The organism is Vibrio diabolicus (genome assembly GCF_011801455.1).
Lineage (GTDB): Bacteria > Pseudomonadota > Gammaproteobacteria > Enterobacterales > Vibrionaceae > Vibrio > Vibrio diabolicus.
This window is the reverse complement of the sequence record NZ_CP042451.1, coordinates 2,191,508-2,249,178: the sequence shown is the minus strand read 5'-3', so window position 1 is coordinate 2,249,178 and position 57,671 is coordinate 2,191,508. Positions and strand designations below refer to the sequence as shown.

The 57,671-nt window shown below is 44.8% G+C and carries 47 protein-coding genes, 6 tRNA genes and 1 other RNA gene (2 of these 54 running past the window's edge); 34 read left to right on the top strand and 20 right to left on the bottom strand.

The genetic code is table 11. The features are described from left to right. The 6 genes from menD to FR741_RS10640 all read left to right on the top strand — a co-directional run. Positions 1-692: the 3' portion of a 2-succinyl-5-enolpyruvyl-6-hydroxy-3-cyclohexene-1-carboxylic-acid synthase gene (gene menD, locus FR741_RS10665; RefSeq protein WP_167426772.1), read on the top strand. It extends 1,027 nt beyond the left edge of the window; only the last 692 of its 1,719 coding nucleotides appear in the window; the start codon falls outside the window, past its left edge; it ends in the stop codon at positions 690-692. Beyond that, entirely contained in the window at positions 679-1,506 is an 828-nt protein-coding gene (gene menH, locus FR741_RS10660; protein ID WP_134648062.1) for a 2-succinyl-6-hydroxy-2,4-cyclohexadiene-1-carboxylate synthase, read from the top strand. Before menD ends, menH begins: the two co-directional genes overlap by 14 nt. Then, on the top strand, positions 1,499-2,365 hold the full coding sequence (gene menB, locus FR741_RS10655; protein WP_005390550.1) for a 1,4-dihydroxy-2-naphthoyl-CoA synthase: 867 nt from the start codon (positions 1,499-1,501) through the stop codon (positions 2,363-2,365). Before menH ends, menB begins: the two co-directional genes overlap by 8 nt. Before the next feature lie 126 nt (positions 2,366-2,491). Next, positions 2,492-3,481, top strand: coding sequence for an o-succinylbenzoate synthase (menC, locus tag FR741_RS10650; protein WP_046874206.1), 990 nt, complete (start codon positions 2,492-2,494; stop codon positions 3,479-3,481). Then, positions 3,466-4,893: an o-succinylbenzoate--CoA ligase gene (menE, locus tag FR741_RS10645; RefSeq protein ID WP_167426771.1), complete on the top strand. Its 1,428-nt coding sequence runs from the start codon at positions 3,466-3,468 to the stop codon at positions 4,891-4,893. The genes menC and menE overlap by 16 nt, the downstream gene beginning before the upstream one ends. A gap of 100 nt (positions 4,894-4,993) precedes the next feature. Then, a complete protein-coding gene (locus FR741_RS10640) occupies positions 4,994-5,182 on the top strand; it encodes a hypothetical protein (RefSeq protein ID WP_005390556.1) in 189 nt (62 codons plus the stop codon). Here the strand turns inward: FR741_RS10640 and FR741_RS10635 are convergent. From FR741_RS10635 to FR741_RS10625, 3 genes are all read right to left on the bottom strand, one after another. Then, entirely contained in the window at positions 5,172-6,107 is a 936-nt protein-coding gene (locus tag FR741_RS10635; protein ID WP_170903023.1) for a YeiH family protein, read from the bottom strand. The two genes, FR741_RS10640 and FR741_RS10635, sit on opposite strands and share 11 nt — an antisense overlap. A gap of 116 nt (positions 6,108-6,223) precedes the next feature. After that, positions 6,224-8,098 (bottom strand): MFS transporter, encoded by a 1,875-nt coding sequence (locus FR741_RS10630; protein WP_167426770.1) that lies wholly within the window; start codon positions 8,096-8,098, stop codon positions 6,224-6,226. A 13-nt stretch (positions 8,099-8,111) separates the two neighbouring features. Next, positions 8,112-8,702, bottom strand: coding sequence for a TetR/AcrR family transcriptional regulator (locus FR741_RS10625; protein WP_006743255.1), 591 nt, complete (start codon positions 8,700-8,702; stop codon positions 8,112-8,114). A 378-nt stretch (positions 8,703-9,080) separates the two neighbouring features. On the opposite strand from FR741_RS10625, the gene FR741_RS10620 reads away from it, so the two are divergent. Next, a complete protein-coding gene (locus FR741_RS10620; protein WP_046874203.1) occupies positions 9,081-9,953 on the top strand; it encodes a Tim44 domain-containing protein in 873 nt (290 codons plus the stop codon). A 431-nt stretch (positions 9,954-10,384) separates the two neighbouring features. On the opposite strand, the gene FR741_RS10615 is transcribed toward FR741_RS10620, so the two are convergent. From FR741_RS10615 to FR741_RS10590, 6 genes are all read right to left on the bottom strand, one after another. Further along, positions 10,385-10,469 (bottom strand) — tRNA-Tyr (locus tag FR741_RS10615). A gap of 84 nt (positions 10,470-10,553) precedes the next feature. Beyond that, positions 10,554-10,638, bottom strand: a tRNA-Tyr gene (locus FR741_RS10610). An 84-nt stretch (positions 10,639-10,722) separates the two neighbouring features. Further along, positions 10,723-10,807, bottom strand: a tRNA-Tyr gene (locus tag FR741_RS10605). Between the two features lie 84 nt (positions 10,808-10,891). Further along, positions 10,892-10,976: transfer RNA gene (locus FR741_RS10600), tRNA-Tyr, on the bottom strand. An 84-nt stretch (positions 10,977-11,060) separates the two neighbouring features. Next, positions 11,061-11,145 (bottom strand) — tRNA-Tyr (locus FR741_RS10595). 84 nt (positions 11,146-11,229) lie between these two features. Next, positions 11,230-11,314: transfer RNA gene (locus tag FR741_RS10590), tRNA-Tyr, on the bottom strand. 284 nt (positions 11,315-11,598) lie between these two features. Between FR741_RS10590 and FR741_RS10585 the strand changes: the two genes are divergently transcribed. The 3 genes from FR741_RS10585 to FR741_RS10575 all read left to right on the top strand — a co-directional run bounded on the left by FR741_RS10585 (position 11,599) and on the right by FR741_RS10575 (position 16,241). Then, positions 11,599-12,708 (top strand): efflux RND transporter periplasmic adaptor subunit, encoded by a 1,110-nt coding sequence (locus FR741_RS10585; protein ID WP_167426769.1) that lies wholly within the window; start codon positions 11,599-11,601, stop codon positions 12,706-12,708. Next, positions 12,708-15,821 (top strand): multidrug efflux RND transporter permease subunit VmeF, encoded by a 3,114-nt coding sequence (vmeF, locus tag FR741_RS10580; RefSeq protein ID WP_046874696.1) that lies wholly within the window; start codon positions 12,708-12,710, stop codon positions 15,819-15,821. The genes FR741_RS10585 and vmeF overlap by 1 nt, the downstream gene beginning before the upstream one ends. Before the next feature lie 222 nt (positions 15,822-16,043). Next, positions 16,044-16,241 carry a type II secretion system protein gene (locus FR741_RS10575; protein WP_005390570.1) on the top strand — a complete coding sequence of 66 codons (198 nt, stop codon included), beginning with the start codon at positions 16,044-16,046 and terminating at the stop codon, positions 16,239-16,241. Between the two features lie 90 nt (positions 16,242-16,331). Here FR741_RS10575 and FR741_RS10570 read toward each other — a convergent pair whose 3' ends face one another. Next, complete coding sequence (locus FR741_RS10570) at positions 16,332-16,907, bottom strand: porin family protein (RefSeq protein WP_167426768.1); 576 nt, start codon at positions 16,905-16,907, stop codon at positions 16,332-16,334. A 213-nt stretch (positions 16,908-17,120) separates the two neighbouring features. Between FR741_RS10570 and FR741_RS10565 the strand changes: the two genes are divergently transcribed. Beyond that, positions 17,121-17,438, top strand: coding sequence for a DUF1244 domain-containing protein (locus FR741_RS10565; protein ID WP_005390574.1), 318 nt, complete (start codon positions 17,121-17,123; stop codon positions 17,436-17,438). Positions 17,439-17,502: 64 nt separating this feature from the next. Here FR741_RS10565 and FR741_RS10560 read toward each other — a convergent pair whose 3' ends face one another. Then, positions 17,503-18,597 (bottom strand): PLP-dependent cysteine synthase family protein, encoded by a 1,095-nt coding sequence (locus FR741_RS10560; protein WP_167426767.1) that lies wholly within the window; start codon positions 18,595-18,597, stop codon positions 17,503-17,505. A gap of 138 nt (positions 18,598-18,735) precedes the next feature. Between FR741_RS10560 and FR741_RS10555 the strand changes: the two genes are divergently transcribed. Both FR741_RS10555 and FR741_RS10550 read left to right on the top strand, forming a co-directional pair. Beyond that, positions 18,736-19,200: an Lrp/AsnC family transcriptional regulator gene (locus FR741_RS10555; protein WP_005390577.1), complete on the top strand. Its 465-nt coding sequence runs from the start codon at positions 18,736-18,738 to the stop codon at positions 19,198-19,200. A 461-nt stretch (positions 19,201-19,661) separates the two neighbouring features. Next, a complete protein-coding gene (locus FR741_RS10550) occupies positions 19,662-22,703 on the top strand; it encodes a cadherin repeat domain-containing protein (protein WP_167426766.1) in 3,042 nt (1,013 codons plus the stop codon). A 64-nt stretch (positions 22,704-22,767) separates the two neighbouring features. Here FR741_RS10550 and tesB read toward each other — a convergent pair whose 3' ends face one another. Then, the gene (gene tesB, locus FR741_RS10545) at positions 22,768-23,628 is read right to left on the bottom strand and encodes an acyl-CoA thioesterase II (RefSeq protein ID WP_167426765.1); all 861 of its coding nucleotides are present in this window, start codon (positions 23,626-23,628) and stop codon (positions 22,768-22,770) included. Between the two features lie 240 nt (positions 23,629-23,868). Here tesB and FR741_RS10540 point away from each other — a divergent pair, with 240 nt between their 5' ends. Continuing rightward, positions 23,869-24,303, top strand: coding sequence for a YbaY family lipoprotein (locus tag FR741_RS10540; protein ID WP_167426764.1), 435 nt, complete (start codon positions 23,869-23,871; stop codon positions 24,301-24,303). Between the two features lie 30 nt (positions 24,304-24,333). On the opposite strand, the gene FR741_RS10535 is transcribed toward FR741_RS10540, so the two are convergent. Then, positions 24,334-24,636 (bottom strand): DNA base-flipping protein, encoded by a 303-nt coding sequence (locus FR741_RS10535; RefSeq protein ID WP_005390592.1) that lies wholly within the window; start codon positions 24,634-24,636, stop codon positions 24,334-24,336. Positions 24,637-24,893: 257 nt separating this feature from the next. Here FR741_RS10535 and FR741_RS10530 point away from each other — a divergent pair, with 257 nt between their 5' ends. The 7 genes from FR741_RS10530 to udp all read left to right on the top strand — a co-directional run bounded on the left by FR741_RS10530 (position 24,894) and on the right by udp (position 33,188). Beyond that, positions 24,894-25,637 carry a VP0952 family biofilm-associated protein gene (locus FR741_RS10530; RefSeq protein ID WP_046874702.1) on the top strand — a complete coding sequence of 248 codons (744 nt, stop codon included), beginning with the start codon at positions 24,894-24,896 and terminating at the stop codon, positions 25,635-25,637. Positions 25,638-25,789: 152 nt separating this feature from the next. After that, positions 25,790-27,793 carry a GGDEF domain-containing protein gene (locus FR741_RS10525; RefSeq protein ID WP_167426763.1) on the top strand — a complete coding sequence of 668 codons (2,004 nt, stop codon included), beginning with the start codon at positions 25,790-25,792 and terminating at the stop codon, positions 27,791-27,793. 137 nt (positions 27,794-27,930) lie between these two features. Beyond that, positions 27,931-28,027, top strand: an RNA gene (gene ffs / locus FR741_RS10520) — signal recognition particle sRNA small type. 208 nt (positions 28,028-28,235) lie between these two features. Beyond that, entirely contained in the window at positions 28,236-28,970 is a 735-nt protein-coding gene (locus FR741_RS10515) for an RNA methyltransferase (protein WP_167426762.1), read from the top strand. A gap of 248 nt (positions 28,971-29,218) precedes the next feature. After that, positions 29,219-29,638 (top strand): CBS domain-containing protein, encoded by a 420-nt coding sequence (locus FR741_RS10510; protein WP_005390603.1) that lies wholly within the window; start codon positions 29,219-29,221, stop codon positions 29,636-29,638. Between the two features lie 178 nt (positions 29,639-29,816). Beyond that, positions 29,817-32,123 carry a zinc/cadmium/mercury/lead-transporting ATPase gene (locus FR741_RS10505; RefSeq protein ID WP_085343467.1) on the top strand — a complete coding sequence of 769 codons (2,307 nt, stop codon included), beginning with the start codon at positions 29,817-29,819 and terminating at the stop codon, positions 32,121-32,123. A 306-nt stretch (positions 32,124-32,429) separates the two neighbouring features. Next, complete coding sequence (udp, locus tag FR741_RS10500; protein ID WP_012842006.1) at positions 32,430-33,188, top strand: uridine phosphorylase; 759 nt, start codon at positions 32,430-32,432, stop codon at positions 33,186-33,188. 156 nt (positions 33,189-33,344) lie between these two features. Here udp and FR741_RS10495 read toward each other — a convergent pair whose 3' ends face one another. Together FR741_RS10495 and FR741_RS10490 are read right to left on the bottom strand one after the other, a co-directional pair. Continuing rightward, on the bottom strand, positions 33,345-34,505 hold the full coding sequence (locus tag FR741_RS10495) for a DUF1887 family protein (RefSeq protein ID WP_005390608.1): 1,161 nt from the start codon (positions 34,503-34,505) through the stop codon (positions 33,345-33,347). Positions 34,506-34,668: 163 nt separating this feature from the next. After that, positions 34,669-36,660, bottom strand: coding sequence for a methyl-accepting chemotaxis protein (locus FR741_RS10490; RefSeq protein ID WP_167426761.1), 1,992 nt, complete (start codon positions 36,658-36,660; stop codon positions 34,669-34,671). A 268-nt stretch (positions 36,661-36,928) separates the two neighbouring features. Between FR741_RS10490 and hinT the strand changes: the two genes are divergently transcribed. The 7 genes from hinT (at position 36,929) to FR741_RS10455 (ending at position 43,146) form a co-directional block, all read left to right on the top strand. Further along, positions 36,929-37,279: a purine nucleoside phosphoramidase gene (hinT, locus tag FR741_RS10485; RefSeq protein WP_005390611.1), complete on the top strand. Its 351-nt coding sequence runs from the start codon at positions 36,929-36,931 to the stop codon at positions 37,277-37,279. Positions 37,280-37,350: 71 nt separating this feature from the next. Then, positions 37,351-38,748 (top strand): COG3014 family protein, encoded by a 1,398-nt coding sequence (locus FR741_RS10480; RefSeq protein WP_048626171.1) that lies wholly within the window; start codon positions 37,351-37,353, stop codon positions 38,746-38,748. Next, a complete protein-coding gene (locus FR741_RS10475; protein ID WP_005390620.1) occupies positions 38,748-39,140 on the top strand; it encodes a YcfL family protein in 393 nt (130 codons plus the stop codon). Before FR741_RS10480 ends, FR741_RS10475 begins: the two co-directional genes overlap by 1 nt. 66 nt (positions 39,141-39,206) lie before the next feature. After that, complete coding sequence (gene lpoB / locus FR741_RS10470) at positions 39,207-39,797, top strand: penicillin-binding protein activator LpoB (RefSeq protein WP_005378467.1); 591 nt, start codon at positions 39,207-39,209, stop codon at positions 39,795-39,797. Between the two features lie 24 nt (positions 39,798-39,821). Next, positions 39,822-40,703 carry a thiamine kinase gene (thiK, locus tag FR741_RS10465; protein ID WP_167426760.1) on the top strand — a complete coding sequence of 294 codons (882 nt, stop codon included), beginning with the start codon at positions 39,822-39,824 and terminating at the stop codon, positions 40,701-40,703. 75 nt (positions 40,704-40,778) lie between these two features. After that, positions 40,779-41,318, top strand: coding sequence for an alpha/beta hydrolase YcfP (ycfP, locus tag FR741_RS10460; protein WP_012842003.1), 540 nt, complete (start codon positions 40,779-40,781; stop codon positions 41,316-41,318). Between the two features lie 538 nt (positions 41,319-41,856). After that, positions 41,857-43,146, top strand: coding sequence for an NAD(P)/FAD-dependent oxidoreductase (locus FR741_RS10455; RefSeq protein ID WP_006742157.1), 1,290 nt, complete (start codon positions 41,857-41,859; stop codon positions 43,144-43,146). A gap of 84 nt (positions 43,147-43,230) precedes the next feature. Here FR741_RS10455 and FR741_RS10450 read toward each other — a convergent pair whose 3' ends face one another. The 4 genes from FR741_RS10450 to FR741_RS10435 all read right to left on the bottom strand — a co-directional run bounded on the left by FR741_RS10450 (position 43,231) and on the right by FR741_RS10435 (position 48,757). Continuing rightward, positions 43,231-43,779, bottom strand: a complete 549-nt coding sequence (locus tag FR741_RS10450; RefSeq protein ID WP_005390628.1) for a GNAT family N-acetyltransferase — start codon at positions 43,777-43,779, stop codon at positions 43,231-43,233. Positions 43,780-43,942: 163 nt separating this feature from the next. Next, complete coding sequence (locus tag FR741_RS10445) at positions 43,943-44,713, bottom strand: peptidoglycan binding protein CsiV (protein ID WP_074191059.1); 771 nt, start codon at positions 44,711-44,713, stop codon at positions 43,943-43,945. 7 nt (positions 44,714-44,720) lie between these two features. After that, complete coding sequence (gene mfd, locus FR741_RS10440) at positions 44,721-48,182, bottom strand: transcription-repair coupling factor (RefSeq protein ID WP_167426759.1); 3,462 nt, start codon at positions 48,180-48,182, stop codon at positions 44,721-44,723. A 5-nt stretch (positions 48,183-48,187) separates the two neighbouring features. Continuing rightward, positions 48,188-48,757, bottom strand: a complete 570-nt coding sequence (locus FR741_RS10435) for a hypothetical protein (protein ID WP_047008532.1) — start codon at positions 48,755-48,757, stop codon at positions 48,188-48,190. 249 nt (positions 48,758-49,006) lie between these two features. On the opposite strand from FR741_RS10435, the gene lolC reads away from it, so the two are divergent. Genes lolC through lolE form a run of 3 tightly spaced genes read left to right on the top strand, consistent with a single transcriptional unit; the run spans position 49,007 to position 52,162 of the window. Continuing rightward, complete coding sequence (gene lolC, locus FR741_RS10430) at positions 49,007-50,215, top strand: lipoprotein-releasing ABC transporter permease subunit LolC (RefSeq protein ID WP_167426758.1); 1,209 nt, start codon at positions 49,007-49,009, stop codon at positions 50,213-50,215. Next, complete coding sequence (lolD, locus tag FR741_RS10425; protein ID WP_005378457.1) at positions 50,208-50,915, top strand: lipoprotein-releasing ABC transporter ATP-binding protein LolD; 708 nt, start codon at positions 50,208-50,210, stop codon at positions 50,913-50,915. Before lolC ends, lolD begins: the two co-directional genes overlap by 8 nt. Before the next feature lie 2 nt (positions 50,916-50,917). Continuing rightward, entirely contained in the window at positions 50,918-52,162 is a 1,245-nt protein-coding gene (gene lolE / locus FR741_RS10420; RefSeq protein WP_048626175.1) for a lipoprotein-releasing ABC transporter permease subunit LolE, read from the top strand. Positions 52,163-52,310: 148 nt separating this feature from the next. Here lolE and FR741_RS10415 read toward each other — a convergent pair whose 3' ends face one another. After that, the gene (locus tag FR741_RS10415; protein WP_005390643.1) at positions 52,311-52,820 is read right to left on the bottom strand and encodes a DUF2062 domain-containing protein; all 510 of its coding nucleotides are present in this window, start codon (positions 52,818-52,820) and stop codon (positions 52,311-52,313) included. A gap of 8 nt (positions 52,821-52,828) precedes the next feature. Here FR741_RS10415 and FR741_RS10410 point away from each other — a divergent pair, with 8 nt between their 5' ends. The 3 genes in view from FR741_RS10410 to lpxK are tightly spaced (at most 31 nt apart) and all read left to right on the top strand, a layout consistent with a single transcriptional unit that may run on beyond the window. Beyond that, entirely contained in the window at positions 52,829-55,087 is a 2,259-nt protein-coding gene (locus tag FR741_RS10410; RefSeq protein ID WP_167426757.1) for a DNA internalization-related competence protein ComEC/Rec2, read from the top strand. A 31-nt stretch (positions 55,088-55,118) separates the two neighbouring features. Further along, the gene (msbA, locus tag FR741_RS10405) at positions 55,119-56,867 is read left to right on the top strand and encodes a lipid A ABC transporter ATP-binding protein/permease MsbA (RefSeq protein WP_167426756.1); all 1,749 of its coding nucleotides are present in this window, start codon (positions 55,119-55,121) and stop codon (positions 56,865-56,867) included. Between the two features lie 5 nt (positions 56,868-56,872). Beyond that, positions 56,873-57,671: the 5' portion of a tetraacyldisaccharide 4'-kinase gene (gene lpxK / locus FR741_RS10400; RefSeq protein WP_167426755.1), read on the top strand. It continues 209 nt past the right edge of the window; 799 of the gene's 1,008 nt are visible here — the first part of the coding sequence; its start codon is at positions 56,873-56,875; its stop codon lies off the right edge, out of view.

The following is a 57,671-nucleotide window of genomic DNA, read 5'->3' as shown; positions in this document are numbered from 1 at the left end:
TTTCTCGCATTAGCTTTGAGAAGCCAATATTTGCTGGGTGGGCTGATAGGTTAGCGAATGGAGTTAAGCGAGTTCATCAACGTATCGAAGAAGCTTTCCTATCTGGTTCAGCGTCTGCCATTGACGAAATTGCGTTGGCAGCAGACATCAACGAGCGCACTAAAAACGCTGATGTCTTTTTGGGTAACAGTTTGTTTGTTCGACTTGTCGATATGTACGGCAAACTTGATGATGTAGAAGTGTTCACTAACCGAGGCGCGTCAGGAATTGACGGTTTGTTTGCTACCGCATCAGGTGTGCAGCGAGCAAGAGGTAATCCGTTACTGATGTATATTGGTGACACATCAGCACTGTATGATCTCAATTCACTAGCGCTGTTTTCTCACAATAAATTGCCGACGGTACTTGTGGTCACAAACAATGATGGTGGCGCAATTTTCGATATGTTACCGGTGCCTCAGGAGCATCGCACTGCGTACTACCAAATGCCCCACGGTTATCAGTTTGAACATGCAGCCAAACAGTTTGGTTTAAAGTATGAGAAGCCAACTACGTTAGAAATGTATCAAGCAATGGTTGCCGAGCACCTGTCGAGTGGCCAAGGCACACTGCTGGTGGAAGTTCAAACCCCACCAAGCCAAGCCGCAGAGTTGATAAAGGCATTTAATAAGAGCCTGCATGCTTCACTCTGAGCGTCTCTCTTCAACTGAAAAACACCAAAGTGGTGATCTTCCCACTCTGGTGTTTTTGCATGGCTTTTTAGGAAGTGGTGCTGATTGGCAAGCTTGTTTGGATGAGCTGACTCAGTTTGAACGAATTGTTATAGACCTTCCTGGTCATGGTCGTAGCCAGTTTACAAAGTGCAACGATCTCGATGATTGCTGCAAACTGCTTAATTCCACACTATCTTTATTATTTCCTCCGCAACAACCACTTATTTTGATTGGTTACTCGATGGGCGGCCGTATTGCGATGCATGGTATTGCCAATCAATGCTTCTCAGATCTCAATATTGTGGGCGCAATTGTTGAAGGGGGAAACTTCGGGCTTCAAACTGAGTCAGAGAAACAGGTGAGATTGGAGAATGATGCTCGCTGGGCAAAGCGTTTCAAAACTGAACCACTTGAACGTGTTTTGAACGATTGGTATCAGCAAGCGGTGTTTTCTTCACTAAACCATGAGCAAAGACAAACATTAATTGCGAAGCGAAGTGATAATCTTGGCTCGGCGGTCGCGAGCATGCTGATGGCAACATCGTTAGCCAAGCAGGCGTATTTGTTGCCCACACTGAAAAAGCAGAATATACCGATGTATTACTTGTGTGGCGCGAAAGACCAAAAATTTAGCCAACTGGCACAACGTAGCGGGTTGGCGTATCGACAAGTTGAAGGCGCAGGACATAACGTTCATCAAGAGCAGCCCCAACAATTTGCGATGCATATTAAGCACATAATTCAATCTCACTTTGGTGAGAGTAACGAGAACAATGGGAATCACCATGGCTAAAACAGTAGGCATTTCTGAAGAAGAACTTTACGCTCCGGTTCAATGGAAAGATTGCAGCGAGAAATACGAGGATATTCACTACCATAAATCTGAAGATGGTATCGCGAAAATTACCATTGCACGCCCACAAGTGCGTAATGCATTCCGCCCTCAAACAGTAAAAGAGATGATTGATGCGTTAGCAGATGCGCGTTACGACTCTGGTGTTGGCGTGATCATTCTGACAGGTCTAGGTGAAGACGCATTCTGTTCTGGCGGCGACCAGAAGATCCGTGGCGACTACGGCGGCTATAAAGACGAGCAAGGTACACACCACCTAAACGTATTGGACTTCCAACGCGATATTCGAACTTGTCCAAAACCTGTGATCGCATCAGTTGCCGGCTGGGCTGTTGGCGGCGGTCATGTACTGCACATGATGTGTGACCTAACAATTGCAGCGGACAACGCGCAGTTTGGTCAAACGGGCCCTAAAGTGGGTTCATTTGATGGTGGTTGGGGCGCGTCTTACATGGCTCGTATCGTAGGCCAGAAGAAAGCACGCGAAATCTGGTTCCTATGTCGTTTCTATAACGCGCAAGAAGCGTTAGACATGGGCTTGGTCAACACGGTTGTGCCGCTAGAAGAGCTAGAGAAAGAAACCGTGCGTTGGTGTCGTGAAGTTCTTCAGCATAGTCCAATGGCGCTACGCTGCCTGAAAGCTGCCTTGAATGCGGACTGTGATGGTCAAGCAGGCCTTCAAGAGCTTGCGGGTAACGCAACGATGATGTTCTACATGACCGATGAAGGCCAAGAAGGTCGTAACGCATTCAACGAGAAACGTCGCCCAGACTTCGACAAATTCCCTCGTAACCCATAATCCGTATAAAAAGAGGAGTGTTTTAGCTCCTCTGTTCCATTTTTCCTGAGCGCCTCGCCCTCTGGGAGGCTGGTGAGATTGCTCGCCAGAACGCTCAAATATACGGCATTACATAGGACTCGAATTATGCGTGAAGCGAAAATTTATCGTTATATCTTGCCCATGGATAGTGGTGTCATCCTGCGAGACAATAAGCTAACTGAACGTGTTGGTTATGTTGTTGTGCTTTCTGAAGGTGACCAAATAGGGCTTGGAGAAGTCGCTCCTCTTCCTGGTTTTAGTTTAGAGAGCACCGAAGATGCTGGTATTCAGCTACAGGAACAAGCGGAGCGTTGGGTCGCAGGATTGGATGTGGATTACGCCAACATGTATCCATCGGTCGCGTTTGGTTTATCGATGGCACAGTTAGAGTTAGCTGGTGGCTTACCCCAACAAGGTAAGTATCAAACAGCGCCGCTGTGTACTGGTGACCCAGACGAGCTCATTCCAAAGCTGAACGAAATGGAAGGCGAGAAAGTCGCGAAAGTAAAAGTCGGGCTTTATGAGCCAATTCGCGATGGCATGCTTGTGAACCTTTTCCTTGAATCTATCCCTCAATTAACGCTTCGACTTGATGCAAACCGCGCTTGGACACCAGAAAAAGCGCAACAGTTTGCTAAATACATTACTCCGTCTCTGCGTCAGCGCATTACCTTTTTGGAAGAGCCGTGCCGCTCTCCTGGCGATAGTCTCTCTTTTGCTATCAATACTGGTATTGCGATTGCTTGGGATGAAACGTTGCAAGATGCGGTTCGTCGAGAGGATTTCCGTCTTGAAGATCTAACTGGTGTGAAAACGATCATCATCAAACCCACACTCATTGGTTCGGTGGATTTTTGTATTACACTGATAGAGAAGGCGAAGTCACTGGGAATGAAAGCGGTTATTAGCTCGAGTATTGAATCCAGTCTCGGTTTAACTCAATTAGCGCGTTTTGCCCAATGGCAGCTGCCTGATGAAGTTCCAGGTTTGGATACGATTGGCTTATTTAAAGCTCAGTTAGAGCAAGGCTGGCCTAAGTGTGAACTTCCCGTTCTTCCTCTGAAAGATCAGGAGATTGTGTGGCATTCTGCATAGACAATGTTGCGAAGGCACCGTGGAAATATTGGGCTCAAACGAGCCCTTTTTCTATTGCGCTCAAGACACCAACAGAAACATTAAACTGGCAACAACTCTCAGTACGTATTGACCAATATGCTTACTATTTGAATGACTTGGGCGTAACGCGGGGAGATGTGCTGACCTTGGTAGGTAAAAACCAAGTAGAAACACTGCTGTTTTATCTTGCTTCCAAGCAGTTAGGCGCACTTGCCGCGCTGACCATGGTACAACCACTCGATACGCTACAGAGTAAACTTGCGACCCTTTATAAACCTGAACAAACTCGGTTTATCTGGTTTGCTCAGGAGTGCGCTTCGACCTTTTCTGAACATGATATACAAAAACTCAAGGCAACATTGCTTTCACTGCCTGTAGTATCACAGCAAGAGAGTGACTCGTTGACTGAAGATAGCTATCATCATGACCGGCTCGCTTCAGTAGTATTTACTTCTGGCTCTACAGGGGAGCCTAAAGCTGTGGTTCATACACATCGACAACACCTTGCATCCGCAGAAGGCTTGTTGCAAGAGTTCATTTTCACTCAGCAAGATTCTTGGCTATTGTCGCTTCCGCTTTATCACGTCTCTGGATTGGCGATTGTATATCGTTGGCTATATGTCGGAGCGACATTGAAAATCGGTACAGGAAAACTTGTCGAAGATATTCAGGGCGTGTCACACGCATCTTTGGTTGCCACGCAGCTCAAACGGCTATTGGATGATGATGCTCACTTGTCATTGACGCATGTGCTATTGGGCGGCAGCCACGTTGCTCACGAGTTGGCGTTGCGAGCAACAGGACGAGGGATTGAGGCGTGGTTAGGTTATGGGATGACGGAAGCAGCCTCTACCGTTACCGCAAAGAGAATTGACAGTATCAGTAATGCTGGACACGTATTGAATCATCGTAAGATAAAGTTGGTTGACCAACGCATTTTTGTCGGTGGTAAAACATTAGCGGCAGGGTATTTTCATCAAGGTCATGTTACTCCGTTTCTGGATGAGAAAGGCTGGTTCGACAGCAAGGATCTCGGTGAGTGGCAAGGTGACGAGTTAAAGATCATCGGCCGTGCCGACAATCAATTTATCTCTGGTGGTGAGAACATTCATTGTGAAGAGATTGAGGCAGCATTGAACCAAATTGATGGCGTGTTGCAGAGCATAGTGGTTCCAGTCGAAGATGCGGAATTTGGTCATCGCCCTGTTGCTGTGATTCAGACCAATTATTTGCGCAGCAAAGCGGAATATGACCTGCATTTGCAACCCAGATTAGAGAAGTTTAAATGGCCAGTGGAATACCATTTAATGCCACAAGTGCTACTAGAAAGTGGGATCAAAGTTTCTCGGAAGGCAGTGAAGGAGTGGCTATTGCCATCAATTAATCATTAGTCAATTTTGCTATGTATTAGTCAGAAAGGGAATTTCGTATCCTTATAACTCTGAATCATAATTATGCTTCTTCGAGGAGAGAAAAGGCATAAGGTTCAGGATGGTAAAGCTAGTATTAATTGCGGCGGTAGCACTACAAATTGGTATTGCAATAAGCAGTGAAGGGCTCGCCCGCTCTCTTGCAGAGCTGACGGCTTTTTTGATCGCTATCGCATTGGTTGTTACATACAAAAACAGCAAACTTGAGCCGTCGTCATCTCAACACGATGAGAAGACCACTAATATCTAAACAATAACCAACTTAGAGAAGTGGTTGAAATTAACACCCACAGAGTTATACCAAATAACAGTGGCTTAGCTCCAGCAGACCTCAGCTTCGAAATTGAAATGCTGCAACCAATCAGGAACAGGCACACCACCAAAGCTTGTTTCGCTCCAACGAAAATACCGTGATAGACCATTTCAAATTGAGGGAAGAAGTCGCTAAACGCGATGGCTGCGCAGTACCAAAAAATGAAATAAGGAATAACTAACTTTTTCGTTCCATTCTCTTTCTGGTCTCTCGAAAAGATCACGGCACTGATCAGTGCGACAGGGATGATCCACAAAGCTCGTGCGAGTTTTAACGTTGTTGCTGTAGTTAGCGCTTCTTCACCGTAGGCTGAGGCAGCCCCAACAACAGAAGACGTGTCATGAATAGCAATCGCGGCCCATGTACCAAATGTGTGTTGATCTAGCCCTAAAGCATGCCCAACCACAGGAAACACGAATAGTGCGATGGAGTTTAGGACAAATACCGTTGCCAGTGCTAATCCAATCTGTTCGTCTTTTGCTTTAATCGCTGGTGCTACAGCGGCAATTGCACTACCACCACAAATTGCTGTACCTGACGAGATTAAGTATGCGGTTACTCGCTCCAACTTAATTATTCTGGCAATGATAGTGCCTATGATCAGTGTGCCCGCAATCGTGGCGATAATCAGACCGATACCATCCGACGTGACAGAGAGTGCTTGCTCAAAGTTGATGCCAAAGCCTAAACCAATAATCGAGTAGGACAGCAGCTTTTTAGTAAAAGAAGCAATGGGCAGTTCTGAAGGCACAAAACCAAAACTTGCGAGTAGAAAACCAATAACTAGGGCAATAGGAGAGGAGACAAAAGGGGTTAAGCAAACGAGTAACGCCAATCCAAACAAGAGGTAGTTTCTATTCAAGGTTTTTATTCGCTGTTGTGAATGAAAGCGCGAGTATATCGCACTGAGTGTGGTCAGTTTGTCTTAATGATTTGAACACATGTTCAGTTATTCTAAACATGTGTTCAAATGTATTTTTATCGCCAGTCGCCTCTAAGTTGATGCACTCTATCGAACATCGTTTTTGCCGTTGCTTCATTTGGTGGAACCGGCTGTCCGGCTTCAATTTCTAGCTTTGACCAAAATCGAGTCGGTAAGCCACAACATGCGCGGCCTTTCGCGCGGCTGAAATAGCTTCCCCATAAGCCTTTGAGTGCCACGGGTATGACAGGTACTGGGCTGCGACGCAGAATAATATCAATGCCACGCATGAATTCATTCATTTCACCGTCTGAGGTTAATTTCCCCTCTGGGAAAATACAGACAATATGTCCTTCGCTTAATGCGGTTTCTACATCATTAAATGCACGCCTGATGGAGTTTCTGTTACTCGCTGAAATTGGAATTACCCCAGTTCTGCGTAAAAAGCGTCTTAGTGGAGGTAGGTTGGCGTAATCTTCCTCCATCACAAAACGAATCAACCTTGGGCATACTGCGCTAAGTAGCAAGGCGTCCATATAGCTCACGTGATTACATACGATTAATGCACCGCCTTGTTCTGGCAAGTTATGTAGGTTTTTATGTTTCACTCGATAAATAGTGTGAGTTAGCATCCAAACCACAAAACGGACAACGAATATCGGTATTTGCAAAAAAATGTAAGCAGCGACCAAGAAATTCAAAATGGCTAACAATGCAAACAACTGAGGAATTGTCATCTTGATGACACTCAGGCACACAATACCTAAGACAGCACTGCCGACCATAAACAGAGAGTTAAAGATGTTGAGCCCTGCGATGACTTGTGCGCGCTCGGTTTCCTTTGCTCTATGTTGCATTAATGCGTAAAGCGGTACGATAAACAGCCCGCCAGAGGCGCCAATCATGAATAGATAGAAAAATAATGGCCAAAAAGGCTCATATCTAAAGAAGTCTACAAAGTTCTGGAAGATAGGTAGGTCACTTGGAATGGAGGTTGCCATCAAGTACCCAAATACCGTAATGCCAAGTGCGCCAATAGGCACAATACCGACTTCGATACGATGATTTGAGATCCAATTGCAAAGTAGCGACCCCAGCGCGATACCAATGGAAAACAGAGCTAGCAAGAAAGACACCGCACTCTCGGTGCCATTTAAGTAAATCTTGGTGAAATTCGGGAACTGGGTTAGATAGGCGGCGCCTAAAAACCAGAACCAGCTTATCGCCATAATACATTGAAAAACAACACGATCTGATTTTGCGATGGATAGCGTGTGTTTAGTTTGTTTGTACGGTTGCCAACGAAAAGAAAGATTAGGTGCGCTGGCGGCTGCAAAGGGTATTGATCGGCTCGACAAATATCCCAACAATGCAAAGAGTACGACACAAAATGCGGCAAGGTATTTTGCGTTGTCTGCTGAGGCGATAATTCCAGCACCTAGGGTACCAATAAGGATGGCGATAAAGGTACCAGCTTCAACAAGGGCGTTGCCTGGCACTAACTCTTTCGCGTTTAATTTTTGGGGCAAAAGGGCATATTTAACCGGTCCAAAGAATGCTGACTGTGTGCCCATTAAGAACAGTAGCAGCAAAAGCACACCATAACTTTCGGTTATAAAACCAATGGCGCCCAAAAGCATGATGGCGATTTCAAACAGCTTTACCTTGCGAATAAACCATGATTTTTCATATTTATCGGCTAATACGCCAGCTGAAGCGGAGAATAGAAAGAACGGTAGAATGAACAAGCCAGCCGCTAAATTGATGAACAAGTTGCTCGAAATAGGTAGTGCGCTGGATCCCGCGAAGGCGACAAACAGCAGCAAAACGTTTTTAAAAATATTGTCGTTGAAAGCGCCAAAAAACTGAGTGATGAAATAGGGTAGGAACTTTCTTTGCGTAAGTAAGGACGGCTGTCTGTCGGACGACATGGATAATCCTTTGTTACCAGTTTGTGAGGTAGTTAGAAAGCAGGTTACTGATTAATTCTTTACCATCAATGGGTTCACTAGAGAAAAATTTATCATCAACACTGAGTAAAGTAATGCCGTGTACGCCAGACCAAAGCACTCGACTCGCTTGAATCACTTCGGACTCGGTACGATGTGGTGCGATTTGAGCCAATAGTGACTCCAGCATTCCTGTCATCCCGTCGATACGTTTGGCATGCCATTCTGGAAGCTCTGCACCATTCATGTTGTGCTCGAAGACTAACTGCCAACGGTAAGGGTGCTTTTGAGCGAAATCGTGGTAGCAATAAGCCAGTTCAAATAGAGCTTGATGAGCGTCTTTACTACTATTGGTCGCCTTCAATGCTTCTTGGGAGAGTTCGTCTAAAGTTTGCGCGACTACGTGTAAAAGTAACAGGTTATAGTTGCCAAAAATGTTGACTAATGTGCTTGGCACGTAACCAATCATGTTAGCTATTTTACGAAGACTGAGTTCGTGGTAAGAATTCTCATCTAAAAAGTTTTTGACTGTTGTTAAAGTCAAATTCACTAACTCTTCTCTGGTGTGATCGTTTCTGCGCGCCATACTCTCAAACTGCTTTATTGAACATCGTTCAATATGATAGTCAGCTACCTATTAACCGTCAACAAGGCAATATACTCAAGTGACGTCAAGGTCCAGGATTCTGAGCTGTGTCACTGATTCTAATTCAAGTAAAACATCCCCGAGTAGTAGCGAGTTCATTCCCAGCATTTCTAAACGAACCAAGTATCTCGAAGTTAACCGAGAGCGGTCTGTATCGTTGGCAATATTCTGATACATGTCAGCTTCTGTAAGCTGTTTTCATCAACAGGCATACAGAGTATGATGACGCAACAATCATCTTTGGCGTGCTACTGTTTGAAACAATCGTTGTTTCGTCTGATAGAGCACAATCTTAGATAGCTAACTTTAAGGATAACGATGAAACGTTTATTTTCTATTGTTGCTCTGTTGATGTTTACCGTTGCTGTAACGCCTATCGCGGAAGCGAAGAAGTTTGGTGGCAGTAAGTCTTTCGGTAAGAGCTACAAAACAGCGCCAGCACCAAAACAACAGCAACAAAACACCAATACGGTAGGCAAAGATCAGACGGCGAAGTCTTCAAGTAAAAAAGGCTTAATGGGCGGTCTGCTAGGCGGACTTCTTGCTGGTGGTCTACTTGCTGCATTCTTTGGCGGTGCTTTTGAAGGTATCCAATTTATGGATATCCTAATTATTGGTTTGATTGCCTTTGTCATCTTTAAATTAATGCGCGGTATGCTAGGTGCGAAGCAGGGCAGTATGAACCAGCATCGTCAGCAACCTGCATTTGGTGGTAACGCATCTAAGTTTGAGCAACCAAACATGCAAAACTTTGAGCAACAGCCAAACACAAATAATGGTGGCTTTGGTGGTTTCGGCGCTCAAACGGACGTACCACATAACTACCCACCGGGCTTTGACCAAGCAGCGTTTATTAACGGCTCTCGTGAACACTACCGAATCCTGCAAGGTGCGTGGAATCACAATCAACTGGAAACCATTGAAGAATATGTTTCTCCAAGCTTGTTTGAAGATCTGAAAGCAGAGCGCGCGAAGCTCGACGGTGAGCAGCATACTGATGTAATGTACGTTGATGCAGAGATCGTCCGTGCCGATTACGATGCAAATAAAGCACAGCTTAGCCTGCAGTTTAGCGGTCGTTACCGTGACACAGTAGAAGGTGTTGAAGAAGAAATCGAAGATATCTGGCACCTAGAGCGTGACCTGACTGTGCCTAATGCACCATGGTTAATCGTTGGTATTCAAGGCTAGTCACCTTTAAACCAATTTAGTCACTAATAAAAATCCCGCGCCCCCTGCGGGATTTTTTGTATCTGTCGTTTGTATTTACGAAAGGTGTTTTTATAAAACCTGCCAGATGGAGACTTCATCATGGCTCGCGCTTAACTCTGCCGAATATCTTTTTGCTAGTCAGTCCTCAAGTGTTTTACTGAATGTTTTTAGCATTCACATTATGGTCATTGCGATAAAACAAGGACAAAGTGCTAGTTCATTGTTTGTATTACAACGACCAGATCCGAACTTTGGCCATCGGAGATTCGCTTCGGCCCAGTTGTTAAAGTAGGATCCAAACAGAGGTAGAATAGCGAAGAAGTTGGGTTAAATAAGGAGGGGCTTGTTACTTTACTTTATCAAGAGTCCGAAACGAAAAAAGCCAGCTCAATGAGCTGGCTTTTTCAATATGGTGGAGGGGGACGGATTCGAACCATCGAAGGCAGTGCCGGCAGATTTACAGTCTGCTCCCTTTGGCCACTCGGGAACCCCTCCAGGGTGTTTTATACTTGAATGATAGTTTCCCAACCTAGCTTCCAAGTTGTTCTTATGTTTAAAGGAAAAACACAAGAAAGAATATGGTGGAGGGGGACGGATTCGAACCATCGAAGGCAGTGCCGGCAGATTTACAGTCTGCTCCCTTTGGCCACTCGGGAACCCCTCCAGGGTGTTTTATACTTAAAAGATAGTTTCCCAACCTAGCTTCCAAGTTGTTCTTATGTTTAAAGGAAAAACACAAGAAAGAATATGGTGGAGGGGGACGGATTCGAACCATCGAAGGCAGTGCCGGCAGATTTACAGTCTGCTCCCTTTGGCCACTCGGGAACCCCTCCAGGGTGTTTTATACTTAAAAGATAGTTTCCCAACCTAACTTCCAAGTTGTTCTTATGTTTAAAGGAAAAACACAAGAGAGAATATGGTGGAGGGGGACGGATTCGAACCATCGAAGGCAGTGCCGGCAGATTTACAGTCTGCTCCCTTTGGCCACTCGGGAACCCCTCCAGGGTGTTTTATACTTAAAAGATAGTTTCCCAACCTAGCTTCCAAGTTGTTCTTATGTTTAAAGGAAAAACACAAGAAAGAATATGGTGGAGGGGGACGGATTCGAACCATCGAAGGCAGTGCCGGCAGATTTACAGTCTGCTCCCTTTGGCCACTCGGGAACCCCTCCAGGGTGTTTTATACTTGAATGATAGTTTCCCAACCTAGCTTCCAAGTTGTTCTTATGTTTAAAGGAAAAACACAAGAAAGAATATGGTGGAGGGGGACGGATTCGAACCATCGAAGGCAGTGCCGGCAGATTTACAGTCTGCTCCCTTTGGCCACTCGGGAACCCCTCCAGAGGATTTTTATACTTAGCAAGATGTTTTCCCAACTCATCTCCCAAGTGCGGAGCGAATCATAGCAAACTCGCTCAGGCTGTAAAGCGTTTTTCTTGCGTTTTTACGTTGAATGCTGTCTTTTTGGGCAAAGATGGTAGAAAGTCAGCGTTTTGTGTGTCCTTTGAACAGAAGAGAAACGCTCTTTTTACTTGAATTTACACTACTTGACGTTAAACCACGTATCTACTGATAAAATGTAAGCAGTTTAATGACATAAGTTTATTCGTTTAGAAGTCAATATCATGAGCATGAAAGCCACGTTATCGTTATCTGTTTTAACGCTTTCTATATTAATGAGTTCTCCATCAGCTTTCGCAGCTATGCGAGGCTCAGCAGTTACCGTCGTAACTGAACAAGTAGAAACGCACGAGATCAATCAATCCTTATCGCTTATCGGTAAATTAGAAGCGGCGGAGTCTGTGGTTGTTGCATCGGAAGTCGCCGGCAAAGTGAATCAAATCGCTGTTAAAGCGAATCAAAATGTCCAACAAGGTCAGCTGTTAATCAAGTTGGATGATGATAAGGCTCAAGCCGCTTTGATTGAGGCAAAGGCGTACCTTAAAGATGAACAACGTAAGCTAAAAGAGTTTCAACGTTTGGTTAAGCGAAATGCTATCACCCAAACTGAGATCGACGCACAAAAAGCAAGTGTTGAAATCGCACAAGCAAGGCTGGACGCCGCTCAAGCAAATTTGGCCGATCTTCATATTACGGCTCCATTCTCTGGCACTGTTGGTTTCATCGATTTTAGTCGCGGTAAAATGGTTAGCGCGGGTACAGAGCTGTTGACCTTGGATGACCTTTCCGTCATGGAGCTGGACTTACAAGTACCGGAGCGCTATTTATCAATGCTTTCTATTGGTATGGAAGTCATTGCCAAAACCAGTGCATGGGGTGAACAGATGTTTACTGGTCAAGTCACAGGTATTGATACGCGAATCAGCGCAGAAACGCTGAACCTGCGTGTACGTATTGAGTTTGAGAACCCTGAAAACCTCTTAAAGCCGGGCATGTTAATGAATGCATCATTGGCCTTCCCTGCGATTGAAGCGCCAATTATCCCGGTTCAAGCACTAGAATACTCTGGCACCAAGCGTTACGTATACGTCATCGATGGCAACAATAAAGCGACTCGACAAGAAGTCATTCTCGGTGCTCGTGTCGATAACGAAGTCGTTATTGAGTCAGGCGTTGAAGTTGGCGACAAAATTGTTGTACAGGGCATCGTTAATATGCGAGATGGTGTTGAAGTTAAGGAAATTGTCGCACCAGGAAAGGCAGAAACAGCTAACGCAACTGGTAATCAAGGTGTTCAAAGCACGCAAGACGAAGCGGCTAAGGAAGCAAACTAATGTTACTTTCTGACGTTTCTGTAAAACGCCCAGTCGCAGCGTTGGTATTGAGTATGCTGCTGTGTGTATTTGGTTTTGTATCCTTTACGAAACTAGCGGTGCGAGAAATGCCGGACATTGAAAGTCCGGTCGTTTCCATTAGTACGCGTTATGAGGGCGCTTCCGCGACGATCATCGAGAGTCAAATTACTTCTGTATTAGAAGATCAGCTTTCAGGCATCAGCGGAATAGATGAGATCAGTTCGACGACGCGAAACAGCAGTTCGCGTATCACGATCACTTTTGAGCTAGGTTACGATCTCAATACGGGTGTTAGTGATGTTCGCGACGCGGTGGCTCGCGCTCAACGTTCGCTACCTGATGAAGCGGACGATCCAATTGTCTACAAGAATAACGGTTCAGGTCAGGCCTCCCTATATATAAACCTCAGCTCTGCAGAGATGGACCGCACTCAATTGACGGATTATGCCGAACGTGTATTGATGGATCGCTTTAGCTTGATCTCTGGGGTGAGCTCCATTGATCTTTCTGGTGGTTTGTACAAAGTGATGTACGTGAAGCTTAAGCCAGAGCTGATGGCGGGGCGCTCAGTCACGGCTTCGGACATTACATCGGCACTGCGAAGTGAAAACTTAGAAAGTCCGGGTGGTGAAGTTCGTAATGATTCGACAGTCATGTCGGTACGGACAGCGCGTAGCTATAACACGCCGGAAGATTTTCAGTACCTCGTGATTAAAAGGGCAAGCGACAATACGCCTATCTATTTGAAAGATGTCGCTGATGTTTTTATCGGTGCAGAGAACGAAAACTCGACCTTTAAAAGCGATGGCGTCGTCAATGTTAGTTTGGGGGTTGTTCCTCAGTCTGATGCGAACCCGTTAGAAGTAGCAAAATTAGTTCGAGCTGAAGTTGATAATATCCAGAAGTTCTTGCCGGAAGGAACGCGGCTTGCTATCGACTACGATGCGACGGTGTTTATCGAGCGTTCGATAGAAGAGGTATATAGCACGCTGTTTATTACGGGCGGTTTGGTTATTTTGGTGTTGTACATCTTCATTGGTCAAGCTCGTGCAACCTTGATCCCAGCTGTTACGGTTCCGGTATCGCTGATTTCCTCATTCATTGCCGCTTATTACTTTGGCTTTTCTATCAACTTAATCACCTTGATGGCGTTGATCCTGTCTATCGGCTTGGTAGTGGATGACGCGATTGTGGTTGTTGAAAACATCTTCCACCATATCGAACGTGGTGAATCGCCTTTGCTTGCGGCCTATAAAGGCACGCGGGAAGTAGGCTTTGCCGTTATCGCGACAACGCTAGTGCTGGTGATGGTATTCCTGCCGATTTCTTTTATGGATGGCATGGTAGGTCTGCTATTTACTGAGTTTTCTGTCTTGTTGGCGATGTCAGTAATTTTCTCGTCTTTGATCGCCCTAACATTAACTCCTGTATTGGGTAGTCAGATTTTGAAGGCGAATGTAAAACCAAATCGATTTAATCAAGTGGTCGATCGCCTATTTAGTAAACTTGAGAGTGGTTACCGCTCATTATTGAAAGGCGCATTGAAAATGCGTTGGGCTGCACCGCTGGTGATTTTGGCGTGTTTGGGCGGCAGTTACTTCTTGATGAACCAAGTGCCAGCCCAGTTGACCCCTCAAGAAGATCGCGGCGTGATGTTTGCGTTTGTACGCGGGGCTGATGCTACGTCATACAATCGTATGTCAGCCAATATGGACATTGTTGAAGACCGATTGATGCCATTACTCGGGCAAGGGTATCTGAAGTCGTTTAGTATCCAAACGCCTGCATTTGGTGGACAGGCAGGCGATCAAACCGGCTTTGTTATCATGATTCTAGAAGACTGGAACGAGCGAGATGTAACAGCTCAGGAAGCGCTTAACAAAGTGCGTGGTGCACTGGCTGGCATACCTGATGTTCGAGTGTTCCCATTCATGCCTGGTTTCCAAGGTGGTTCGAGTGAGCCTGTTCAGTTTGTGTTAGGTGGCTCTGATTACGATGAACTTCTCGTCTGGGCTGAAATGTTGAAAAACAAAGCAGAAGAATCGCCAATGATGGAAGGTGCTGAGATCGATTACTCAGAGAAAACGCCAGAGCTATTGGTTACGGTCGACAGACAGCGTGCCGCAGAACTAGGGGTCAGTGTCAAAGACATTTCTGATACGCTAGAAATCATGCTTGGTGGTAAAAGTGAAACGACTTATGTTGAGCGTGGCGAAGAGTATGATGTGTATCTTCGTGGTGATGAAAACAGCTTTAATAATGCAGCGGATTTAAGCCAGATTTATCTGCGAACTAATAGTGGGCAGTTAGTGACTTTAGACGCGGTCACTAAAATTGAAGAAGTGGCAGCTTCTATTCGTCTATCTCATTACAACAAACAGAAATCCATCACTATTACGGCTAATCTGTCAGAAGGCTACACATTAGGAGATGCGCTGAATTACCTTGATCAACAAGCGATAGACAACTTACCAGGTGACATCTCGGTGAGTTATTCTGGCGAGTCAAAAGACTTTAAAGAGAACCAAGCGAGTGTTGCTGTCGTGTTTGCGTTGGCATTGCTTGTGGCGTATCTCGTGTTGGCGGCTCAGTTTGAAAGCTTCGTGAATCCGTTAGTGGTGATGTTTACGGTGCCGATGGGCGTATTTGGTGGCTTCCTTGGCTTGGTTGTGATGGGGCAAGGCATGAACATTTACAGCCAGATTGGCATGATCATGTTGATCGGCATGGTGACGAAAAACGGCATTTTGATTGTCGAATTTGCCAACCAGTTACGTGACCGTGGTGTTGAATTCGAAAAAGCGGTTATTGATGCAGCTGCGCGACGTCTACGCCCGATCTTGATGACAGCATTTACCACGCTTGCTGGTGCTATCCCGTTGATTGTATCGACAGGGGCAGGTTATGAGAGCCGTATTGCCGTGGGTACCGTGATCTTTTTCGGGATGGGATTTGCGACATTGGTGACCTTGTTTGTCATCCCGGCTATGTACCGATTGATTTCGGCGAAAACACAGGCGCCAGGTCATGTAGAAGCAGAATTGAACAAAGCACTCAGCCACGATACAAAAGGCCGTATTGCTCATCCTTAGCCGCTGTACGTAAAGCTTTGATTGAAAACACCGAACAAAAGTTGTTCGGTGTTTTTTTATATTGAGAGTGATTACTTATAGATCTAATGATTATTTTTGTTTATTATTTCGCCACTTCTTCGAGGGGCACAGGACTCGCTCATCGTATTGACTGAATGTCGGGTCTTGTTAGGTGTCATGCCGGGAAAGCAGCATATACCTATTATTATTTGAGGTGTTCTCTTGAAAAAAGTACGTGGTAGTTACATGGTAGAAATGGTTTTAGTTGCGGGTGTTATGGCGTTGTTAGCGACCACTGCACTTCCGACGTTAACGAATGCACTAAAAGATCGTCAAGATGGCATTTTACACTCTCTCGATGCCGGGCAACCAAGTAGCCATGTGAATCAAGAGACAACAGAAAAGTTCTCCGCTCAGTAACTGATGACACACCGTAGATTGTAAAACAAGCCGAGGTAAAAACCTCGGCTTGTTTGTATTTCAATTCTGGTAACTTGGTGCTATCTAATGTTAGAAGCGTTTCCCTAAGCTAACTTGCACACCTTCGTAGCTGTCGTAAAAATCTTCAAAGCCCATATCTGCGACATTATAGATGTACTCTGCGCGCAACCAGATATCTTTGCTCATATCCCAATGGACACCAGCACCGATATTGAATAGTGCTCCTGAATCATCTGTGATTTTTTGTTGGTTTGGAACGTACATTTCTGCCTGAGTCCCTAACGCGGTCACGCGGCCGAACAAAGAAAGTGGCGTATCGCCAAGGTTATCACTGGTCAATACAGCTGACATACCCGCTTGGTAATAGTGCAAATCCAAATCTGTTTTCAGTTTGTCGTTCTTAAGTTCGTTTTGGGAATAGCGAAGCACACCTTCAAACGCAAGGTATTGATTGACATGATAGCCCCAACCAACAGTGATATGTGGTGTGGACCACTCATTGTCTCTGTCTGAGCCAAAATAGGGTGTATCAAAACCGACGTTACCAGTACCCAGATAAAAATAAGATTGATGAGTTTGTTCTTGAGCAGCAAAAGTCGGCACACTGATGGTCAAGGCAGACAATAATAGAATGGCGTTTTTCATAACTTGACGATAACCTTTGTAAAAGACCGTTGTAATGAGTTGTGTTAATATCAATTTAATCAATAAGATAGATGGCGTTTATCATATCAGCTTTTACGCAAAGGTAGTCATTTAGACTGGGAATTGTTGCGCTAAAGCAGACTTCCTAGGCTGGAGAACTTACTATTCGGTATGGTGACTAACGTCAATCAAATAAGAGAGAAGGAAAGGAAAGTGGCTGAATTCAAATATAAAAACCTGACTCAAGAAGAACAAGATAAGTTAGACGCGGCGACATTTCGTCGTTTATTGGCGCATTTAGACGCGAATAAAGACGTGCAGAACATCGACCTCATGATTCTTGCGGGCTTCTGTCGCAACTGCTTTAGCAAATGGTACAAAGCTGAAGCGGAAAATCTCGGTGTGGATTTAGATATTGATGACGCTCGCGAACGTGTTTACGGCATGACTTACGATGAATGGAAACAAAATCATCAGCCAGCGGCAACGCCAGAACAATTGGCGGCGTTTGAAGCGCGTCAGAAAAAGTAATACTCATTTCCAAAAAAACAGCCCGCACATCAGCGGGCTGTTTTTTTACATTCGAATTTACATATTAAGCGGTAATTGGACCGCAACATGCAGGTTCGACACAGCCTTTCGCTTGAATGACTTCAAGTTGCGCGAGGTAAGGTTGAATATCACCGATGTTCTCTTTTACCCATGCTAAGTCGTAATACGTATCTAAGTAACGCTCACCAGAGTCACATAAAAGTGTCACGATAGAGCCTGTTTCACCGCGTTGTTTCATTTCGCAGGCCAGCTGAAGCACACCGTAGAGGTTCGTCCCCGTTGATGCACCGACTTTACGCCCAATGAGTTGAGAAACCCAATGTGCAGTTGCCACACTGGCAGCGTCTGGAATTTTGCGCATTTCATCAATGACACCTGCAATAAAGCTTGGCTCGACACGTGGTCGACCAATGCCTTCAATTTTGCTGCCGGTTTCACCTTTTAATGAGTGATTACCTGACTGGAAAGCGTCGTAAAACACCGAGTTTTCAGGGTCTACGACACAAAGTTTGGTGTCGTATTTTTGGTAACGAATATAACGGCCAATGGTTGCGGATGTACCACCAGTTCCTGGGCTCATTACTACCCAATTAGGAATTGGGTGATCTTCTAGTTCCATTTGGCTAAAGATAGAGTTCGCAATGTTGTTGTTGCCGCGCCAGTCAGTCGCACGTTCAGCATAAGTAAACTGATCCATGTAGTGACCATTTAACTCTTGAGCCAAGCGTCGAGACTCGTCATAAATCTGATCTGAGCGCTCTACAAGATGCGCTTTACCACCGTAAAACTCAATTTGTTCAATCTTTTTACGTGCGGTGGTTTTCGGCATAACAGCAATGAACGGTAAGCCAAGCAAGCGAGCAAAATACGCTTCTGAAACGGCAGTGCTGCCTGAGGACGCTTCAATCACTGTGGTTTCAGGACCAATCCATCCGTTACAAATCGCATAAAGAAACAACGAGCGTGCCAATCGGTGTTTCAGAGAGCCTGTTGGGTGCGTGCTCTCATCTTTTAGGTAGATATCGATACCATCAAGAGAAGGCAGTTCGAGTTTAAATAAATGAGTATCAGCAGAACGTTGAAAGTCTGCTTCAATTTTACGCACTGCATTGTTGATCCAGTTGTGGTCAGTACACATGGCGTCTCTCCTTGGAAATCGATAGATAAGCATTAGATGGGAATAATTTACCTATAATATGAGAGAAAAACTTTGCTATAGTTGCTGGTAATAGATGTTATGGTAGAAAAGTTTTCTACACTTCGTGGGTTTTATAGGATGAGTTTGGATCGAGTCGATAAACAGCTGCTTGCGTTGTTACAAACCGACAGCACCTTGTCATTAAATGAGTTAGCAGAGCAGGTAAATCTGACAACGACGCCATGTTGGAAGCGTTTGAAAAGGTTGGAAGAAGAAGGCTACATCGAAAAGCGCGTGGCGTTACTGAGTGCAGAAAAACTCGACCTGTCTTTTATCGCTTTTGTTCAGCTAAAAACCATCGATCACTCCGAAGATTGGTATCACCACTTTGTCACAACAGTGAGTGATTTCCCTGAGGTGATGGAGTTTTATCGTATGGCCGGCGAGTACGACTACATGATGAAAGTGCTGGTGAAAGATATGAAGTGTTTTGACGAGTTTTATAAGCGCTTAGTTAATAGTGTAAAGGGATTGTCTAATGTGACTTCAACATTTGCTATGGAATCCATTAAATATACGACTGAGTTACCACTTCTCAACTAAATAGCTTTATACGAATTTTATTTAATGGTTACTCTACCTGTTAGCATTTTAAGTGTTAACAGGTAGCAGGGTTATTCTAACTAGGTTACTTTTTACTGGATTGGAATAAATATAAACGATATTTATTCTCTCTTCTATTTCCGCATTAACTGTTTGTTTTTTATCCTCCACCAAGCGCTAATACAGCAAAATGCATGAAAAAATAACGCAATTTTTTCTCTTTATTTTTCGTGTTTTATTTTTGTTGAATATTCATTCTTACTAAATTAATTAATTGGTTTAATTTAAACGTTTGCTTTGTGTTGTTTTGTGTATTTTAGTCACCACTTCTGAACATTTATTTTTATGCGTAATACAGTAGCAAATACTTAAGTAACAAAGTACTCAAAAATGGATATAGTGATTAATAAAACATCGTATTATTATCGCTAGCACTTATTTGTGACAAAGTGTTTCTAAAAATGAACAGAAAATATTATTTGCTTTTTCTTGCGGCTTTACTCGCTGGTTGTGGTGGTGGAGGTGACTCTAAAACGAACAATACAAAGACACCAACTACGATAACAAAGCAGAGTCGTCCACAGTTAAAAGCTGAAGACACGGTATTGAAGTTTGAGGGCGTGGGAACCGTTACAGAGGCAAAATTGAGCAATGTACATGGCTCGGTGTCTTATCAAGTCATTGACTCTAATCCGATAAATGTTGTGAAAATTAATGACTCTGGAATGCTACAAATTTTGCGTCCAGGAACGGCAACAATTCTGGCTACGGATAGCAGTTCTGCTTATGAATCCTCTGAAGCACGATTTTCTATCACTGTGGAACGAGGTATTAACACAGACCTTTCGGTTAGTGATCTAAACTTCAATGCAATCGAATCTGAAGGGAAAGCGCTGACCGTTCGTGGCCAAAAAGGTGAATTGAGTTATGAAGTAGAAAGTGGTCATAACTTGATTCGGGTTGATCAGAACGGTTCGGTATATTCATTAGGCTCAATTGGTCAGGCGTCGGTACTGATTACTGACTCAGGTAACGAGCTTTATCTGCCGAAGCAAGTTCGCGCGACGGTGAAGCTTCATGGAGTAGCATCCGGGCAACTTCAATTCGCCTTGCTGGAAGACGAATATAGAAAAGGGCTGACGTTAGAACCTGCACGTTTAGATAAAGCTCAAACGCAAAGCATCACATACAAAATCATTCGCAGCGAACCAGACAACAAAGTTGCCGAGTTACTCAACCCTGAGTCAGGTGTGCTCCTTGTTCATAATGTTGGGCAGTTAACCGTTGAAGCGACAGCAACTTACAGCGATGCCTTTTTAGATAAGCAGCAAACGGCGCAATTTGTTGTGGATGTAAAACAAGGTCAACGCGAAGCAATCAGCGTAGCGGATGTTGTGAAAACTTATGAGGAAGGTGGCCGAATTTTCCCTAAGGTGACGAATGCTCGCGGCGACTATTCACTGCGAATTATTAGCGGCACAGATGTTATCGCTAAGTCTATGAGCAGTGAAGCACTGCTGATCAAAGGTGTAGGTACGGCTGAAGTTGAAATCTACGAGCATGAAATGCGTAATTATCCTGCAAGTAAAGCTCGCTTCAATGTTGAAGTTAATCGCGCGCCTCATCCAGTGATGAACGACATTGAAATGTCGCTTATTTATCAGCCTAGCCTCTCAATTCCTTTGGCATTTTCAGGACAAAAAGGCAACGTAAGCCTAGTCGGTAGTTTACCGGACGGTTTAAGAATGACCGATGGCAAGTTAGAAGTAGAGACGGCTGGTGAATATCGTCTTAAGTTTGAAGATGATGGTGGGGATTTATATCAACCAATTCAGTTTAATGTAGTCATCAAAGTAGCGAAAGCTGCGGGAAAAGCCATGGTGACACAAGATTATGAAATGGTGTATAGCAAAGACTATAGCTTTGATCTTCGTCGTGACTTTGGTTTAAGTACAAGTAACGATCATGTAGAACTCGTTGATAACACTGCTACAGATGTTATAGAGGTTACTGCAGATGGACGTGCCTATGTTTACAAAGCGGGTAAAGCGACGTTAACAGTTCGCAGACAGGAGAGCGCGAATTATACTGCGGGTCCAGATCAGAAAGTGTACGTTAATATTCTTAGTGCGCCGAGTCGGATTGATGTGCAATCCGATGTGGAAGAGACTTGGAAAACCAGCCAGCCTTATGTTCAAAAACCGACCATCTCTGGTACGGTTGGCGAAGTTTCGTATCGATTTGCAGAAAATGCAGCAACGGATGTGGTTTCCCTAGACAGCAAAACGGGCGAGATGCGCATCCTCAATGCTGGCAGCACAAGAGTTGTTGTATCGGATGCAGGGGACGATAAATTTACTCCGGGTGAAAGCAGTTTCTCTGTAACGATCAAACAGGGCACAAACCCTGTATCGATTGCTTATCCAACGGTAGACTTTTCAGCGGGTACTATTATCTCACCAGTGATGAGTGGAGGAGAGGCGAAAGCCAGCTATCGTCTTATTAACCAAAAAGATCCTGTGGTTGAGTTAGTATCTTCTGAAACGGGGCGTTTGAAGATTTTGCACGCAGGCGAGTACCAATTAGAAGTGACACTAACTGCACGTAACTATACAACTAAAACCGTATTGGTTAACGGCACCATTAATAAAGCGGATCATCCCGGTCTTACCACGAAACTTCAAACCGTTGAGTTTACGCCTTTCAAGGCAATTGACTTAGATTTCGGTAGAACGGTCGGTACTCGCACTTACTCATTTGGCGATACTGTGAGCAAAGATCTTGCCACGTTAGACAATGCGAATGCAGAGTTGACGCTAACCAATTACTCTCAATACCATTCTATTGCGCTAGACATCTCTGAGAGTGAATCGCGAGATTACAAAGCGTTACCAAGAACAAAAGTCACGGTTAGTGTCGATTTGGCAGAGTCGGGTGTTGCAGATAAATACACACAACTTAATAGCGAACAAACCGTCATTGTGAGCACGCTTAGTGCCCCACAGTTTGCCAATTTAGAAGAGAGTGAATTTGGTATCTTGGGTTCGCGTTCGGTACGTGAGCCGACGGATGACGAGCTGCAAAAACACGGTAAAGGTAAGGTTGTGCTATTTATGTTTAAGCCAGTTGGTAGCGATGACCGAAGACAAGAAAAGGCTGCATGGGTGCATGTTGCTCGATTCGATGGATGTACATCAGAGCTATTTGCTGATGACCTTAAGCCTTTTAATGCAATTAGTTATGATGATCCAGGGTATTGCACCAGCGGTAGCACTATCCGTATGACTCGGTTCTTAGTGATTGATGATTCTAATTTGGAAGACATAGAGTATGAGTTGGCTGCACCAATCATTACTTACCGTCGTGGGGTGCGTGAATTTTTAGCAACGGATAAAGGTGGATTCTATGCTGACCCAAATGTCGTTTACGGGAAAAGCGAATACGGTTACCCGAAATCACTTTACGAATGGTCGGTCATTACTATGAAGTATCAACCGAATTAATCATCGTTTGATACCCACTAAAAAGGAGTGCTGAGCACTCCTTTTTGCGTCTTATGCGCACGGGTTACTTGGTATAGCGCATGACTCCTTCTTGCACTGCGGTTGCCACTAAATGACCTTGCTGGTTATAGATTTCGCCACGCACTAACCCACGAGTATTACTCGCTGTTGGGCTTTCTATCGCGTACAACAGCCATTCATCCATTTTGAACGGACGGTGGAACCAGATTGAATGGTCAATGGTGGCAACTTGGAAGTTTGGCGTCATTAATGACACTTCATGTGGGTGCATTGCTGTCACGAGGAATCCCCAATCTGATGCGTAGGCCAACAGGTACTGATGAATAAGCAGGTTCTCTGGCATTTCACCATTGGCACGAATCCAAAGATACTGTTTAGGCTCTGCTTTTTTGGGTTTTAGGGGGTTGATGACCGTAACAGGACGAGTTTCAATTGGCTTTTCACCACAAAATGTTTTGCGTAGTCGCTCTGGCAGGAGTTCGGCTATATGGCTAGCAAGCTCACTCTCAGAGGCGAAGTTTTCTGGGCCAGGAATGTCTGGCATCTCCTTTTGATGATCAAACCCAGGTTGATCGCCATGGTAAGACGCCGTTAGGTAGAAAATAGGGCGTCCATTTTGAATCGCCTTAACGCGTCTGGTGCTGAAGCTACGGCCATCCCTTAGGTTTTCTACATCATAAATGATGGGCTTTTCTGGATCGCCAGGGTACAAAAAATAGCTATGGAAGGAGTGCACCGCGCGTGTTTCTTCAACGGTGTAGCGCGCAGCAGAAAGCGCTTGCCCAATCACTTGGCCGCCATACACTTGAGGCAAACCTAGGTTTTCACTTTGGCCACGAAACAAGCCTTCTTCTAATTTTTCGAGTTGTAGTAGGCTGAGCAATTCTCGTAATGGTTTACTCATTGTGTCTCCTCACCGTTGTCTTTCACTCCAACTTACCTCAACAGTCTCACTCTTGTGAAGTGCCATAGTTAAGAACTATTGAGTAACTTAGAAATAGTATTGTTCCGATTATGAAACAAAATCAATTGTTTGATAAATTCTAACTCAGTCAAACTATTGTCAAATAAACTGGCAGGAAGCAGACTGTTTTATATTCCACACCTATAATTGCTCCGGTTTAATACTCTTTTCGAGGAAGATATGAAAAAAACACTACTGCTTGTTACTTCTTTACTCTTTGGGGCTGCGTTAGTGGGTTGCCAAACTTCTCAAAATACAGAAATGGAATCTGCAGAGGCGTCAATGAAGACGATTACAGGTACAGTGGCTTACCGTGAGTGTATTGCTCTGCCGCCAAACGCAGTGGTTACCGTTGCGTTAGAAGATGTGTCTTTGGCTGATGCGCCAGCAAAAGTACTAGCAAAGCAGACATTCGAAACGGAAGGTAAACAAGTTCCTCTTTCTTTTGAGCTGAACTACGATAACAATGAAATCAAACCAAACCATCGTTATAGCGTCCGTGCGCGTATTGAAGTGGATGGTAAATTGCGTTTTATCAGCGATACACATAACGGTGTAATTACAGATGAAGCACAAACTCACCAGTTGGATATTCGTCTAGTTGGCACGCGTTAATATCAAACTCAGCGAACAAAAAATGGCAGCCTAAGGCTGCCATTTGTATTTTCTTAGCGAAATTTTTCCAATCTCAGATACTTCAATTCCTTCGGCTTCTAATTTCTTTGTTTGTCGTTCTAAATTACTGCCTTTTAAGGATATTTTTCCTTGACTATTTATCACTCTAAACCACGGGAGTTTGCTGTCCTCTGGCAAATTACCAAGCGCCTTACCAACATGTCTTGCGTAGCCCGGGTAACCTGCCATTTTTGCGATTTCCCCGTAGGTGGAGACTTTTCCTTTTGGAATTTGGTGAATTACAGCAAAGATTTGCGCTAAAAATTGGTCCATACTCAAAAGTGTCTATTGTGGATTACTAAGGAATGGTAAACCATCGGACTTGTATATTGCTAACGGTTCTTAACGTTTATATTGCCCGCGATTGACTTTTGTTGATCACATTTTCTCTTCAGTCGTGCCGTATGTTAATGAGCGTTAAAAAGCATAAAACAAACACAAGCTAAGCTTGAATCTAGACCCTCTCAACGACTTTTAATCCCAGTTTTTGCCGTTGAGTTACCAAGTAGGTGGGGAAGCCAGGAGGCGCTATGATTTTATCGACACTTCAATTTTTCATTACGACTTTACTCGCAGTGGTGTGCGTTCGAGCGATGAGTTTGAGCGAGGGAGATATTCCCGTTCTTGCACTCATGATCCCGGCGTTGTGGATCTTGCCACAAGGCGGGTTTGCAGGTTTGGTGTTGCTGGGCGCAATGATGGCTTTTGGCGCTACGCTCTCAATGCAGCCAATCGCGCTATCGATTGGTATTTTGATCCTTTTCCCACTTTTAATGGTAGTGTTCTCTCGTAGAAGTTCGTTGGGCGTTCTGCTCACCGCAGGCCTAATCGTACTTACTCTACAAGTCGGTATTATGGTCACGCAACAAGGTGGGAAGCTAGATGGCTCCGCTTGGGTTACAGTGGTTCAAACTGTCGCTGTCATGGCGATGTGGTGGTCTGCTGTACATTGGACCCCATCCAATAAGCACAGCTGGTGGCCGATGCTGTTGTTGTTCCCATTATGGATTGCTGGCTTGCCATATGCCGTTCTTGTGGCATTGAGCGTGACAGGAATGCTGGCTTCAATGGAAACCCTCGCGAAGCTTAAACACTCCATTCGTTGGAGTAAACTATTGTGCTGGACGTTACCGACCGTTGGCTTTGCTGCCTTAGTGGTGAGTCCAACTACAGATGTACCAAACCCTGTTTTTGTTGTTTGGATCTGTTTGTTAGGAACGGCTTGGATGACGGACTATATCTTACGTAGCAGCGATGAACAGGCAGAATTATGAGTATTTCGTCAGGTAAAAAGTGACACGTGCGGCAGACTATCGAATTGGTTGTGGAACAAAATGAAGATTAGTATATGTTCTTCATTTCATATTTACTAAACTTCCAATAATAATAACCACATTATAAGTGGTTGATTTAAGATAAGTTTGTCATGACTACCTTTGCTCGAACACTGTTGCTTTTTACTTGTTGCCTACTGAGTTTGAATGTAAAAGCTGAATCACCTTTAATTGCTCATTATAAAGTTGCGACAGAAGCGGATGATGTCGTCACCCGTGTTCTTTTTAATGCTGCATCGAAAGAGTTCGGCTTTACCGTTCAATATGTGAACTATTCCAGCTTTGATGCCATTCTAAATTCCGTCGCGAATGGGGAAGCGGACTTTGCTGCGAATATCACTTACACAGAAGAGCGTGCTCAACGCTTTAGTTACTCCCGTCCAACTAATATCGAATATACCTACCTTTTTGGATTAAAAGACTCGACGTTGAGTGACATTTCACGAGTTGGCGTCCCTAAAGATACGGTTTATGCCGAATTACTTAAACAATACTACCCGGAGCTAAAACAGGTCTCTTATCAAGGTCATGAGCAAGCGGTAACGTTACTGAGATCAGGCGTTGTTGAAGGCATAGTTGATGCCATCAATCAGCTTAAGCCGATGCTGCTGGAGGGCTTTGACGCTAAGATGTTGAATGATCAGATTTCGATAAAGCCAGTATCGATCATCAGTAAAAAAGATCATCATCTCGAAGAGTTGGATACGTTCGCTACGTTTATTCATGGGGAAGGAGTGCAAAAGCAACTTCGTGAAGAAATCTCCCAGTATCAATTTGAATTAAGGCGAGCGGCATTGCGAGAATCTATTCGCTTATTACCTCTCGATTTTAGTGAGCCAATACGGATCAAGCTCGAATCTATCTTTCCATATGTTGTTTACAACGAAGACGGCAGTATCGAAGGGATGACGGCAGATGTCGTCCTGAGAAGCTGTGAGATCTTGGCATTAAACTGCGTGATCATTAGTGAGCCAAATGAAAGTTGGGGCTCCATGTATCACGAGTTTATGCAGGGGAGTTTTGAAATTTTAGCGCCGTTAACGGTCAGTCGCGAGCGACATGAATTTAGTTACTTTCCCAAGCCCCATTACTCACCAGCATCCGTTATGGTCAAGCGTTTAGGTTACAAGCCGAACACTTACTCTCATGTGTCACAGTTGATCTCTGAGCGGATTGGTGTGGTTGAGGACGACTTTTTCGACCAAATGATGACACAACTTTTACCGCTAAAAGAGCTGAAACGTTATCGTACCCAACAAGAACTCATTCAGGGTTTATTGAATGAAGAGGTCGATTACATTCCGATGGATACCGCGATGCTCAACCACTTTTTACGTCTGAGCGAGTTGGTTCCGATAGAGCAGGACACGGCGATTGGTGAGTTTTACCAGTCACAACTTTCTGTTGGATTGGTGGCGAACGAGAAAGGTGCCATGCTTGCTCCTTTTTTCAGTCGAGCGATAGCGATGTTGGAAGTTGATAAGATCATTGCCCAGTACGACCTGCGCCCAGATTGGCGTACCGCGCTTGAATATGAGGTTCGGCTGGCGACGCAAACGCAGGCTGTGTTTGTCTTTGTATTGTTGTTTGCGATTTGCGTTTCGCTTTATCTTTACCGTCAATCGAATACCGACAATTTAACGGGGTTAAGAAATCGCCGCGCGTTGCAAGTAAAACATCGAAAAGGCGTAAACAAAGATCTATCCATACTTTACTTGGATATTAACCACTTCAAACGAATCAATGATACGTACGGTCACCGTGCTGGTGATGAGGTGTTGCAATTATTGGCGCTAAAAATTCATTATGTATGGTCAGGGAAAAGTTACCGCATAGGGGGAGATGAGTTCATCTTGTTGGGCTACCCGACTCAAGCAGAATTAAATAGGGCAATGAAAGAGCTCAGCAGAATTGATGTAAAAGGTAAACTGTGTAGTGAGTTAGAGTCTGTGGGCATCTCTATCGGTGTCTCTGCAAAAAGAGAACAGCACATGAGCTTAGAGCAAGCCATGCATTTAGCTGATGAAGATATGTATTCAAGTAAGCAGTCAACACGCCGCTATCCTTCTTCGCATCGTTACGTGGCTCAATCATAGAGGAATGAATTGATCGAGTTTTGTCCAAACGGTAATGAAATGACGAAATTCAAGGCTTTTACTCTTGCATTATGAGGACTGATACTGAATAATCGCCCCATCGATTGAGGCAAGTCCTCTCGAAAAGAATTATGGGGCTCTGGTCCTCTCGCAACAATAGCTCGTGAACTCGGTCAGGTCCGGAAGGAAGCAGCCGCAGCGGGTGACTTGTGTGCCGGGATGTGGCTGGGGTCCCACCCTTTAAAAGCCCTGCGTATATCGCAGGGCTTTTTTCGTTTTTGAACCCTCTTTTACTGCGTTTGCTCTTCAAAGTCTTCTGATGAATCAAGTTTCTTGAGGTTATTTAGGTATAATTTATAATCTCACGCGCTTGATACCGAACTGTCGTGAAGATTGTTTCGAGTACATTCGCCGAATAACCATTTTCACCTGGGATACTTTAATGATTTCAAAAAACCAATTAAAACTGCTTCGTGCTTTAGGTCAAAAGAAACAGCGTAAAGCGCATGGCTTATTCCTAGTTCAGGGTGAAAAGAACGTTTTAGAGCTGGCAAGTAGTTCATTAAAGGTGAAGCATGTCTTCGCAACCGAGGCATTTCTCGAACAAAACGCTAGTGCGCTATGTAGTTTTGATTGCATTGAAGCATCGCTTGACGACCTGACCAAAGCGAGCACTCTCGTGAGCAATAACGCGGCCATTGCAGTGGTTGAAATCCCGAGTGTAAAAGTGCCTCAAGCAAAAGGCTTGATGATTGCGCTAGATGGCGTATCTGACCCAGGTAATCTAGGAACGATTATTCGTGTCGCAGACTGGTATGGCATCAAGCACATTATTGCGAGTTCAGATTGTGCTGATCCGTATAATCCTAAGACGATCAGCGCGACCATGGGCAGTTTTGGCCGCGTACAAGTGAGTCTGGTGGATTTGCCAAGTTACTTAGAAGAAGCCAATTTGCCAGTTTATGGCGCGTTTCTGGAAGGGGAGAGCGTTCATAAAACGGAATTCGCTGCTGAAGGTATTTTGTTGATGGGCAGCGAGTCCCACGGCGTACGTGAAGAAGCTGCGAAGCTCGTGACAAATAAGATCACGATTCCGGCATTTGGTGGTGCTGAGTCGCTGAATGTCGCAATGGCAACCGGTATTATTTTAGACAACATGCGTCGACATCATTGTTAATGTAACTATGCGCCAATAATGAAGCCAGTCAATTTGACTGGCTTTGTTGTATTTACCACCTGTTAAAAATCAGCCTATTTGCAAGTTGTACTCAATTAAACAACAGTGAATGCCGATGATTACTTAATTTTGATTCAGATCAATAGGCTGCACCTATAAATAAAATTACTCATTTCCATTTAGTAAATTCAGGAAATTAGGCGACACTTATCTAAAGGCCGCAATAAAATGCCCTTAAGGAGATAAGAATGCATTCATTAAAAGTAAAAGATTACATGACGTTGCAAGCGGTGACCTTCACTAAAGATATGTCACTTTCGGCTGCTTTGAATAAAGTCATGCAAAGCGTCACATTAGGTGGCCCCGTCATTGATGAGAATGAAAAGGTAGTTGGATTCTTATCAGAGCAAGACTTGTTAGATAAATTGGTGAAAGCGAGTTATCACTGCCAAGATACGCATACCGTTCAAGAGTGTATGCATGACGATGTTTTATCTGTTTCTCCAGACATGTCAGTGATTGAGTTGGCTGACATGATGAAGATTGGTAAGCCAAAAATGTATCCAGTGGTTGACGGTAAAGGTAAATTGGTTGGCGTTATCACTAGGCGAGATGTGCTGCGCGCCATCGGGATGACTTTAAATGAGTGTTTTAAGCATCCAGTTTAACCTTTTTGATCAAATATCATAGGTGCTTGATTTTAAATAAGTCATTTGGAAAGACGCTTCGGCGTCTTTTTTATTTTCAATCGACGAGTTTTTAAAAAATCACCTTGACCTTGGAGCTAGCTCTAAGGTTTATCCTTAGTCATAGGCAAAGAGCCTACACCAATAAGGAAAATAAATTATGTGTACGAAACATCAAGGTTGCCAATCTAGCAAAATCAAAACTGCGGTGCCGCTTGGCGCGAGCGAGTCGTGCTGCGCACCAGTAAAATCTTCACTCAACATTTCTCAAGCTGGCGTAGAAGTGTCTGAAAGTTCATGTTGCAGCGGAGGGAGTTGTAGCGCCGACCCAGGTGAGGAAGAAGAGCCCTCAAGGGAGAATGATTCCTCAATTCGAAACTCGTGGCTTGTGTCAGGTATGGATTGCCCTTCATGTGCACAAAAGCTTGAGAAGGCTATTACGTCTTTGGAAGGTGTTAGCCAAGCAAAAGTCTTGTTTGCAACAGAAAAACTGGTTGTCGATTTTGACGATCGCGAGCTGACCTCTACGATAGAGCATACAGCCCAACAAACAGGTTTTCCACTTTCTTCACTCGATGCTCCAAAACCAAATACCGCAACGAAGGGCTGGCGTGGGGTAGTAAAAGACAACATTCAAATTCTCTCTATTGCTAGTGCGATGGTTGTCGCGGCAATAATTTCTAAGATCGACCCTCAAATAAGCACTTGGTTATTCACGTTGACCTGTTTACTGGGTTTATACCCAATTGCGCTCAAAGCGTTCAAGTTGGCGCGTAGCGGTACGCCTTTTGCGATTGAAACGTTAATGAGTGTGGCAGCGCTCGGCGCTTTATATTTAGGTGAAACCGCTGAAGCGGCAATGGTGTTATTGCTTTTCCTTATTGGTGAAAAGTTAGAAGCATATGCATCATCCCGCGCTCGAAGTGGTGTCCAAGCGCTAATGGACTTAGTCCCAGAAAATTCAATTTTAATTGTTGATGGTGAGCGTAAAGAGGTGCCTGCAGCTCAGCTTAAGCCGGGGGATATTATAGAAGTTGCCCCCGGTGGTCGTTTGCCAGCGGATGGTGTGTTGCAAGATGCGCTTGCGAGTTTTGACGAAAGTGCGTTAACGGGAGAATCCGTTCCCGTTGAGCACCAAACGGGTGGCAAAGTGATGGCCGGAGCTGTGGTTGTCGATAAAGTCGTTCGTTTACAGGTGACTTCTCGTCAAGGCGAGAATGCGATTGACCGAATTCTCCATTTGATTGAAGAAGCAGAATCTCGTAAGGCACCATTAGAACGTTTTCTGGATAAATTCAGCCGTTGGTATACGCCGCTGATGATGTTGGTGTCCCTGATGGTTATCGTCACGCCACCACTGTTGTTTGCTCAACCGTGGGAAACGTGGATTTATCGAGGACTTGCCCTGTTACTGATCGCCTGTCCTTGTGCGTTGGTTATTTCAACGCCTGCAGCGATTACTTCTGGCTTGGCGGCTGCGGCGAAGCGGGGGGCATTAATCAAAGGTGGTGCGGCGCTTGAGTTGCTTGGTAAGGTGGAGTCCGTCGCATTTGATAAAACCGGTACATTGACGCAAGGTAAGCCGCAGGTGACCGACGTCTTTGCTTTTGATGTAGATGAAGACAAGTTACTTAGCCTGACAGCCTCAATCGAAGTTGGCTCAAGCCATCCTCTCGCGGTTTCTTTAGTTAATAAAGTGCAACAGCAGGGGCTTCCTATTCCTGAAGCGCTAGATAAAACCGCGCAAGTGGGCTCTGGTGTCACAGGTTACGTCGATGGGAAAATAGTCCAAGTAGTCACGCCTTCTAAGGCCGATTTCCCACTTTCTCAAGAAACCGAAGAGCGAGTGGTGACGTTGGAACAACAAGGTAAAACGGTTGTTATTGTGCGTTACGATTACGAGGTCATTGGCGTGATCGCATGGCAAGATACATTGCGCCCAGATGCCCAAGAAGCTATCGCTACGTTGAAGGAGCTTGGGATAACGTCGGTGATGCTAACCGGTGATAACCCGAGAAGTGCTGAAGCAATGGCGACCAGAATAGGCTTGGATTATAAAGCAAGCTTATTACCAGCAGATAAAGTGCATTACGTCGAGAAACTATCACAGCAACACACCGTTGCAATGGTGGGAGATGGTATTAATGATGCGCCAGCGATGAAAGCTTCGAGTATCGGTATTGCGATGGGAGGCGGTACGGATGTTGCGCTGGAAACGGCCGACGCGGCAATAACGCACAATCGTCTGATTGAGTTACCTGCCATGATAGAACTATCGCGTGCGACGTTAAGTAATATTCGTCAGAATGTTGCGTTAGCGCTTGGTTTGAAAGGCGTTTTCTTGGTGACAAGTTTATTGGGCATTACGGGTCTATGGGTGGCAGTATTAGCCGACAGCGGCGCAACTGCACTGGTTACGTTAAATGCGTTGAGATTACTCCGTTTTGAGTCCAAGCAGGCCAAGTGACCTACCTAACTAGCTAATAAAAAGCCCGAGGCATTCGTGTCTCGGGCTTTTTTAACCGTATCGACGAAATTCAATAAGATGTCTTAGTTTGTTTTTGAAATCACGCATCGCTATGCAACAAAATGAGCCAAACTCTCCAAAAGTGTGATCATTGCTTGTTTTGGGTGAAATTATAGTTTCATTACATTTTCTCATTGTGATTGTGATCACTCTATGTTGGTGAAAGGTTCGCTACAGTGCATTTGTACCCAACAACTGATTAATGAGCTTATTGTTCATAAAATAAGCCACAATAAGGAGCGACTTATGTCTCAAGCTGTATTTCATTTAGGTGTTACTGAAGCTGATCTTAATGGTGCGACTCTAGCCATCATTCCTGGTGATCCAGCGCGCGTTCAAAAAATCGCAGAACAAATGGAAAACCCAGTATTTCTAGCAAGTCACCGTGAATACACGCTATACCGTGCCGAATTAGACGGTAAACCTGTTGTGGTTTGTTCTACAGGTATTGGTGGCCCTTCTACCTCTATCGCAGTTGAGGAACTCGCGCAGCTTGGTGTTCGTACTTTCCTACGTGTTGGTACAACTGGCGCAATTCAACCGCATGTAAACGTAGGTGACATGATCGTAACGACGGGGTCAGTTCGCCTTGACGGTGCGAGCCTACACTTTGCGCCAATGGAATTCCCAGCAGTTGCTGACTTTGAAGTAGCAACTGCAATGAAAGCGGCAGTAGAAGAGTCTGGCGCTGCGGTTCACATGGGTGTGACAGCTTCAAGTGATACTTTCTACCCAGGTCAAGAGCGCTACGACACGTTCTCTGGTCGCGTTGTTAAGCGTTTCCAAGGTTCTATGCAAGAATGGCAAGACATGGGCGTACTTAACTTTGAGATGGAGTCTGCGACATTGCTAACAATGTGTGCGAGCTCTGGTCTAAAAGCAGGTTGTGTGGCGGGTGTAATCATCAACCGTACACAAAAAGAGATTCCAGATCATTCAACTCTGAAAGAGACGGAAGCTCGTTCAATTAAGGTGGTAGTAGAAGCAGCGCGTAAAATGCTGTAAGCCGCGATAATTGGCATTTTAAACAAACGGAAAAACCAGAGGCACGCCTCTGGTTTTTTTCTACCTATCTAAACCCACACTTAAAAATTAGGTATGAAAAAAGCAGCCTGTAACGCTGCTTTTGATCATTTTGAATTCTAGCTTTTATCACTGATACTAGATCTCGTCCGAGCCACCTGCGTCTTTAAACCAAGCCGTTAGGTGTGTTCTTAAGTCTTTAAGCTCATCAGGGCCAATCAGAGCTAGCCCCAAATCTTCTGCACGAGTAATGTCATTGTGACGAAGCGGTCGGAAGCTCACCAGCATTGCACGTGCTTGTAAACCACCTAGCAGATCTCTGAGGGATTCTAGCTTGTACAAGGTGTCATCGCCGTCATCTCGCATACCTTTGGTTTTACACTCAATGATGTGGAGCTTGTTGTTTACCACTGTTGCAACATCCAACTCATTGCGTACTTCACTTTCACCAAGTTTGCGATAAACCTGAACATTCAAAGAGCGATCTTGAATCGTCGGCATCGTATCTTGAATTTGCTTGACCGTGCTGTGTACCAGAGTCTCTAACCATTCACCGTTTGAAAAGCGGCGTGCATCTTCATCTGCAAACGTTAGAACGCCATTCTCATAAGTGGCGATTTGCGCTTCCACTAAGTCCGAAAGCAGCATGTTGAGCTCACGGTAGCCTTGTTGCTTTTCAGAAAGCTCCACATCAAGTTTTTGCTCTTTGCGGCATGTGGTTGCAAGGTAGTTAAGAGTCGCTAAGCCTGGACCAAGTTCAAGCGCATTTGAGGCCCAGCGTTCACCAAGTTCATACAGTTTTTTATCAAGAAGAGGAGGTAAATCAACGTGGTGGAACTCGCCGCGTGCGCCGAAGATAGTGAGGTAGTCAGCAATCGTAATGTGGTCTTCGACTTGAGTATCTTCTTTGCCATCTGGGTATAACCAGCAAAGCTTATCGCTACTTGGCTCAACCACAAAAATTGGCCAGCGATAGGTACGGAAAACCTCGTACACAGACAATAAGCGATGACGAAGACCGCAACTGGCGTTCAATTTCACATCTTCGCCGCGCTCATGGAGATCTTTTGCCAGTTTTTGAATCGCTTGTTTGATCAGCGAAGTATTGACGGCGGATGGGATTTCAAAAAATTCGGAAGTAATGTCTCGTTGCTCTAAAACGGCACTCAGTCGGTCAAATATATCTAACTGGCTCTTGTCTCCGATGAAGACGATATGTGTGCTTAGCGTACGATTATCTAATAGAGGAGTGACCAATCTCACTGGGTCTTGGTCGATAATACCAACATGAACAGCCATAGATTTTCCTTTTTATGAGGCCGCTCGAAAAGAGATGTGCAAGGGGATGAGCTGGCCATATTAATCATATGTAGACATGGCTGATAAAAAACAAGGGCGACTTAACAAAAAGTCGCCCTTATACAGTTGATTGCACTAATTAATGCTCAAATTTATAAATTATTTATAACTTAAAGCGGTGAACCAATTCATTCTGCTGATGAGCCAAGTGAGTCAGGGATTCACTGGTCTGTGCGATGCTCGACATAGCTTGGAAGCTTTCATCGGCGATACTATTGATATCTTCAATACTGCGTGCAATGTCTGCTGAGGTTTCACTTTGCTCTGCTGCCGCTTGCGAAATATGCGTACTCATTTGGCTGATTTCGATGATTAGCGCTTGAATCTCTTCCATTGAGCTGTTCGCTTTTGATGCTTGCTCAACAGACATCTCCATATCGCTCATACAGCTTTGTATTACTTGATTTGCTGACTGAGAGCTGGATTGCAGATTACTGATCATCGATTCAATTTCAGTGGTGGACTGAGTGGTTCTGGATGCAAGCACACGCACCTCATCGGCCACTACCGCAAAGCCGCGACCTTGTTCGCCAGCGCGAGCCGCTTCAATTGCTGCATTCAATGCCAGTAGGTTAGTCTGTTCAGCAATGTTGCGAATCACATCGAGGATAGAACCAATTTGACCACTCATTTTTTGAAGTTCAGAGACAGCGGAAACGGATTCGTTCAAACGCGTTTCCAGTTGATTTATGGTCGAGATATTGCTGCTCATGACATTTCTGCCGTCTTCAGAGGCTGATTCGACACGCTGCACCATTTCTAGTGAACCTTGTGCACTTTGAGCGACTTCTTGCACTGAGTGAGACATTTCCGTCATTGCGGTCGCAACGTTTGCTGTTTGCTCGCGTTGTGAGCTTAATTTGCTTTGCGCTTGCGAAGACGTGCTTTCGTTTGTTGCTGCGGTCGAAGATAGGTTCTCTGACGCTTCGTTGAGTTTCACTAGGATCTCGTGAAGACTGTCGGCGAGTGAGTTAATGTGTCCACTCACTCGGCTGAACTCGTTGTTATAGCGAATATCGATACGTTGTGTCATGTCACCTTCAGTCAGGCTTTCAAGCACTTTTAGAATACGAGTCAATGGCTCGCGAACGCTGTGCGCGATGTGGTAGCCAATCGCTGTGGCAAGTAGCACGACAACAACGCCAATGATGATGGCTTTTGTCACACCCGCAGAATAAATGTCACCAGCGTCTGCTAACGATTCATTAAGTTTATCCGTTGCGGTTGTCGTAAATTGCTCAAGAATCGCCATGGTTGAATCAACTTTATTCGCTAGGTTGGCGATGTTGTTGTATAGCGCTGCACGAGCATTGAGGTAATTATTGTGCTGGTCTAAGACACCTCCACGCATTCCGACGTCGCGTGTGAATTGTTCTACCGACTCACCAAATGCTGTTTTTAGTTCAGGTAATTGAGTAACTAAACCACGGAAAGCATAGTTCAAATGAGTCACTGCTTTGCGGTTTTTGGTCACGGCTTGTGTAACAAACTCAGGATCAGAGCTGGCGAGGGCATCAGAGGTTATAACTTCGGCATCTTTTAGCTTAATGAAGTAACTCTTCGCCATGACTTTGACAGAAATGCTGGTTTGATCTGCCACATATTCTTTAAGGCCGACCGACAACTCGGTATTCAGCTTTTGGAAGCGACGTGACGATTTTTGCACTTTTTCTTGCGCAGCGAACATCGCTTCGTAGTTGTCCATGGCTTCAAGAGCTTCAGTAAAATAGCTCTGCTCTAACGCTTTTAATTGTGAAAACGGTTCGGCAAGAGAGGGATAGATTTGGCTCGCAGTTTCCAGTTGACCCAAAGTGGATTCGAAACGTTGTTGAGATCTAGCAAATTCCTGACGCATTTCATCCATGCGTTGTTTATTCTCTGTCGTCAGAAAATCTTTAAACGATTTGTCGGCAGAAAGCAGTTCAACACTGGTTTGGTTAGATAACGATACCAGTGGTAGGGATGATTTAGACACGGTGCCAAACTTCCCGTGAATATCACTCATTCCTCCCATCATAATGGCAATTGTGACGGCAAATAGGATGATGATCAGAGCAAAGCCCGCATACATCCTTTTAATAACTGAACCTCGCATAAGTGAGCTTCCTCTCCCAAAAATAGACAAGCTACCCAAGAATTTTGAGCTTACTTGGGTATAAAAATAATAATTGTCTTAAAAAAGTAACAAAATTCATTGGATTGTATTGAGTTTGTGACGCGCATTTTATGACGCACACGACAAAAAAAGCTTCGTTAATTAGCGTTTGATTAATAATGTTAAGTGAACACTGTTTTTATTGAGCTCCGCTTTTGGTTGGCGCATACTAATTGGGGTCTAATTACCTTTATAAAATGGAGTCCTCATGGCGGAAGAAACGATCTTTAGTAAAATTATTCGTAAGGAAATCCCAGCCGATATTCTTTATCAAGATGAGTTGGTGACTGCGTTTCGCGATATTAACCCGCGCACACCGAGCCATATTCTCATTATTCCGAATAAATTGATCCCAACAACGAATGATGTTGAAGCTGAAGATGAAGCAATGATGGGGCGTTTGTTCACTGTTGCTAAAAAACTGGCGAAAGAGGAAGGCATTGCGGAAGACGGCTATCGCCTGATCGTTAATTGTAACCCGCACGGTGGCCAAGAGGTTTACCATATTCACATGCACCTATTAGGCGGTCGTCCTCTAGGTCCAATGGTATTGAGCTAAGCTTTAAAAAGTGGGTGGCGCAGTTCACCCACTTCTTTTTCCTGTCGAATGACACATTTGTGGAGATAAATGTGAAACTAGGTGTAAAGCTGTTAGGGCTGATGAGCTGGGCTTTAATGGCCTCTGGCTGCGCGAATTTGTCTGCGGGCAATCTGTTTAGTCACTACAGCAACCAGAATCAAGAAGTTTATCAAGCCGTTGTTGCAGGGGAATATGCGAAAGCGAAACAACTTCAATCGAGCGAAGTGGGTGGCGAGATACTTGGCAACTTTGAAAAGGGCCGTATTTCTTTTCTTGCTGAAGATTACCCGACAAGTTTGAAAGCACTGGAAAATGGTGATCGTGCCGTTCGTGTTCAGCAAGATCGCGCGACTATTTCTGTGTCAGAAACGGCAACGAGCGTCGGCTCTCTCGCAGTGAACGACAATCTCCAAGATTATCATCCCGCCGATTATGAACTTGGCTTTCTGCACCTTTATCTCGGGCTAAACTATTTACAGAAAAACGATTTGGAAGGGGCGCTTGTTGAAGTGCGTCGAGCCAATCAAGTTCAGGAAGCGGCAAGAAAGGCGCGTGAAAAAGAACTAAAAGCAGCAGAAAAAGACCTGAAAAAGCAAGGCATGTCTGCCAATTTAGGCAGTGTGTTGGCGAGCTACCCTGATGCTGGTAAAAAACTAAGCGCAGTACAAAACGGCTATTTGTTCTATCTTTCTGGCTTGTTATATGAAGCGTCACGAGATTTAAACAGTGCTTATGTTGATTACCGACGAGCACTCGCTGTGATGCCAGACAACAAACAAGTTGTTGAAAGCACGCTGTACGCCGCTAAGAAACTAGGCATGCGTGAAGACTTACGCATGCTAGAGAAACGGTATGGTAAAGCACCTTCTGGGTTAACTCAGTCTCAAGGTCGAGTCATCGTTATTGATGAACAAGGCGTTGTGGAGGCTTTGAAAGGTTGGCGTATTGATCTACCGATTTACGACAGTCGCGATAATGGGGCCATTTATTCGTTGGCGCTTCCTTATTATCCGAATCGGGGTGCTCAACGTTTTAGCGATGTGGTTTTAAATGGTCAGGTATTGCCTTCTAGCACGCTGACTGATGTTAATGCGATGGCACAAAACGATCTTAATGAACGTCTGACTACAATGGTGATCCGTCAAGCGCTTCGCGTTTGGGCAAAAGATCGAATCCGAAAAGAGGCGGCGAAAAAAGGCGATGATGTGGGTAACATACTTTTCAATGTATGGAACACATTGACCGAGCAGCCGGATACGAGAAGTTGGCAAACATTACCAGCGCAAGTGAAAACGGCATCAAAAGTCGTGAAACCGGGAACACAAAGTTTAAACTTGGGTGATCAAACCTATCAGTTTGAAGTGCCTGCACAGCAGACTACATTGGTATGGGTATCTCGTCAGGGAACACACTCAACCGTGTGGCATAAACAGCTAGGGAGACTGTAATGAAAGCATGGCTTATTTGTTTAGCAATGGCTATTGGTTTAGTTGGATGCGCCGAAAACACGGCTGGTATTCGAATTGATGGTCAAACGCAAAAAGTATTTTTTAATGATAACGTTTTGGGTAGTCGCTTATTAGTTGACAACATCACCACCACTTACGTTGATGATCGTCCACGTGGAGTGGTGCAACTAAGCAGTAACTATAAAGGTGACCAGCACATTCTTTACCGCTTCTATTGGTATGACAATAATGGTTTAGAAGTGAATACCAAGCCTGGCCCATGGCGCAAAATGATTGTGCGAGGGTTTGAGCAAGTCACGTTATCTGAAGTTACTGTGAATCCAAATGGCACCAAATTCCGTGTTCAAATTAGAGAAGCACAAGACAATTAATCTTAACGGCTTTGCCGAAGCTGCCGCGCTAACGATGCGCTGGTATTGAAAAACTAAGGAACTCTCATGAAAAAAAGTATTATTGCTCTTTTAGGTCTTGCCGTCATTTTGGGTGGCTGTTCTAACAAAGTCTCTTACGGCGATGCGCAAGCAACAGAAACCACGACTATCGATTTTGGCTCAACAGATTTACAAAAAATCGCGGCTGAAATGGTTGATAGCATGATGATGTCGGGTTCTGTAGCAGCAATTACTCGTGATCAACGTCCTATCGTTTTTGTTGAGCGAATTAAGAACAAGACCAGTGAACACATTGACACTGAATCCATTACCGACACTATTTCTACTAAGATGCTGAACTCTGGTAAGTTCCGCTTTGTTGATATGGATCGTGTTGAGTCTGTGCGTGAACAGCTTAACTTCCAAAACACGGATGAGCTGGTTAACCAAAGCACAGCGATCCAATTTGGTAAAATGGTGGGTGCGCAATACATGCTTTACGGTAACCTATCTAGCATCGTCAAAAATGCAGGTAGCGATAAAGATGTATACTACAAGATGACCATGCGCCTAATGGACCTAGAAACAGGTTTGATTGAGTGGGCGGATGAAACGGAAATTCGTAAAGCGCAATCGAAGAGCTTATTCGGTCTTTAATCGATACTGATGGAGAAGTCATCAATGGCATGGTTTTCTTGGCAACAAGCAAAACAGTTAGATCCGAGTCTTAATGCTCTCGATGGCTTCTTTACTGAGCCTCCGGTAAAAGTTCAAACCGTTACCGGGGGGCTAACCAACCGTTGTTGGCGGTTGGAATCCTCTCAAGGCCTTGTATACATCTGGCGACCGACCAGTAATGTTTGCAAGGCTTTTTCAATTTCTCGCCACAATGAATATCAAGTTCTGAATGCTATCTCTTCATTAGAAATTGGTCCTAAGCCAGTGTTTATCCACGAGCAAGGTTTACTGGTGGAATGGATCGAAGGGCAAGCACTTTCGGATGTAGGGCTACCAGTAAGAGATTTATTATCCATTGCGGCGACCATTCATCAGCACCCGCTCAGCGCGCTCCCTTTGGTTCCATTTTCTTATATTTCTCGCATCGATCATTATTGGCTTGAGCTTGACGGTCAGTATGCGGATACGGAATTTGAGGCTCTATACATGAAGTGGCGCACGGAACCGAGTGTAGCGCCGGTTCCACTAGCTCTTTGTCACTTTGACCTGGGGTGTTACAACCTCGTTCGGGGAGGTAGTGGGGTGAAAGTCATTGATTGGGAGTATGCTGGTATTGCTGACCCTAGACTTGATTTGACCTTGACTATTCAAGTCGAGGATGCGCCTGTGGAAGAGGCGGTGAAACAGTATTGCCAAATTCGAGGTATCGAAGATGTGTCTCTTTGGTTAAGTGGTGTAAAGGCGTGGCAGCCAAGAACCCTAGTGATGGCGATGCTTTGGTATTTACTGGCCTATAAATTGTGGGGAAATGAGCAATACTTAAACAGTGCGTATGAGTTGAAAGGCTCATTGTGTATGGAAGATCACTGTTTTGAGAACTCGTGATATTTTCCCCTTTAACAGTAAGGAAATAGTGGTAGTTTTAATAAAAGTACCAGATACACACAGGGAGAGGTACACATGATTATTTACTTACACGGCTTTGACAGTACAAGCCCGGGTAACCACGAAAAAGTTCTTCAACTGCAATTCATCGACGACGACGTTCGTTTTATCAATTACAGCACCCTTCACCCAAAGCACGACATGCAACACTTGTTAAAAGAGGTGTCTAAAGTTATCGATCAATCTGATGATCCAAACCCGTTAATCTGTGGGGTTGGTTTAGGTGGTTATTGGTCTGAACGAATTGGTTTTCTATGCGGTATCAAACAAGTGATGTTTAACCCGAACTTGCACCCAGAAAAAACGATGGCTGGTCGAATCGATCGCCCAGAAGAGTATGAAGATATCGCAACAAAATGTGTTGATCAGTTTCGAGCGAAAAATCAAGCTCACTGCTTGGTGATTTTATCCAAAGATGATGAAGTGCATGACAATGCGAAAACGGCAGCTGAGTTAGAAAAATACTATCAAATCATTTGGGACGAAACGCAGTCCCACAAGTTCAAAAAGATCTCTCACCATTTACAAGCGATGAAGGCATTTAAAAATACTTAAGAGTGTTTGAGTGTGAACAGTAAAGCGGCATTTTTTATCGGTTGCTTTGCTGCGACCCCCTTTTGTGAGTATGCCGAGTCCCTTTCTCTTTAAAGGCCTCATTTTTTGGTTTAGCGCTTAGATTATTGTGTTCTCCTTACCGTTTTCTTACTTCCATCCTATGTGGCACGAATACCTTGTTGTAGAGTAGTCGAAAAGTAGTCAATCCGTACTCGTCACACGGATTTTGGTTGCCTTCAAAGTACGTCTCTATATAATGAACCAGACTAAAATAATTTGATAAATATCAAAAAAAATTGAGAGCGAGTAATAAACTTGCCCAAAAACCTCTGGCGTCGTATGCGTACCAGACAAATATGCTGATTCCTAACAAGTTATTGATAGATAAAGAATAAAATTAGGCAGCAGTTTTTAATCCAAATAAATTGAGACACCTCTAAGAACCAAGAATTCATCGGTTGGATGTATGGCACAGCATGTCTGTGAGCCATATGTCGAGCTGAACCCCATATATTCATTTTTGTAGAGGAAAATCATTGTGACACGCATTATCGTTGTAGGCGGCGGTGCTGGTGGTCTTGAGTTGGCAACTAAGCTTGGCCGAACTCTAGGTCGCAAGAACCGTGCGCAAATTACGCTAGTAGATCGTAAAGCGAGCCACTTGTGGAAGCCATTATTGCATGAAGTTGCAACTGGCTCTTTGGACGAAGGGGTGGATGCTCTGAGTTATCGAGCTCATGCAAAAAACCACAGCTTCGACTTCCAAATGGGTAGCCTTCAAGACATCGACCGCGAACGTAAAGTGATCATCTTAAGTGAGCTTAAAGATGAGCATGGTGAGCTTCTGATGCCAAGCCGCGAGCTAGAATACGACATTCTGGTCATGGCGATTGGTTCAACATCAAACGACTTCAACACTCCTGGCGTTCGTGAGAACTGTATTTTCCTAGACAGTCCAGAACAAGCGCACCGTTTCCGCACAGAAATGAACAATGAGTTCCTAAAACTGCACGCGAAAAACGGTAACGGTACGGTGGATATCGCGATTGTTGGTGCTGGTGCAACTGGCGTTGAGCTATCTGCAGAACTACACAATGCCGTTAAAGAGCTGCGTACTTACGGCTTTGGCGATCTTGACTCTAGCAAGCTGAACGTCAACCTGATTGAAGCGGGTGAGCGTATTCTACCTGCGCTTCCTCCACGTATTTCGGCTGCTGCTCATCAGGAGCTGGTGAAGTTGGGCGTAAACGTACGCACGGCAACCATGGTGACTAAAGCTGAAAAAGATGGCCTCACCACGAAAGATGGTGAGAAGATCCCGGCACAAATCATGGTTTGGGCTGCGGGTATTAAAGCACCAGATTTTATTAAAGATATCGCTGGTTTAGAAACGAACCGTATCAACCAGCTGGTAGTGAAAAATACACTACAAACGACGCGTGATGATGACATTTTCGTTATTGGTGACTTAGCACAATGTACTCAGGCTGATGGTTCGTTTGTTCCACCACGTGCGCAAGCTGCGCACCAAATGGCAAGCCAAGCATTCAGCAACATCGTTGCGAAGATCAACGGACGCGAGCTGAAAGATTATGTGTATAAAGATCACGGCTCATTAGTGTCTCTAAGCCGTTTCTCTACCGTTGGTAGCTTGATGGGCAACCTAACCAAAGGGTCGATGATGGTAGAAGGCCGTATTGCACGTGTCGTTTATATCTCGTTATATCGAATGCACCTGATGGCGTTGCACGGCGTATTTAAAACCGGACTGATGATGCTCGTGGGCCGTATCAACCGAGTACTGCGTCCAAACCTTAAGCTTCACTAAGACGCCAAATTCACATCTACGCGGATTGCGCGGATGCTGTATCTTCGAAATATAAAAAGCCACCGCAAGTCGGTGGCTTTTTATTTATGTTAGATCTGCCGGTAAAAGTGAGTACACAACGCCATCCTTAGGCTTACCATGAAAAATAAACCGGTTTCTGGCGATGGTTTCTTTTTGTGCACCGACTGACTCAATTAAGGTTTGGCTTGCTTCGTTGTCGGGGTCACAGACAATTTCCAGTCGAGTTAAACTCAGCTTTGCAAAGCAGAATTCAGCCAAGGCTCTAACGGCTTCTTGAGCATAGCCCTGTCGTTGATAGCGGTCAGCAACCCAGTAGCCAATACTTGCCATATTAAACGTGTGATATAACTCGTTTACGGCGGCCATTCCTACTAGCGTGTTACTTTGTCGCTCATAGATACCGAAACCGAAAGCTTCTGTTTTTACCCAGTTAAGTCGGGTTGCCAACAGGAAGTCCTGTGCATCTTTCAACGTAATGTTTTGATTACACCAATCTAGCCACTGGTGTAGGGAAGGGGATTCTGCAAGCAAACGTTGTAGTAAGTGAGCTTCTTCAGAAGGGATGAGCTTGAGCGCTAAGCGGGGCGCAATGATTTCAAAATCTGGACTCATGAACTGATACGACTTCCATGTTGAGTTTAAGTAATTTGAAAACTGTCTACTTCATACTGTAACGCAGTTATTTTCCTTGCTCTGCGTTGGTTAGGAATAACTGAGGACATAACAGATAAAAACAAAGCGCAGCAAATGCTGCGCTTTGTTGAATCACTCGTGCTTATCGAACGCGACGAACTTGAATGATCATGCCCATCAATGGGTTGTCTAGGTAATGAGTCTCACTACTACGCATACGGCGTTTTTGATCCATTCGGTAGCTCTTGAGGAACTTTTCTTCTGTTATTGTAGGGGAGATTTCCGCCAAGTTACCGACTTGAACATTGCCATCGACCTCACCTAAATCATCCGCCAATTGCTCAGTTGAAGTTGGTTCAAAACGCACTTCTCTAACACTTGGCTCGCGCAGGTCTAGTGTCGTTTCAGCGAATAGATAATGCTGCACGTAAATTTGGAATCGGCCATCTAGTTCATACAAAGGACCGTTGACTGTCTCCTCACTGTAACCGTCAGTGGAAAATGTCTGAGTACTGCCATTGATTGGACTACCATCTGCGTGATAAGAATCAGAAAAATCTCGTCCACCAACAATACGGAAAATTGGGGCGCTAGATTTGCCTCGGTCACCTTGACGCCATGCTACGTGTTTAAGCACTTTAAACCCAGCATGGTTGTTTAATGCCGCTTCTTGCGCATTCAGGCGGAAAGATGAGCGTGGCAGTAGTGTTACACCTTTAGAGCGACGGTATGATTCACTCTCTAAGCTGCCGACATTTTCCATATCGATTTTTGGCAGTTGATTCGGCCAAGATTCAGTGGTGCTTTCAGCGTCGACTGCTCGCTTGAAAATGATCACTTCAATATCAAATTGACGCTGTGCCCAAGAAGGCATTGAGACACATAGAAGCAATAACGGGATCAGTATTCTCATTCGACTATTAGCTCGTTGGTAATAAATTCTGTTTAAAATCATTCAGTAAGTCTTGAACAAACTGAATGCGTTTACGTCGGTCCGCCAATGGTACGCTAAACTTGAACTTAGTTGGACCTTCCATTGCAAATTTTTGCGGCTGTGATTGCAGCAGTTTAACCAAATACGCTGGATTTATGTCAGCATCAGGGTAAAACTCGATAAATCCACCTTTATCATGGGCTTCTATCTTTTTCGCTTTTAGGCTACCAGCCGAAATTTTCAATTCTGAGACAGCAAGTAAGTTCTTCGTCGCGTCTGGAAGCAGTCCAAATCGATCGATAAGTTCCACTTTGAGCTCTGAGAGTTCTTCACCACTCGTAACGCTCGCAATACGTTTGTACATCGACAGTCGTGTATTCACATCCGGGATGTAATCGTCTGGCAAGAGCGCTGGGATTCGCATTTCAACTTCAGTTTGTTCACGAAGCAGCTCGTCCAAAGAAGGTTCTTTACCTTCTTTCAATGCTTGGACTGCTTGTTCCAGCATTTCCATGTACAGTGTAAAACCAACCGATTGAATTTGCCCACTTTGCTCGTCACCAAGCAGTTCACCAGCCCCACGGATTTCCAAGTCGTGAGTTGCTAGAGTAAAGCCTGCGCCTAAGTCTTCCAGTGAAGCAATCGCATCAAGACGCTTGATAGCATCTTTGGTCATGGCTTTTGGATGTGGCGTTAATAAGTAAGCATAGGCTTGATGATGAGAGCGTCCAACACGGCCACGCAATTGGTGCAGTTGCGCTAAACCAAGGTTGTCTGCACGATCCATAATAATAGTATTCGCCGTTGGTACGTCGATACCGGTCTCGATGATCGTTGTACACACCAACACATTAAAGCGCTGGTGGTAGAAATCATTCATGATGCGCTCTAGTTCGCGCTCACGCATTTGACCATGTGCCACGGTAATTCGTGCTTCAGGAATCAGCTTTTGCAAGTCTTCCGCGGTTTTCTCGATAGTTTCTACCTGATTGTGCAGGAAGTAAACCTGACCACCACGCATGATTTCACGCAGTACCGCCTCACGGACCACAGATTCTTCTCTTTGACGAACAAAGGTTTTGATGGCTAAACGACGCGCTGGAGGTGTCGCGATGATCGACAGATCGCGCATGCCACTCATGGCCATATTCAGAGTACGTGGAATTGGTGTTGCGGTAAGGGTAAGAATATCCACATCCGCACGCATTGCTTTGACTTTTTCTTTTTGACGAACCCCGAAGCGGTGTTCCTCGTCAACGATCAACAAACCTAAATCTTTGAATTTAATGTCGCTTGAAAGCAGCTTATGCGTACCGACGACAATATCGACTTTACCATCTGCAACGTCTTGCAAAATGACTTTTTGTTCTTTGGCAGACTTAAAGCGAGACAGTACTTCAACTCGGATTGGTAAGTTGGCAAAACGGTCACGGAAGTTTTCGAAATGCTGCTGAGCAAGCAGAGTTGTCGGTACGAGTACGGCGACCTGTTTACTGTTATCCGTTGCGACAAATGCTGCACGCATAGCGACTTCCGTTTTGCCAAAGCCCACGTCACCACACACTAGGCGATCCATCGCTTTTGCTTGGCACATGTCTGACAAGACGGCATTGATGGCCATCGCTTGGTCATCCGTTTCTTCAAATGGGAACGTTGCTTTAAACGTTGCGTATTGCCCACGATCTAGCTCAAATTTGAAGCCCGGTTTTAATTCTCGTTTAGCGTAAACATCCAGCAACTCAGCCGCGACATCACGCACTTTTTCTGCCGCTTTACGACGTGCTTTTGCCCAAGCCTCGCCACCCAATTTATGCAGTGGTGCACTTTCTTCAGCACCGCCTGAATAACGGCTAATAAGGTTTAGTGATGAAACTGGTACGTAGAGCTTGGCATCGTTTTGATACTCAAGGGTGACGTATTCCGTTTTCATGCCACCGGCTTCAAGTGTTTGTAAACCGATGTAGCGGCCAATACCGTGATCAATATGAACCACTGGTTGACCGGGTTTTAGTTCCGCAAGGTGGCGAATAACGGTGTCACTGTTGACTGCTTTTTTATCTTTGCGGCGTCGCTGGATAACGCGGTCACCAAGTAGATCACTTTCACAGATCAGAGCGAAGTTCAGCTCTTCGTGAATGAAACCATGCTCTGCAGCGCCTAAGATCAAACTGAAGCGATCACCCGAATCTAGAGCTTGGTAAAGTGAGCCATGTACGACTGGGCGAACTTTGATGCCTTGCAACAGTTCCGTTAGTGCTTCGCGACGACCTTCTGACTCTACCGAGAAAACAATTTTGCCGCTGAATTGCTCACTGAATTGACGAAGACGCGAAAGCGGTTCTTTATTTTGTTGCTGAACGCCAAGCTCGGCTAACGATTGTACTGGCAGGTTTTGACGACCAGCACGCTTCACCACTTTCTCTAGGCTCAATTGAGCCATAGGGAGCTGTTTTAGTTGGCTGAAGAGTTCGTCTTTTTTCAGCCAAAGTTGTTCAGGAGTCAAAAGAGGACGTAGTGGATCAACTTTTTTCTGGTCGTACCGATATTCGACATCGGTTAAGAAAGTATCGACCGCAGATTCAATATCACCATATGTGATGACTTGAGAGTCTTCTGGCAAATATTCAAATAAAGTCTCGGTATGGTCAAAAAACAGCGGTTGCCAATACTCAATACCAGCGGGCCAAGTGCCTTTGGTCACTTGCATGTAGATCGATTCTGGCTCTCGGCGTGCTTCAAATTGGGTGCGCCAACGTGTACGAAAATCCTCAATCGCTTCTTTAGTGGTTGGGAATTCATGTGCAGGCAGCAATTGGATTTGCTGAATATCGTCGATAGAGCGTTGGTTCTCTGGATCAAACGTGCGAATGGTATCTATCTCATCATCAAAGAAGTCGATGCGATACGGGTCATCGCTGCCCATAGGAAAGAGATCCAGAATCGACCCACGGCTCGCGTATTCACCTGGCCCAAATACTTGGTCAACGTGGCGGTAGCCCGAATTTTCAAGTTGTACACGTAGTTTCTCAAGCGAGAGTTGATCGCCGGTTTTCACCATTAAGGTATGTTGCAACAGAAAATCACGTGGCGACTGTCGCTGCAGCACCGTACTGACCGGCACGATGGTAATACCATTGCGTTGGCTTGGCAGTTGGTATAGGCGCGCGATACGCTCAGAGATGATTTCTTGATGCGGAGAAAAGTTATCGTAAGGCAGCGTTTCCCAATCAGGGAACAGGCTTACTGTTTGGTCGGTGAATTGTTCAATCTCCGCTTGAAGCTTTAAAGCTATTTGCGGGTCAGGCACGACGAGTAGCGAGTGACTCGAATGCTGCTTGGCTAGCTCAGCGATAGCTAGAGGTAGAGCCGCGCCCGGTAAATTACCTAGCTGTTTTTTGTCGCCACGCTCAGAAGGATTGGTGACGGAAAGAATCGTTGCTTTTGTCATAGGAGTTATTTTTTATCTCGCTCCATCGAGCGCTGACGTAAAAGTTTTTGTTGTTGATATAGTGCCGCTTTTATGAGCAAATCTTGGTCAGATTCACGTAGCATCTTATATCTAAGAGTGATAATGAAATCTTGCTCTGAAGCATCACATTCTTCTACTTGAGCGTAACCGTAAATCGCTGCAGCAGGATGATCGAGAAACAGTTTAACACGAACGAGTTGTTGGGCAGATAGCGCTGTATCTGAACGGTAACTGAGTTGGCTGGCACCAAACTTCGTGGTTTGGTATCGAATGGAGGCGTCATCTTGTTGTGAAAGCATAAAGCTCAACAAGAGGTTAAGTTTCGCGTTTTGCGTATCAAGCAAGTTAATCACATGCTTTAAATCTTTGTTTTTTAGCTCTAGACGTGCACTGTCTGCCAACATATCTAGATGGCTAAATTCGCTGGCAACAATAAACGGTGCTGGAATTTCGGAGACAAAGGTTTCTTCATCTGGCAAAGCAAAATCCGCACTCAACGTTTCGACGTTGATAGTGAGATTATGATGGACGGTAAAGTATTCTTGCTCTGTCATATAGTCGGTCCTTTTGCCAGCGAGCGCTCCCTGTTTACTCAACAAACAAAGAGAAGTAGGGCACTGATTATCGCTAACTGAATGAAGTTATCAAGTTTACCTGATTTGTCCTTGAACTTTTTGCCCTAAATACAGACTTATTGCATGTCGTTGACAAATTTAGCGATTCTCTTGTCTTCTTAATGAGAAGAGTAAGGTAAGATAATCTGCTAAAGCTTTATATCAAAACAACCAGTTGGTTTGTCTTATATGTATCATCCTATCTCATTATTTATTGGTTTGAGATATCTTCGGGGACGCTCTGGGGATAGGTTCAGCCGATTTGTTTCTTATATGTCGACGGCGGGTATTACTATCGGTGTAATGGCGTTGGTGACGGTTCTTTCTGTGATGAATGGGTTCGAATCGCAGTTAAAAGAGCGCATTTTAGGTGTGCTGCCTCACGCTGTTGTTTCACAACACGATGGAAAAACGCCGTTGACCGAGTCTGCCCCTCCATTTGTTCAAGCGATGTCGAGTGAATCTGAACCGGAGCCTATCGTTCGTGGAGAGGCTGTAATTCAGAGTTCTGCGCAACTGACGGCAGGTTATCTCATTGGCATTGAACCAAAGAAAGGCGATCCGATTAGCAACCATTTGATTGCTGGGCGATTATCGTCACTTCAAGCGGGCGATTACAACGTCTTTTTAGGTCATAGCTTGGCGCGCTCGCTAAAGGTATCAATGGGGGATAAAGTGCGCTTAATGGTGACCAACGCGACGCAGTTTACCCCACTTGGCCGTATTCCTAGCCAGCGCAATTTTACTGTCGCTGGTATTTTCAATACGGGATCGGACGTTGATGGTCAATTAATGATTGTTAACATGACGGATGCATCTAAGCTGATGCGTTTTCCGAAAGACACGGTTTCTGGTTGGCGTGTCTTTTTCTCTGATCCATTTATGGTGACGGATTTTGCTGATCAACCCATGCCTGACGGGTGGCAATGGAGTGATTGGCGTGAGCAGCGTGGTGAGCTTTTCCAAGCGGTGAAAATGGAAAAGAACATGATGGGACTCATGCTAGGTCTGATAGTGGGCGTTGCTGCATTCAATATTATCTCCGCCTTAATCATGGTGGTGATGGAGAAACAATCAGAAGTCGCAATATTGAAAACTCAAGGCATGACTCAATCTCAAGTGATGACCATTTTCATGGTACAAGGGGCGAGCAGCGGTGTAATTGGCGCGATTGTCGGTGGCGCTGCGGGCGTGATCTTGTCACTTAACCTGAATGCGATTCTTGAATCTGCCGGTGTGGCGCTATTCAGTTTCGGTGGCCATCTACCTATTTTGATTGATTCACTGCAAATTCTTTTAGTGGTGGTGTTGGCGATTGCTCTTAGCCTCGCTGCTACGCTTTATCCTTCTTATCGAGCATCTTCTGTTAAACCTGCTGAGGCACTTCGCTATGAATAAGCTATTAGAATGTCGTGATATTCGTAAAGTCTACCGAGAGGGTTCGTTAGATACGGAAGTGTTGAAAGGCGTAAGTTTCGATATCGACAAAGGGGAGTTGGTTTCTATTGTTGGCTCTTCTGGTTCGGGAAAAAGTACCTTATTGCATATTTTAGGGGCGTTAGATGACGCAACTCATGGTGAAGTTGATTTTCTAGGGCAAAACCTATCGGCTTTAAGTTCGAATAAACAGGCGGCTTTACGCAACAAGCACCTTGGTTTTGTATACCAGTTCCATCACTTGTTAGCTGATTTTACTGCGCTTGAAAACGTGGCGATGCCACTGATGATTGGCGGCGCTAAAGTAGCGGATGCAAAACAGGCGGCTAAAGCGTTGTTAGATAAAGTTGGTTTGAGTCATCGGATGCAACACAGGCCTTCTGAGTTATCGGGCGGTGAGCGTCAACGTGTTGCGATTGCGCGTGCATTGGTGAATAAACCTGATCTGGTTTTGGCCGATGAACCTACGGGGAACTTAGATCACAATACGGCACTGTCTATCTATGATTTGATGCGCGAGCTCAATAAAGAGTCAAACATTGCATTTTTGGTTGTCACGCATGACAAAGAGCTGGCAGCGAAAATGGATCGTCAAATGCACATGCAAGATGGTTTACTCGTAGATCGTTTTGTGACTGATACTGCGTCTGCGGAGGGCTAATTTTGTTTTCATCTTTAGCATTGATGATTGGTGGTCGCTTCAGTCGAGCGAAAAAGCGCAACAAGATGGTGTCTTTCATTTCGCTTTCTTCAACGATTGGTATTGCGGTTGGTGTAGCCGTGATCATTATCGGTCTTTCTGCAATGAATGGCTTTGAGCGCGAGCTGCAATCGCGTGTGTTGTCAGTTATTCCACACGGTGAGTTGGAAGGCGTTAATGGTCCGCTTCATAACTACACCAAAACGATGAATCAAGCCCTAAACCATGAAGATGTTGTTGCGGCAGCGCCGTACGTTCGTTTTACGGGGTTAGCAGAAAAAGGCAGTAAGCTAAAAGCGATAGAAGTTCGTGGCGTAGAGCCTACTTTCGAGCAAGCGGTGTCGAGCTTATCGAATTTTATTGACCAAGAAGCTTGGCAAAACTTTTATGCCGGTCAGAAGCAAGTGATCTTAGGCCGAGGTGTTGCAAACGAGCTAAATGTCGCAGTGGGGGATTACATTACGTTGATGATTCCGCAAACAGGCGGCGCAAACAAAGTGCAGGCTCCCAAGCGTGTGCGCGTGAAGGTGTCTGGGTTCTTAACGTTGAATGGCCAAATAGACCATTCTTTAGCGTTAGTGCCATTAGCGGATGCTCAGCAATACGCGAGGTTAGGGGAAGGGGTCACTGGTATTTCACTAAAAACGGATGATGTTCTCAATGCGCCTTCTATTGTTCGTGAGGTAGGTAGCATGGTGGATGTTTACGTGTATTTGAAAAGCTGGCAGCAAAAGTTTGGTTTTTTGTATCGCGATATTCAGCTCGTACGCACCATTATGTACTTGGTGATGGTACTCGTGATTGGTGTGGCATGTTTTAACATTGTGTCTACGCTGATGATGGCAGTGAAAGATCGAGCCGCAGAAATTGCAATTTTGCGAACAATGGGAGCAAAAGATAGCCTAATCAAACGTATCTTTGTTTGGCAAGGCGTGTTCTCTGGTGTATTTGGCAGTCTCGTCGGCAGTGTTATTGGTGTCTTAGTGGCGTTAAACCTGACTCCGTTAATTAAAGGGTTAGAGAGCTTAATCGGTCATCAGTTTTTATCGGGTGATATTTACTTCGTCGACTTCTTACCATCACAGTTACACTGGCCAGACGTAGCATTGGTGTCTGTGACGGCGATCGTTTTGAGTTTGCTTGCAACGTGGTACCCCGCTTCTCGCGCCGCGAAGTTAAATCCGGCAGCGGTGCTGAGTTCTAAATAACCAACCGTTTTACAATACGAGAAAAGCAAAAAGGACCGAATTCGGTCCTTTTTTGTATTTATCCAACTTGAACGACATCGTGTTTCATTCTAACTGTTAGGTGCCCCTCAACTGATAGTACAAATGCTGATTTTTATGCAGTAACGTCTTATCTTATTTTGCGTTTTTGCCAGCTCCGAACCACTGAGTAGCGCCAAAGTCCTCTAATGCCGAAGTAGCCAATAATCGCGGATACGACACCACAGATAGCACAGCCTAATAAGAATGGAGGGCCAATAGTGCTCATCTGTTGCATGATGAATTCCCACGAAAGTTCAAAGTGGAAAGGTTGCGGAGGAACATGCATCACTAAAGCGCCAAGCTTATACGCAAAATAAAATAACACAGGCATGGTTATAGGGTTGCTTATCCATACCAAAGCGACGGAGAGAGGTAAATTGACGCCAAGCATGATTGCCAAACCTGCAGCCATGATCATTTGGCTTGGTAGCGGAACAAATGCCATAAATAACCCGACAGCAAAAGCCCCAGACGCCGAGCGACGATTTAAACACCACAAGTTCGGGTTGTACAACACATTGCCGAAGACCTTCAATGCTTTTTGGCGTTTGATCAATTCATGATCTGGCATGAAGCGTTTTATCAGCTTTCTAGGCATAGGACAGCATGACTCTCTCAGAAAAAAGTTGGACCTTGGCGTTATTTGTAGCGAGCGTAATTTCGTCAGCTTGGTGGCCGACAATACCAGATTGGCGTTGGTTGCTGCTGGGAATAATAACCACTGGCTCAATAATCAAATTACGTCGTGGCTTAATTAGCATAGGCGCAATTGCGGGCTTTATGGTTGTCATCGTCCACGGCAATGTATTGGAGTCTCAGAGACAAGCCCTTTTTCAAGCAGGGGAGAATATTACCATAATTGGTAAAGTTGACAGCCCTTTTACGCAAATAAGTCACGGATATGAAGGCATTGTGGCTCTAAAAAAGGTAAATTCTCAAACTCTGTTACCTTTTCTTAAACCTAAAATCCGTCTTATTACGCGTTTTCCACTCGATGTTAACAGTGAGTTTACGACATCCGTCTCGTTAAAGCCGATTACAGGCCTACGCAACGAAGCTGGTTTTGACGCCGAAAAGCACGCAATGGGTAAAAGCATTATCGCACGCGGTGTTGTTAACGAGGATGTTACCTGGATTATTCGCTCTACTACATCTTTGCGCCAAGCCATTATCGCTGATGTTTCGGAGGATGTGTCCTCCCTTCATCATTTCTCGTTAATAAATGCGTTAGTTTTTGCCGATCGCTCTTGGTTATCTAAGGAAGATTGGCAAGCACTCAGAGACAGTGGTTTACTGCACTTGGTCTCGATTTCGGGCTTACATATTGGTATGGCGTTCACTTTTGGGCTAGTGGTGGGCGGTGCCATTCGTTATGCGTTACCTCAATACCAGCTATTGCCTAGCTTCTGTGGGCTGATGTTTGCCGTTGCCTATGCTTGGTTAGCGGACTTCTCATTACCTACTACCCGCGCGGTGTCGGTATGTGTTATTTACGTCGTTCTCAAATATACCTTAGTGCACTGGGCTTCCTGGCGGGTACTTTTGCTCGCGGTAGCGCTACAACTGCTTGTTCAACCTTTTGCATCGTATAGCATGAGTTTTTGGTTATCGTATTTGTCAGTTTGCGCAGTGTTGTTCGCAATCAATTTGATTCGGTATCAAAACGGGGGCTGGAAGGCGAAGTTAAAAGTGCTATTGCTTACTCAATTGATTCTGAGTGTGTTAATCGTGCCTATTAGTGGCTATTACTTTTCTGGTTTCAGTTTGTCATCAATTGCATACAACTTGGCGTTTATTCCTTGGTTCGGATTTATCGTTGTGCCTTTGATGTTTCTGGCCCTGTTCTCATCTTTATTTCTTGAAATGATAGCAAAGCCTCTGTGGCAGTTGGTGGACTGGTCATTGCAGCCATTGAGCACGTCAATTCAGTACGCGATAGGCTCCTGGCAACCCATTAGTATAGAAATGACAGGGTTGATTCTGGCGGGAATTATTTGCTTGGTGTTTCAACGATTCATGTTTCAGTACGCGTGGTGTTTGTTACTTGGCATTGTAATTAGTATTAAGCTCACATCGGAATATGATCAGCAACATTGGCGCATTGATGTACTAGATGTGGGCCATGGCCTTGCGGTGATTGTAGAAAAAGACGATAAAGTGTTGCTCTATGATACAGGTAAAGCATGGCAAAATGGCAGCATTGCGGAGCAGGTCGTCACTCCGATCTTGCATAAACGAGGTTATGAAAGCATCGATACGATGATCCTCAGCCATTCCGACAATGACCATGCAGGAGGACGCTTGTTCATTGAAGATTCCTTTTCACCACAGCGCAAACTCAGTAGCCAAAATTTTATCGGATATGAGTCTTGTACTCGCGGCGATCATTGGAAATGGCAAGGGTTAAATATAGAAGTACTTTGGCCTCCTGCTCTTGTTCAACGTGCATATAATCCGCACTCCTGTGTACTACGTCTTACCGACCCTATTTCTACGTTCAGTATGCTTTTTACTGGTGATATTGAGACCATTAGCGAGTGGATCTTGCTCAGGGAGCCTGAAAAGTTAAAAAGTGATGTGATGTTGGTCCCTCATCATGGTAGTAAAAGTTCGTCGAATCCTCGCTTTATTGAAGCGGTAAACCCGAGTGTGGCCGTTGCTTCTTTGGCAAAAAATAATCAATGGGGAATGCCGGCAGAACATGTTGTTGCAGCATATCGCAAGCTTGACATTACTTGGCTTGATACTGGGGAATATGGTCAGGTAAGCTTCTCTATTCACCGTGATAATTGGCGCTCAGAAACCAAACGTAGCGATACATTTGAGCCTTGGTATAGGCAGATGCTGCGTAAGGGAGTAGAATGAGAGTCTTAATGTAAGAAAATAAAGCACTTCTATGTCGATAAATACTGATGAAACGACTTGGCAGACGTTTAAGCGTCTATGGCAATTTATTCGCCTTTACAAGTCAGGTCTTGTCGTTGCAGTCATTGCATTAGTTATTAATGCTATATCAGATACCTATATGATTTCCCTATTAAAACCATTACTAGATGAAGGTTTTGGGAACGCTGAATCTGATTTTCTACGCACGCTTCCATTGATTATTTTTGCCATGATGTTTATCCGTGGCATAAGTGGATTTGTCTCCACATACTGTTTGAGCTGGGTATCCGGCAATGTGGTTATGCAAGTCCGCCGTATGGTATTCAATCACTTTATGCATATGCCTGTGTCTTACTTCGATAAGGAAAAGACGGGCAATTTATTGTCACGCATTACCTACGATTCAGAGCAAGTATCTGCGGCAACTAGCCAAGCGTTAGTGAGCATCGTTCGCGAAGGTGCAAGTATCATTGGCCTGTTAGTCCTGATGTTTTACAACAGCTGGCAGTTGTCGTTAGTGCTGTTTGCTGTTGCTCCCGTTGTCGCGTGGGGTATTGGTGTCGTTTCTAAACGTTTTAGAAAAATATCCAAAAATATGCAGACAATGATGGGCAACGTGACTGCGTCAGCAGAGCAGATGCTTAAAGGCCATAAAGTCGTGCTGAGCTACGGCGGCCAGGATATCGAGCGTCAACGATTTGAGAAGGTCAGCAACCAAATGCGTCAACAAAGCATGAAGTTGGTGACGGCTCAAGCGGCGGCTAACCCTATCATCCAAATGATTGCGTCACTTGCTATTGTTGCCGTTCTTTACTTAGCAAGTATTGACTCGATTAAAGAGCAACTGACTCCAGGTACATTTACCGTTGTCTTCTCTGCGATGTTTGGTTTGATGCGTCCGCTTAAAGCGCTTACTAACGTTACCTCTCAGTTCCAACGTGGTATGGCCGCGAGCCAAACGCTCTTTGCGTTGATTGACCTTGAGCCTGAGAAAAACGAAGGTAAGTTGACAGTTGAACGCGCAAATGGCGATGTTTCAGTTAAAAACGTAAGCTTTACTTATACTGGCGCAGAAAAGCCAGCATTGGAAAATGTCAGCTTCGATATTCCAAGAGGGAAGACCGTTGCGCTGGTTGGTCGTTCCGGTTCCGGTAAAAGTACCATCGCGAACTTGTTCAATCGTTTCTATGATGTTGATAGTGGCTCCATCACATTAGACGGACATGATATTCGTGAATACGAGTTAAAGAACTTACGTCAGCAGTTTGCGCTAGTATCACAAAATGTTCATTTATTTAATGACACGATTGCAAACAATATTGCTTACGCAACGGATGGAAAATACGAGCGTAGTGATATCGAGAAAGCGGCAAAACTCGCGCATGCTATGGAATTCATCAGCAAAATGGATGATGGACTTGATACCATGATTGGTGAAAATGGCGCGAGTCTATCTGGCGGTCAACGTCAACGTGTCGCTATTGCACGTGCTCTATTGCGTGATGCACCGGTGTTGATTCTTGATGAGGCGACCTCTGCTTTGGATACGGAATCAGAACGCGCTATCCAAGCTGCATTAGATGAGCTGCAGAAAGACAAAACGGTACTCGTGATTGCGCACCGCTTGTCAACTATCGAGAAAGCTGATGAGATTCTTGTGGTTGATGATGGCGCCATCATTGAGCGTGGCAACCATGCCGATCTTATTGCAAAAAATGGTGCGTATGCACAATTGCACCGTATTCAGTTTGGTGAATAGACGCGGTGGTTGAAAAAATCTGGTTTGAAAACCATCCAATAAAATACCTCTTGTGGCCGCTTTTGTGGCCACTGAGTGTATTATTTGGATCAATAAGTAAGTCTAAGCGAAAGCAATATCAAACAGGCCGTAAGCAAGCCTACAACGCGCCTATCCCTGTTATTGTTGTCGGCAATATCACGGCTGGTGGTAATGGCAAAACACCAGTTGTGGTTTGGCTTGTTGAGCAACTGCAACAGCTTGGGCTTAAGCCAGGGGTCGTTTCTCGTGGCTATGGAGCAAAAGCTCCTGCCTATCCGTTAGTGCTAAAAGAAGATACGCCTGCGAAACATTGTGGTGATGAACCTAAGTTGATTCATCGACGCACAGGAGCGCCTGTTGCGGTAGACCCGGTACGTTCAAATGCAGTGAAAGCACTGCTTGAGTCAGGTGTGGATATCATTATTACGGACGATGGGTTACAGCATTATGCGTTAGGCCGTGATATTGAGTTAGTGATTGTGGATGGGAATCGCCGATTTGGGAATGAAAGCCTCATTCCGCTTGGCCCACTTCGTGAAGGGGTCGAGCGTCTTGCTGAAGTCGACTTTATCATCACCAATGGCGGTCAAGCACATACGGGAGAAATCGCAATGACTTTAGCGCCATCTAAAGCCATTAATCTCAAGACTAAGCAACTTGTGGAAGTTTCTGAGTTAAAAGAGCTAGTGGCATTTGCAGGGATTGGGCATCCACCACGATTTTTTCATACACTAAACTCGATGAACGCAGATGTTAAAGTCACAAAAGGTTTTGCTGACCATC

Excerpts from the sequence above, each read along its gene's own strand:
- FR741_RS10555 (WP_005390577.1), top strand. The coding sequence starts at position 18,736 with ATGAGTTTGGATCGAGTCGATAAACAGCTGCTTGCGTTGTTACAAACC.
- FR741_RS10630 (WP_167426770.1), bottom strand. The coding sequence starts at position 8,098 with ATGTCGTCCGACAGACAGCCGTCCTTACTTACGCAAAGAAAGTTCCTA.
- menC (WP_046874206.1), top strand. The coding sequence starts at position 2,492 with ATGCGTGAAGCGAAAATTTATCGTTATATCTTGCCCATGGATAGTGGT.
- FR741_RS10495 (WP_005390608.1), bottom strand. The coding sequence starts at position 34,505 with ATGGCTGTTCATGTTGGTATTATCGACCAAGACCCAGTGAGATTGGTC.
- FR741_RS10585 (WP_167426769.1), top strand. The coding sequence starts at position 11,599 with ATGAGCATGAAAGCCACGTTATCGTTATCTGTTTTAACGCTTTCTATA.
- FR741_RS10445 (WP_074191059.1), bottom strand. The coding sequence starts at position 44,713 with ATGAGAATACTGATCCCGTTATTGCTTCTATGTGTCTCAATGCCTTCT.
- FR741_RS10570 (WP_167426768.1), bottom strand. The coding sequence starts at position 16,907 with ATGAAAAACGCCATTCTATTATTGTCTGCCTTGACCATCAGTGTGCCG.
- FR741_RS10410 (WP_167426757.1), top strand. The coding sequence starts at position 52,829 with ATGACTCTCTCAGAAAAAAGTTGGACCTTGGCGTTATTTGTAGCGAGC.
- FR741_RS10525 (WP_167426763.1), top strand. The coding sequence starts at position 25,790 with ATGACTACCTTTGCTCGAACACTGTTGCTTTTTACTTGTTGCCTACTG.
- ycfP (WP_012842003.1), top strand. The coding sequence starts at position 40,779 with ATGATTATTTACTTACACGGCTTTGACAGTACAAGCCCGGGTAACCAC.
- FR741_RS10490 (WP_167426761.1), bottom strand. The coding sequence starts at position 36,660 with ATGCGAGGTTCAGTTATTAAAAGGATGTATGCGGGCTTTGCTCTGATC.
- FR741_RS10550 (WP_167426766.1), top strand. The coding sequence starts at position 19,662 with ATGAACAGAAAATATTATTTGCTTTTTCTTGCGGCTTTACTCGCTGGT.
- FR741_RS10505 (WP_085343467.1), top strand. The coding sequence starts at position 29,817 with ATGTGTACGAAACATCAAGGTTGCCAATCTAGCAAAATCAAAACTGCG.
- thiK (WP_167426760.1), top strand. The coding sequence starts at position 39,822 with ATGGCATGGTTTTCTTGGCAACAAGCAAAACAGTTAGATCCGAGTCTT.
- mfd (WP_167426759.1), bottom strand. The coding sequence starts at position 48,182 with ATGACAAAAGCAACGATTCTTTCCGTCACCAATCCTTCTGAGCGTGGC.
- msbA (WP_167426756.1), top strand. The coding sequence starts at position 55,119 with ATGTCGATAAATACTGATGAAACGACTTGGCAGACGTTTAAGCGTCTA.
- FR741_RS10530 (WP_046874702.1), top strand. The coding sequence starts at position 24,894 with ATGATTTTATCGACACTTCAATTTTTCATTACGACTTTACTCGCAGTG.
- FR741_RS10535 (WP_005390592.1), bottom strand. The coding sequence starts at position 24,636 with ATGGACCAATTTTTAGCGCAAATCTTTGCTGTAATTCACCAAATTCCA.
- menB (WP_005390550.1), top strand. The coding sequence starts at position 1,499 with ATGGCTAAAACAGTAGGCATTTCTGAAGAAGAACTTTACGCTCCGGTT.
- tesB (WP_167426765.1), bottom strand. The coding sequence starts at position 23,628 with ATGAGTAAACCATTACGAGAATTGCTCAGCCTACTACAACTCGAAAAA.
- menH (WP_134648062.1), top strand. The coding sequence starts at position 679 with ATGCTTCACTCTGAGCGTCTCTCTTCAACTGAAAAACACCAAAGTGGT.
- FR741_RS10515 (WP_167426762.1), top strand. The coding sequence starts at position 28,236 with ATGATTTCAAAAAACCAATTAAAACTGCTTCGTGCTTTAGGTCAAAAG.
- FR741_RS10475 (WP_005390620.1), top strand. The coding sequence starts at position 38,748 with ATGAAAGCATGGCTTATTTGTTTAGCAATGGCTATTGGTTTAGTTGGA.
- FR741_RS10620 (WP_046874203.1), top strand. The coding sequence starts at position 9,081 with ATGAAACGTTTATTTTCTATTGTTGCTCTGTTGATGTTTACCGTTGCT.
- lolC (WP_167426758.1), top strand. The coding sequence starts at position 49,007 with ATGTATCATCCTATCTCATTATTTATTGGTTTGAGATATCTTCGGGGA.
- FR741_RS10560 (WP_167426767.1), bottom strand. The coding sequence starts at position 18,597 with ATGTGTACTGACCACAACTGGATCAACAATGCAGTGCGTAAAATTGAA.
- FR741_RS10625 (WP_006743255.1), bottom strand. The coding sequence starts at position 8,702 with ATGGCGCGCAGAAACGATCACACCAGAGAAGAGTTAGTGAATTTGACT.
- FR741_RS10640 (WP_005390556.1), top strand. The coding sequence starts at position 4,994 with ATGGTAAAGCTAGTATTAATTGCGGCGGTAGCACTACAAATTGGTATT.
- udp (WP_012842006.1), top strand. The coding sequence starts at position 32,430 with ATGTCTCAAGCTGTATTTCATTTAGGTGTTACTGAAGCTGATCTTAAT.
- FR741_RS10415 (WP_005390643.1), bottom strand. The coding sequence starts at position 52,820 with ATGCCTAGAAAGCTGATAAAACGCTTCATGCCAGATCATGAATTGATC.
- vmeF (WP_046874696.1), top strand. The coding sequence starts at position 12,708 with ATGTTACTTTCTGACGTTTCTGTAAAACGCCCAGTCGCAGCGTTGGTA.
- FR741_RS10450 (WP_005390628.1), bottom strand. The coding sequence starts at position 43,779 with ATGAGTCCAGATTTTGAAATCATTGCGCCCCGCTTAGCGCTCAAGCTC.
- FR741_RS10540 (WP_167426764.1), top strand. The coding sequence starts at position 23,869 with ATGAAAAAAACACTACTGCTTGTTACTTCTTTACTCTTTGGGGCTGCG.
- FR741_RS10435 (WP_047008532.1), bottom strand. The coding sequence starts at position 48,757 with ATGACAGAGCAAGAATACTTTACCGTCCATCATAATCTCACTATCAAC.
- FR741_RS10510 (WP_005390603.1), top strand. The coding sequence starts at position 29,219 with ATGCATTCATTAAAAGTAAAAGATTACATGACGTTGCAAGCGGTGACC.
- lpoB (WP_005378467.1), top strand. The coding sequence starts at position 39,207 with ATGAAAAAAAGTATTATTGCTCTTTTAGGTCTTGCCGTCATTTTGGGT.
- lolD (WP_005378457.1), top strand. The coding sequence starts at position 50,208 with ATGAATAAGCTATTAGAATGTCGTGATATTCGTAAAGTCTACCGAGAG.
- hinT (WP_005390611.1), top strand. The coding sequence starts at position 36,929 with ATGGCGGAAGAAACGATCTTTAGTAAAATTATTCGTAAGGAAATCCCA.